The sequence below is a fragment of the Pseudomonas sp. NBRC 111119 genome (assembly GCF_001320125.1).
Lineage (GTDB): Bacteria > Pseudomonadota > Gammaproteobacteria > Pseudomonadales > Pseudomonadaceae > Aquipseudomonas > Aquipseudomonas parafulva.
This window is the reverse complement of sequence record NZ_BCAV01000023.1, coordinates 115,343-171,796: the sequence shown is the minus strand read 5'-3', so window position 1 is coordinate 171,796 and position 56,454 is coordinate 115,343. Positions and strand designations below refer to the sequence as shown.

The following is a 56,454-nucleotide window of genomic DNA, read 5'->3' as shown; positions in this document are numbered from 1 at the left end:
CGCACTTCAAGTACGGGGTGGCTTTCGAGGCCCATCAACAGAACAGCTTCATGGTCATGGGTGCCGATGGCGCTCCCGCCCGCTTGCTGATTCGTGACTTCGGCGATATACGCATCCACCGTGCCACCCTCCATGCCCATGGTCTGGACCTGGCACTGCATGACCCGTTGATGACACTGTTCGACGACGATGCGTTCGTTCGCGACAAGCTGTTGCATACCACGTTCATGTGCCACCTGGGCGAGCTGGTATTGCTGTGTGCACGTCACTGGGAAACACCGCAGGCAGCGTTGTGGGGCTTGCTCGCCGAGGAAATAGAGCGCTGCTTCAATACCCTTGAACCCCAGGTATTGCCAAGCCGCTGGCAGCAAGAGCACGACGCGCTGCTGCAGCACGATTGGCCGGCCAAGTCGTTCATGCGCATGCGCTTGCTCGACAGCCATGCCGACATCGTTGGCCGGTTGGCGAACCCGTTGCGGAACACACCTGATGAAGGCTGATGCATTCGCCTTGCGACTGCTGATCGTCATCCAGCTGTTGTCCATGGGGGCCATGGAGATGAGCGGGCCGTTCTGGCCGCTGCAAATTCAGGCCCTGTCAGGTGGCGACGACCCGCGAGTGATCGCACTGCTGTCGTCGGCCGTGTATGCCGGCCCCATGATCGCCGCCATGCTGCTGACACCCCTGTGGGGGCGGCTGGGTGACCGCACCGGCCACAAGCCGATGATCCTGCGCGCCTTGCTGGCGCTGGCACTGTGCCAAGGGCTGGCGGGGGTCATCAGTAACCCGTGGGGGCTGGTGGGCGTGCGTATTGCACAAGGCGCATTGGCAGGTTTTCTGGCGGCGGCCCAGGCGTATGCCTTGTACTGGTGCACCCCTACATCCCGGGGCCGTACCCTGGCGCACCTGCAGTCCGTCACCGCGATCGGCTCGCTGCTCGGGCCAGTGCTCGGTGGCTGGCTGATGGACAGCGCAGGTTTCGCAGTGCTGTGCTTCAGTGCCACGGGCATCTGCGTGGCGTGCGCCATGGTCAGCGCCTGGCTGCCAGCCGACCCCGCACGTGCCCGCACCGCGAAACACCAGGGCACCTCGGCGTCACCCCTGCCCAGGCGCTGGCTGGGCGGCATTCTGCTGATCATCGTGCTGGTTCAGGCTGCCAAGATCATGCCGCAGCCGTTCTATGCGCTGTATGTGGCTGAAGTGCTCACCGCACCCAGCTGGATCATCGGTGCCACCTATGGGGCCAGCGCACTGACCCTGGCGTTGTCGGCCCCCCTGTGGGGGCGCCTGTTTGACCGGCTGCAGCCCGCACAAACGCTCAAGGTGATCGAGCGCGTGACCTGGCTGTGTGCGGCAACGCTGGCAGCCACCGCGCTCGTCGGCCAATGGCCAGCGTTCATGGCCACCCGGCTGGTCTGGGGTGTCTGGCAAGGGGCACTGCTGCCAGTGGCCTACATGCTCATCGCTACCACGGTCAGTCACCAGCAACAAGGTTTCGCCATGGGCCTTGGCAACAGCGCGGCCAAGGCCGGTGCATTGCTCGGCACCGTGGTCGGCGGGGTAGCCATGGCCACCGTCGGCCTGCACCACGCTTTCTGGTTCGTGGCTTCGGCCTACCTCTGTGCTGCGCTGTTCATCGGCCTTGTGCGCCGCTACCACAGTGCCTCTGCTTCTTTCGTTTCTGCCAACCCCACCCATAACGCCTAGAAAACACCGCCATGAAACTTTCCAGACTCTCGCTGCTGATTTCCTTAACCGCCGCTGGCCTGCCTGCCTGGGCTGAGGAAGCCTCGAACGACACCGCTGTCCAGTTACAGGCCACCGTAACCTCCGCCACGCGTGTGGAGTCCACCATCGCGTCCATTCCGGGCTCGGTGCAGGTTATCGACGCGCCCCAGATCCGCGAACAGATGGGCGCCGGGCGCCGGGTCGCCGACATCCTGGGCCAGTTGATCCCCGGTATCGCGCCGTCCAGTGGCGGCATGAGCAACTACGGGCAAACGTTGCGTGGCCGTAACATGCTGGTCCTGATCGACGGGGTCTCGCAAAACGCCACACGCGACAATTTCCGCCAACTGAACAGCATTTCCCCCGACAGCATCGAGCGCATCGAGGTGATTTCAGGCGCCAGCAGCGTGTACGGTGCCGGCGCTTCTGGCGGCATGATCAACATCATCACCAAGCGCAACCAGGGCGAGCCACTGGCCTTCACCAGCAAGCTGGGGATCACTGCCGGTGACAACCTCAGCCGCAAAGGTTTCACCTATGAGGGGTTCCAGAGCGCTACCGGCCGGCAGGGCCCTGCGGACTGGTACCTTTCCGGGGCTTACACCCAGCGTAACGACCAGTTCGATGCCAAAGGCCACCGTATCCCTCAGGACACCTCCCAGGGCTCGAACATGGACACCGACACCTACGACCTGCAAGGTCGGTTCGGTTTGGAACTGGACGAAAACAAGAAGCTGACGCTGGGCCTGCAGGATTACCGCGACAAGCAGGATACCGACTACACCAAAGACCCCAGCAACAGGCGTGAGGCCGTGGCGGTGAAAGGCCTGAGCCTGGATGACCAGCCGTCCACCCACAACCGCGCCGCCAACCTCAACTACACCGACAAGGACTTCTTTGGCCAGGGCCTGAACGTAGAAAGCTACTGGCGCAAGTCCGATGCCTTGTTTTTCCCCGACATTTCCCGGGGCCGCGCCGGCGTATCGGCCACCGACAGCCAAACCACGGTGTATGGCCTGCGCACGGCCATCGATACCCCGCTGCCAGCCATCGGCTCTGGCTCCGGTAATTTGGTATGGGGTGCGGACTACAGCCACGAGTTTGCGCGTCAGCGCGGCGATCAGTACGCCGTCAATGGCCTGAACTACCGTAAAACCGGCACCACCTATGAGCTAGGCCCAGACCTGGAAACCACCACCCGAGCCCTGTTTGCCCAGGTGGCCTGGGATGTGTCGGACTGGACATTCCGCGGCGGCGTGCGCCGTGAGTGGGTGCAGAGCAAGGTCGATGACAGCATTGCCTACGGCGAGATCGTCCAGACCGGCCGGCGCGCCACGTTACCGGGCGACACGCTGAAGTACGACGCCACCTTGTACAACCTGGGTGCGGTCTACCACTTCACTGAAAACCAGGACGTGTTCGCCAACTTCAGCCAGGGCTTTTCGCTGCCGGATATCCAGCGTTTTCTGCGCGACGTGAACAGCACCTACAACATCCAGAACCTCAATGCCCAGGCGATCAAGGTCGACAGCTACGAGTTGGGCTGGCGCGGCAACTGGAACCCGGTGCAGGCGCAGGTGACGGTGTACAACAACACCTCGGACGTGACCCAGTTCTACGATGCCAACGACCGCGTCCTGCGCCTGATCAACCAAAAAGAGCGCGTACGCGGCATCGAGAGCAGCCTCACCTGGTACCTGACCGACCAATGGTCTACCGGTGGCACCTACGCCTACTCCAAGGGCGAAACCGAGCAGAACGGCAAGTGGATCGACTTGCCAGCCACCCGCATTGCGCCCGCCAAGACCACGCTGTTTGTGGCGTACGCCAATGACGACTACAGCGTGCGCCTGCAAGGCATGCGCCTGGCCGACTACAACGCGGCGGCACGGGACAACAATGGCCGGCAGATCAACGGCTACACCCTGCTCGACCTGATAGGCTCGGTGGAACTGCCCGAGGGCCGGTTGGAAGGCAGCATTCACAACCTGACCAACCGCAGCTACGAAACCCTGCTCACCCAGGCAAACGGCAGAACCCCTTACCCCAACGCCGAAGGCCGAACGTTCAGCCTGGCCTATACCCTGGACTGGTGATGCAGCGCTTGCGCGGCGCACCTAGCGCTGGTTTGATCACGGTGACCGTGCAAGAGATGAGCACCATGCCTGCCAAGACGATGAGTGAAGCGCAAGTGGCTGCGTACTGCCTGAGCCTGCCTGGGGCACGCGAGGACTATAAGTGGGGCGGTATCCGCGTGTTTTCGGTGGCAGGCAACAAGATGTTCGCCGTGCTCGACCTGGCGGGGGCAGGGCTGTCGTTCAAGGTGGCCGATGAGCTGTTTCTGGGCTATTGCGATCGGCCTGGGGTACGGCCTGCGCCTTATCTGGCGCGGGCCCGCTGGGTCAGCATGGCGCCGCCCTACCCCATGGGCCGCGACGAATTGAGCGACCTGCTGCTGCGCTCGCACCAGCTGGTGGTGAAGCGTTTGCCCAAGCGCTTGCAGGTGGGTCTTAAGCACTGACCCACCCGCAGGCCTGTGAACGACCGATCAACCCAAGGGCAGATAGCGCCCCTCGAAAAACAACCAGTCGGCCCAGAACACCTGATGCAGCAACACGATGAGCCAGAACAGTAACTGGTACGACACCTTGCGTGTCTTGTGCCTGAACAGTTGCTGCGCCACGAGTGCGCCCGGCCAGCCGCCCAACAGCTCGCTGGCGTGCAGCAGCTTCTCGGGCGTGCGCCAGCCCTGGCTGATGGCCTGGCGCTTATCCCGCCAGTACAGCAGCAGGCTGATCAGGCTCATGGCCGGGTACAGCGCCAGTGGCCACCAGGTTTGATCGTTCCAGGCCATGCGCGCAGCCCCAAGCCCCGGCAGCAGGCACAATACGCCCAACAGCAGCAGCTTCAGGCGCACATTGCGCACACCCGCCTGAGCGTGGCGGCTTGGCTGCTCACGCATGGGCGGTGGTCCAGTCGACCCAGCCGAACTGCCAACTGGCCAGGATCAGCAGCCCGAACACGATCCGGTACCAGGCAAACGCTGCGTAGCTGTGGTTGGCAATGAACTTGAGCAAGGCGCGCACGGCGATCATGGCGAAAATGAACGAGGTCACGAACCCCAATGCGAACACGGGCAAGTCATCCGGCTGGAACAGGTGCCGGTACTTGTAGCCGGAATACACCGCCGCGCCGACCATGGTTGGCATTGCCAGGAAGAATGAAAACTCGGTGGCCGCTTTGCGCGACAAGCCGAACAGCAGGCCGCCGATGATGGTGGAGCCGGAACGTGAAGTACCCGGGATCATCGCCAGGCACTGGACAAAGCCGATTTTCAGCGCATGGCCCCAGCCCATTTCATCCACATGGTCCACCTCCACAGTGTGCTGGCGGCGCTCGGCCCAGAGCATGATCACCCCGCCCACCACCAGCGCCGCTGCCACGGTGATGGCGTTGAACAGGTATTCATGGATCATGTCGGCGAACAATACACCCAGCACCAGCGCAGGCAGGAAAGCCAGCAGCAGGTTGCCGGTGAAGCGCCTTGCCCGCGGCTGGCTGGGCAAGCCCCGGACGACATCGAAGATCTTGCTGCGAAATTCCCACATCACCGCCAGGATGGCGGCCAGCTGAATGATGATGTTGAAGGCCATGGCCCGTTCGCCGCCAAACCCGATCAGGTCGGCAACGATGATCTGGTGGCCGGTACTGGAGATTGGCAAAAACTCCGTCAGCCCTTCGACCACGCCCAATATGATTGCCTGAAAGGCAGTCCAAAAATCCATCATCCCCCCGATGAAGCTTGCGCATGACAAGCCCCTTGTTCTTGATTTGCTTAGGTCGCCGCACGCGGCCCGGCATTTTTACAGCGCCTGTTGGTCACAAAGCCAGAAGAAAAGTTCACGCCCCCTAAAGGTTTCATCTTGCGCGGCCGAGATGCTAGCAGAGGCTCTTTGCATTGGCTTTACGCGACCTGCTGCAGACTATTTCTGAGATAGCACTTAGCCATTGGTCGAGTGGGGCCACGTAGCCAGCCGTGCTTGGATGCACCTGAATAAAAAGAACAAACGGGAGCACCTGAATGAAGACGTTGAGATCGATGTCGATCAGCAGCCGCTTGTGGCTGATTCTGCTGGTGTCGGTGGCCATGCTGGTGGTGCTGGGGCTGCTGATGCTGCGCCAGATTCACGGCGACCTGTACCAGGCCAAGGCCGAAAAAACCCGCCACGTGGTGCAGACTGCGGCCGGGGTGCTGGCGTATTACCAGGGGCTTGAAGCAGCCGGCACGCTCAGCCGCGAGGCCGCTCAGCAACAGGCGTTGCAGGTGGTGCGGGCACTGCGCTACGACCACGACGACTACTTCTGGATCAACGACCTGGGGCCGAGAATGGTCATGCACCCGACCAACCCCAAGCTCGACGGCCAGGACCTGTCGGGTATCCGGGACCCGGACGGGTTCGCTGTATTCAACGAAATGGTCGCGCTCGCACGGCACCAGGATGCCGGACCGGTCAATTACCGCTGGCCCAAGCCCGGTGCCAGCGAACCGGTTGCCAAGACTTCCTATATTCAGCTGTTCAAGCCCTGGGGCTGGATCATCGGTTCAGGTGTATACATTGACGGCGTGCAGGCCGAATTTGCCCGCCAGGTGCGCGATGCATCGCTGCTGGGCCTGGTTATCGCCCTGGTGCTGGCCCTGGTGGTGCGGCTGATTGCCCGCAGCATCGCGCGCCCCTTGCAAGAAGCGGTAGAGGCCATGGGCACCATCGCCAGCGGCGAGAGCGACCTCACCCGGCGCCTGGACACCCATGGGCGGGACGAAATCACTCACCTGGGTGAACACTTCAACCGCTTCAACGGCAAGCTGCAGGGCGTGGTCGGCCAACTGCAGGGGGCGGCCCATGAACTGGCACGTTCGGCCGGCCATGTGGGCGACAACGCCGGGGCCGCTCAACATCAAAGTGCGCAGCAGTCGCTGCAGATGGACCAAGTAGCCACGGCGGTCAACGAGGTCACCTACGCCGTGCAGGATGTGGCCAAGACGGCCGAGCAGGCGGCGGGCGAAATGCGCACAGCCCAGCAACAGGTGGCCCATGGGCAGCAGGCTATCCACGGCAGCCTGGCGCAAATCGACCGGCTATCGATGACCATCGACCAGGCCGTGCAGGTCATTCGTGAACTGGCCGGGCACAGCACGCGTATAGGGGGTGTGCTGGAGGTGATCCGCTCGATCGCCGAGCAGACCAATTTGCTGGCACTCAACGCCGCCATCGAAGCCGCCCGCGCCGGTGAACAGGGCCGAGGGTTTGCCGTGGTCGCTGACGAAGTGCGGCTGCTGGCCCAGCGGACCGCCCAGTCGACGGCTGAGATCCACACCATGATCGAGCACCTTCAAAGCCAGTCCGATGCGGCGGTGAAGGCCATCGACACCAGCAGCGAAGCGTCGCGCCAAACCGTCGAGCAGGCCCGTGAAGCTGGCGCCAGCCTGGATGCAATCAACCTGGTGTTGAACAACCTCACCGCATTGAACGCGTCCATCGCCAGTGCCACGCTACAGCAGTCGCACGTCGTGGAAGAGATCAACCGCAACGTACTGGATACCGCTGGGCTTTCTCAGCAGGCCGCCGAAGCGGCGCGCCAGTCCAGCGATGCGGGCCTGGCCCTGGGCCGCCTGAGCCAGGACCTTGAGCAGTTGCTGCGCCAGTTCCGGGTTTGATGCACGCAGCACGCTAGGCACAGGCTGGACCGCAGCCTGTGCCCTACACCTTACCCCTGCGAACGGCTACAATCGCGCCCCTCCCCGATTTATCCAAGGATCGCCGATGTCCGGCCTTGAACTCATCGCCGCCGTCCTCGGCGTTACCGCTGTATGGCTGACGGTCAAGCAGAACACCTGGTGCTGGCCCATCGGCCTGATCGCTGTGCTGATCTACGGCTGGTTGTTCTATGAGGTCAAGCTGTACTCAGGCATGTTGCTGCAGGTGGCCTACGCCGGTTTGCAGCTGTACGGCTGGTGGCAATGGAAGCGGCCTGGGCGCGCCGAAGAGGCGCGCCGGGTCTCGCGCCTGGCGCCATTGCCAATGGTCGCCGGCCTGGCTGCCGGCCTGGTGCTGAGCGCAGGGCTGGGCGCCAGCATGGCCGGCTTCACCGATGCCGCGCTGCCGTGGCTGGATGCCACCCTGACCGGGTTCAGCCTGGTCGCGCAACTGTGGATGGCGCAGAAGCGTGTGCAGTGCTGGCCGCTGTGGGTGGTGGTCGATATCGCCTACGTCGGCCAGTACCTTCATCAGCAACTTTACTTCACGGCGGGTTTCTTCGTAGTGCTGACCTTGATCGCACTGCGCGGCTGGCTGGAGTGGCGCCGTGACCCGGCGCTGGCGCAACCATGAAGGTCGTGGTGTTGTGCGGGCCGGAATCCAGTGGCAAGAGCTGGTTGAGCGGGTTGATCCAGGCCCGTTTCGGGGGTGTGGTGGTAGGCGAGTACGTGCGCTACTTCATCGACCAGCAAGGGCGGGACACCTGTTATGCCGATATTCCGGTCATCGCCCGCGGCCAACTGGCCTGGGAAGATGACGCACGTGCAGAGGCCCCGCCACTGCTGATCCTCGACACCCACCTGCTCAGCAACATGCTGTGGAGCCAAGCCTTGTTTGCGGCGTGCCCGCCGTGGCTGGAGCAGGCATTGCTGGCGCGGCATTACGACCTGCACCTGTTGCTCAGCCCTCAAGGGGTACCTTGGGTAGCGGATGGCCAACGCAGCCAGCCGGCGCTGCAGGACCGCCAGCAGTTCTTCGACGACAGCCTGCAGTGGCTGCAACGCCACCAGCAGGCCTACCATGTCATCGAGGGCAGTTGGGAGCAGCGTCAGCAGGTGGCCGCCGAGCAAGTCACCACCCTGATGGGGCGCTGCGCGACGCCATACCTGCCCCAGTGTTAAGCACGTGACACACGCCAGCCCCCGAATACCTCGCATTCTGGGGCTTTGGTGTTAATCGTCGCAGAGTGTCAAGGCGCTGAAACACCCATGTTTCCCCCTCAAGATTCAGGCTATTGCAGCAGCCCGCCCACCCTGGGCGCCGGTGCGCTGTATCAGGGCTGACACACATCCTCACCTCATCACCCCTCGAAAACGCCCAAGCCCTTGATATCGTTGAAGTTATCAAAAGCGGCACGGCTTCTGCTCTGCCTAGCGCATCGCTGAACAAGGCCAGCGGCTGAAGAGGGAACGCCGTCGTGAGGAAGATCAACCACCGCCTCAACCACCTGATGCTGATCGGGTGCGTGCTGGGCTCGCTGAGCCTGTCGGCCCAGGCCGACAACGGCATCATCGTGATCACCCGTGATGTGCAGACCCGCAACGCGGTAGTGCCTCCTCTGCAGCCTGACCCCTCCCCGACCACCGTCAACGCCAACCCCGTCGCTCACGTGCTCAGGCAAACCAACGAACTGAGCGATGGCGACTTCGCCAACATCAGCAGCGGCGCTGGCATCAATTCGCTCATCACCCAACAGACCGACCACCTGGGGGGCAACCTGTCGCATCAGAACCAACTGCCCAACCTGGCCGCAGGCAGAGGGACAGGCTCGGGCAACGGTATTTCCAACATGGTCAATTCAAGCGTGCAGAAAGGCATGGCCCCACTGCAGATCCTGACGGGAGGCAAGTGAGATGAAGCCCATGCTGCTTCTGCTGGCCGCGCTGTGCGGCGCGCCGGCCTTCGCCCAGCCACCGGCCGCGGTCAACAACACCGCCGACATCGACAACTCGGGCAGCGGTTACCAAGGCAACATGACGGTCAACCAGGCGGCGGGCGACATGCAGCAGCAGGCCAACGCCCGCGCCTTCGCAGCCGGCCACGGCGCCAGCGCCAGTACCCAGATCCGCCAGCGCCTGAACGTACCGGCTGACCCTGCCATGGATGCCAAGGCCAGTATCGGCGGCACTGCGTTCAGCAATGGCAGTGGCGCCCTGGGCGTCAACCAGAGTGCCGGTGCCGGCACGCAGCAGGCCAACGCCCTGCGTATCAGTATCGGGGCACAACCGCAAAGCATCGACGACAGCGTCCTCATGCAACAGAACGTGGCGCTGCTCAACAACTCCGATTCAGCTGCCATCTCGGCCGGCCATCGCCAGGTCACGACCAGTGACCAGGCGTTCACCGGTGGCCGTGGGGTGGTACAGCTGAACCAGAGTGCCGGGGTGGGAAACCGCATGGCCAACACCTTGAGCATACGGGTCGCGGATTGACCCTTTTCGTTAAGCACGACACTTAACCCTTAAGAGCACGGAGAATCACCATGAAACCTTCGATGGCACTCAAGCCTCTGGTTTTCGCAATTGCGGCGGTCATGGCTGTAGCTGCACAAGCTGATCAGAACGGCCGCACCTACCACAACGGCAGCAGCACCACCTGGCTGCCCATTTCGGCCAAAGCCGATGCACTGGATACCCAGCGCAGCACCGGCAACACCATCACCAACCAGGGCACTGTGAACCAGGCCGAGATGAGCAGCTCGGCCACGGGCGCAAGCGGCAACGTGGGTGTCAACGTGGCGTCCGGTAATGGCAACCAGCAGGGCAACGCGTCGGCGATCGCCAATGCGGCGGCTGATTCCACCCTGGACAACAGCTTCGTGTTCGGCACTGCCGAAGCCAATGCCGATGTCAGCCAGTACAGCAACAACAACCGTGTCGACAACTGGTCTACCCAGTCTTCGGCCGTGATGAGCGGCTCGGGCGAGGGCAGCTCGGGTAACGTGGGCATCAACATTGCCGGCGGCGACCTGAACCAACAGAAAAACAGCATGGCCATCGCCAACACCAACGCTGGCATCGGTAACGCCACGGCCACCGCCAAGGCCGACCAGAATGGCCCAGGCCTGGTGGTCAACAACGGCGCCGACCGCACCTACCGTGTCGACACCCTGACCTTCACCACCTCGGCCACCGGCTCGAGTTCGCGCGAAGGCACCCTGAACTCCACCGACAACCGCAGCGCATCGTCCAACTTCAGCCTGGCCGGCTCGCAAAGCGCGAGCTCCAGCGGTTCGAACGGCTGGAACGCCAGCGGCTCGCACTCCAGCAACGCCAGCGGTTCCAACAGCGGTAGTGCCAGCGGCTCTAACAGTTGGGGCATGAACGGCTCGGCCAGCGGCAGCGCCAGCTCGTCCAGCAGTGCCAACCTGACAGCCACCCTCGCAGCTGCAGCGGATGCCACGCGCACCGTAACCGTCAACAACGGCAACGGCGACCGCACCCGCACCAACAGCGTCGACGGCTCGCTGAATGCCTCGCTGAACGCCTCGATCGACAAGTCGCAGCAAAGCGCTTATGACTCCTCGTTCGAAAAAGCCTTCGATTCGAACTACGAGAAAACCCACCAATCGTCCTATGACAAGTCGCGTGACTCTTCGTACACCAAGTCGCATGACTCGTCGTACGAGAACGCCTCGGCCTCGGCGTATCAGAAGTCTGGCCAAGCAGCCAGTCAGTCCTCGAACGACGTTGCCAAGAGCTACAGCGAAAGCAGCGCTTACGACCTGAGCAATACCGTGTCCTTCCAAGTGCTGACCCCGACCGGCTGGGCCAACCCTGTTACCAACACTGCAACCCTCAGCGGTTCGGTGAACGGCGGCAGCGGCAACCTGGGCGTGAACGTGGCGGCAGGTGTGGGCAACCAGCAGAGCAACTCGCTGGCCATCTCCAACACCTCGTTCTAAGTGGCGTGCCAAAGGCCCTCTTCGGAGGGCCTATCCCCAACACACCAGAAGGCAACCGATCATGCGCACCATCGCCTTGGCGTTCCTGTTGTGCGTGGCCTGCGTGAGTGAAGCCGCGCAGATGCCGCTGTCCGTATTGCCGGGCGGTGCCGTGGTGTTCAAACCGATCCAGAGTGTGCGCGAACGCAAGTTCGTCGACCTGGTGCAACAAAAAACCGATTTCAGCTGCGGTGCTGCCGCGCTGGCCACCATCCTGCGCCAGGCCTACTGGCTGGATGTGGACGAACATCAGATAATCGAGGGCATGCTGGCCCACGCCGACCAGGACCTGGTGCGTACGCAAGGCTTCTCGATGCTCGACATGAAACGCTACGTGGAGAGCCTGGGCATGCGTGCCCGTGGCTATCGGGTAGCACCCGATACCCTGCACGACGTGCGCATCCCGGTGGTGGTGCTGATGGACATCCGTGGCTACAAGCACTTCGTGGTCATGCAGAAGGTCGACAGGGGCTGGGTATACATCGGTGACCCCGTGCTGGGGCACAAACGCTACAGGGTCGATGACTTCATCAAAGGCTGGAACGGCATCATCTTTGCCGTGATCGGCCAAGGGTACGACAAGGGCAACGCGCTGATAGACCCACCGCTGCCGCTCACCGCCAAGGGCCGCCTGGATGGCTTCACGCCAGTCAAAGACGCAGACCTGCTGGACTTTGGTTTCATCAAAAGCGACTTCTTCTAACGCCTCTTCCAATGACAAGGTGCATGATGCGCCGGGGAGCATTCCATGAAGACCCCAATCTGGCTGGCCATGGCCTGTCTTGCCGCCAGCCTGCCCATCCACGCCGAGACGTTCAAGCCCATCGAACTGAAGGACCAGGAGCTGGCGAACCTGCGCGGGCGCTTTGTGATGCCGGGGCGCATCGTCAGTTTCGGCATTGTCATGAGCAGCACCTGGCAGAACGCCCAGGGTGAGGTGATTGGCGCCACCAGCAGCCTGCAGGTGCAGCAATCCACAATCAAACCTCAGTTCTACGTATCGATGATCGATGAAAAAGTCCCCACCAGTGCCCATGCCAGTACCCCGGCAGGCGCTCAAGGTACCGGTACGGTAACCGGTGGCGGCGGGCTGGGGACGACACAAGGGGTCACGCAGGTGGTACGCGCCGCCGGTGACAACAACAGCGCCTACAACAATGTCGATGTGAACGTCACCAAGGCCAACGAGGCGCCCGTCTTTCAGCCCCAGGGCCAGGCGCTGGCCACCGGCCAGACGCTGGTGGGTGAAAATGGCGCCGGTGCGCTCAGCGTATCGTCCAGCGGCGTGGGCGTGCAGTTGAACATCAACGCCAATAATAATCAGGGGAGCACCGTGCAACGGCTGGCCCAGGGCGGGTTGATGCAGAACACCACACTGCTGGGCAATGGCAACTTCGTGAACAACGTGACCTCGTTGAATGTGGTGATGCGCGACAACCTGCCTGCGGCCGCGTCGCTCAATGGCAGCCTGGACCAACTTAAAGGTCTTCGCACTTTCGGATACTGATCTACGCTCAGTCTCATCAAAGCAGTCGGAAGGGACGGCAATTCCATGCAACGATCGTTAACGCTCAAAGCGGTTGTTTGTTTGACTACCTTGGCACCCGCCACCTCGCTGTACGCCGCTGTAGATCCGCAGGTAGAAGCATTGAAACAGGAACTGGTAGAGCTTAAGCGCCGCTACGAGGCCCAGCAGCAGGCGCTGATGGTGCTGGAACAGCGGGTGCGTCAGGTTGAAGAAACCCCTGCCGCCCCACCGCCCAAGCGCCTGGTGAAGTCCCCGGCTGAACGCGTCAAGGGTGGCCAGACCGTGGCCACCGGGGCCCCGGGCACCACCGGCAGCTCCTACGGGCAGGCGTTGGCAGCCGACTCGGAGCCTGCACAGAGCGTGTCCAACCTGTACGACGAGGCCAGTGGCTTCTTCGGCGGTGGCAAGTTCAGCCTGGAAACCGGCCTGACCTACACCCATTACGACACCCGTGCACTGACCCTCAACGGCTTTCTGGCCCTGGACTCGATCTTCCTCGGCAACATCAACCTGGACCGCATCAAGGCCGATAACTGGACCCTGGACCTGACTGCCCGCTACAACCTGGCTCAACGCTGGCAGTTCGACGTCAACGTGCCCGTGATCTACCGCGAGTCCACCTACTCTTCAGGGGGGGCCGGTGGCGCCGGGCCCACCACGTCCGATGCCAGCGTGACCCGTGACCCGGAAATCGGCGACATCAACGTGGGTGTTGCCTACAAGTTCCTCGACGAGTCCGAGAGCTGGCCGGATGCCGTTGCCACCTTGCGGGTCAAGGCCCCTACCGGCAAGGACCCGTATGGCATCAAACTGCGCCAGGTGGCTGGCAACGACAACCTCTCGGTACCTGAAAGCCTGCCGACCGGCAATGGCGTGTGGTCCATCACCCCCGGTATTTCGCTGGTCAAGACGTTCGACCCGGCGGTGCTGTTCGGCAGCCTGTCCTATACCTATAACCTGCAAGACTCGTTCAGTGACATCAGCCCGCAGGTCAACAGCAAAGTGCCGGGCGACGTCAAGCTGGGTGACTCGTGGCAGATCGGTGGCGGTATCGCCTTTGCCCTGAACGAAAAAATGAGCATGTCGTTCTCGGTGTCGGACCAGATCGGCCGCAAGAGCAAGATCAAGCCCGATGGGGGTGACTGGCAAACCGTCTCCAACAGCGACTACAACGCCGCCAACTTCAACATCGGCATGACCTTCGCTGCCAGCAACAACCTTACGATCGTACCCAACCTGTCCATCGGTCTGACCGATGACGCCCCGGACTTCTCGTTCAGCCTGAAATTCCCCTATTACTTCTGATGGTTGCACACACCGGGCCCGCCTGTGCGGGCTCGGTTTTTGTGTGGCAGGCCTTTGCACAAAGGCTTCCGAGCGCCCTTGCCTGTTATCATCCAGCACAGATGCATGACGTTTTAATGGCAAAAGGGAAGTTTTTGTGAAGAGCCTGTCAGACCGCCCACGCACCCGGTTGATCGCCCTGGCGATGCTGGTGCTGGTGATCCCCCTGGTTGCGCGCACCGTGCTTGGCTGGTCGAACCCGCTTGGCTATGTGTCGGACCTTGCCCTGGGCGGGGTTCTGCTGCTGTTGCTGTATCGCCGCCCCTGGTGGCTGGGCTTGCCGGTTTTGCTGGCCTGGGCGGGCCTCTGGGTGGCTTCGGCCGAGCTGGTCAGCGCGGTGGGCAGGCTGCCGACCAGTGCCGACCTCACCTATTTGTTCGACCCGCAATTCATGGAAAACTCCACCGGCGGCAGCCTGGCCCACGCCTGGCTGCCCGGCCTGCTGGGCGCAGGCCTGCTAACCTGGCTGGTCTGCGCATGGCGCAGCCGTGGCCAACCCGGCGCGCCGTTGCCGCGCAGTGCGTGGGCCGGTGTCATGGGCCTGTTCGCCATTCACTGGGGCAGCCAGCAGTTGGCGCCCTCGGATGCCGATCAATGGCGCCAGTACAACCTTGGCCACCAGGTGTTGTCAGCGGGCGTGGGCAACCTGCAGCGTCTTGTCGAGGGGCGCGCGCCCTTCACACCCCTGCCCAGCACCGGGCTGACCCAGGCCGACCTGAACGGCCAGCGCCTGTTGGCCGCCACCGGCAGCGCCCGCAACGTGTTGATCATTACTGTAGAAGGCATCCCAGGGGCCTACCTGCGCCCTAATCGCGAGGCGTTGCACAGCCGCTTCGATGAGGACCTCATGCCCAGGCTTGGCCAGTGGGCGGCTCGGGGCATGAACACACCGGACTACGTGCTGCACACCCACCAGACCATCCGTGGGCTCTACGCCATGCTGTGCGGCGACTACGACAAGCTGGCCAATGGCACCCCCAAAGGCGTAGAGCTGCTGACCCAGGCCGAACGCAACCAGGCGTGCCTGCCTGCCCAACTGCGCCAGGCCGGTTTTACCACCCATTACCTGCAAGGGGCGGGCCTGCGCTTCATGGCCAAGGACCGCATCATGCCGCACATCGGCTTTGAATCCGTGCATGGCGTGGAGTGGTTCGGCAACCGTAACTACCTGGATTTCCCGTGGGGCAAGGATGACCGCGCCTTCTTCGAAGGTGCTCTGGACTACGTGGGCCAGCTGCGCAAACAGGACCAGCCCTGGATGCTGACCCTGCTCACGGTCGGCACTCACCAGCCCTATTCGGCACCGGCGGATTACCTGGCCCGTTACGACACCCCCAAACAGGCGGCCGTCGCCTACCTGGACGACGCCCTGGGCGGCTTCCTGGACGCCCTGGAGCGCCAGGGCGTCCTCAAGGACACCCTGGTGGTGGTCACCTCGGATGAATCCCATGGCATCGACGGTGTGCGCCTTGCCTCGTCCTGGGGCTTCAACCTGACCCTGGCACCCGAGCAGCGTTTGCTGCCAACCCTCAAGTCAGGTACCTACGGCCATGTTGACCTGGCCACCTCCGTACTCGACTATTTCGCGCTGCCCATCCCCCTGGCCCTGAGTGGGCGCTCCTTGTATCGGGATTACGACACCGGCCGCGAGATGATCTCGTTCACCAATGGCATGCTGCGCTATCACAACGGGCAGGGGGTGTTCACCGAGTGTGATTTCCAGCAGCGCTGCCGGCGCTATGCCAGCGACGGTTTCATCGCCGACAAGGCCCGCTATCTGGGCCAGGGCGATAGCTACCTGGGCCAGCAGGTCGGTGCATTGGCGGCGGTACTCGACCAGTCTTTGCTGCAGACCCCACTGAACCTGCGCTACCAGTTCGGTGGGCCCTCCCCCATCCAGCTACGCAAGCGTATTCACGACGACTGGGCCGACAACCTGATTGGCGCACAGTATCTGGAAATGCCACAGGGCTCGCACACACGTGTCAGGGTCAAGGTGCGCTCACTCGACCCCAAGCGTGCAGCATTCATCCAGCTCAAGGCCAAGCAGATGGAGCAGGAAGTGGCCCTGGGCCTGCCCGCCGAGGTGAAGGTGACCGCCAAGAAGCCGCTTGAAATGGAGTTCCGTTTCGACAACCCCGTTGAGCGCAAGGCCTTTTCATTTCACCTGCTCGGCTACGGCGGTGGCCAGGTAGAAGTCAGTGACTTCAGCGTGATCACCGCGCTGCCGGGTGAGGATGACGGCCTGGATGAGTTGACCGAGGACCCTGTCGCCCATTCGGGTTGACGGCATGGCCGGCTAGGTGCGCACACCCAGCATGCCGCGCTCGACGATGAAATCGATTACCGCCTGCAGGCCCTCGCCTTTTTTCAGGTTGCTGAAGGTCCAGGGCCGTTGTGGCCGCATGCGCTGGGTATCACGTTCCATGACCTCAAGCGAGGCGCCCACATAGGGCGCCAGGTCGGTCTTGTTGATGACCAGGAAGTCCGATTTGGTGATACCTGGCCCACCCTTGCGCGGGATCTTCTCGCCTTCGGCCACGTCAATCACGTAGATCGTCAGGTCAGCCAGCTCTGGGCTGAAGGTCGCGCTCAGGTTGTCACCGCCGCTCTCGACGAAAATCACTTCCAGGTTGCCGAACTTGCGCGCCAGGGCCTCTACGGCCGCCAGGTTCATCGAGGCATCTTCGCGGATCGCCGTGTGCGGGCAACCACCGGTTTCGACGCCGACAATACGCTCGGGCTCCAGGGCGCCGGCCTCGGTGAGGATACGCTGGTCTTCCTTGGTGTAGATGTCATTGGTAACCACGGCGATGTGGTAGTGGTCACGCATGGCCTTGCACAGCGCTTCGAGCAATGCAGTCTTGCCAGAGCCGACCGGGCCACCGACACCGACGCGCAGGGGTTGTTGATAGCTTTGCATTTCAGGCAGTCCTCAAGAACGGAACAAACGGGTGTATTGGGTTTCGTGACGCGATGAGGCGATGGCCAACAGCGGCAAGCCGCCGCCGATCTGCTCATCCTCCAGCATCAGCGCGTGGTCGAAGGCTGCAGGTAACTCAACACTCAAGTCGCGTAAGAGCGTTTGGGCCGCCTGCTGGCCAAAAGGCACCAGCTTGACCCCGGCCATGACGGCGCCCTCCAGCCAGGCAAAGCCATGGCCCAGGGCCAGCTGGCGCAGGGGGATGGCCCACTGGGCTGCCAACCAGGCCATGCCACCCAGTTGGGTCATCTCCAGGCTGGTTCGCCAGGCGGGGGCCTGGCCCAACCGCCAGCCGTCGAGCAGCCGTGCCAGCGCAGCCCCGCGCTGCTGCTCTTCCAGGCGCAATTCGGCGGTTTCGCGGTTGGCCAGCAAGAAACGGCTCCAGTGCTCGAACGCCGCAGCATCCTCGGCCAGGCAGGCGTGGTACAGGCGTACCAGCACCGGCCAGTCGAGGCAGGCCAATGTGTCGTCGATCTGCTCGCGCTGCCAGGCAGTGAACCCGGCCAGGTCCTTCACCCAGCCAGCTTCCACCGCCCACTCAAGGCCTTGCGAATAGGTAAAACCACCTACCGGCAGGCCAGGGCTGACCAGCTGCAGCAAGCGCAGTAACGCCAGGTCGCTGCTCATCAACCGGCCAGCACCATGGCGGCGCTGGCCAGCAAGCCGCCGCCGAACACTTTCTGCAGCCCGGTGTGGCGACGCAGCAGGCAGCCGACGGCAAAACCGCCGGCCAACAGCAGGCCACTGACCAGCACAAAGCCTGCGCTGAACTGCCAGAAGGCACTTGGCGTGGCTTCGACGCCGTGAGCCCAACCGTGGAACAACGCGAACATCGGCATGGCCATGGCCAGCAGCACCTGCCGCCCTGGCAGCAGCAGTGCAGCACCGGCGACCACCAGCGAGCCGGCAATCAGGGTTTCCATGCCCAGCACACCACCGAACAGGTGGCCACACACCGCGCCGGCGAACATCGCGGCCAGGGTCGCCAGTGGCAGGGTGAGGTTGCGCCGGGTCAGGGCGGCCAGCACGCCGGTACCCAGGAGCATCAGCAGGTGGTCAAGGCCGGTGAGCGGGTGGAGCAGGCCATCCTGCAAGGGGTTGGTGTCATGTCCAGGGTGGGCGAAAGCGGGTACGGCCAGCATCAGCAGCAACAGTGGCAGGGTCTTTTTCATTATCAGCTCCAGTGCAGTTCAGGAATGGGCAGGCAGGCGCACGAACGGATGATCATGGCCGTGGCTGTGGCCATGGGGCGCACTTTGGTAGGCCCCCGCCTCAGGTTCAAAGGGGGCCTGTTCGGCCTCCACCGTCAGCCCCAGGCCACGCAGCATGTCGTCCAGCACATGGTCATGCTGGAAGCGCAACAGGCCGGGCTCGATTTGCAGCGGCACATGGCGGTTGCCCAGGTGATAGGCAGCCCGGGCCAGCAGGTGCGGGTCGCTGCAGCGCACCGTCGACACCGCCTCCGGCGCCGCCAGCACACGAATGCACTGGGTACCCGCAGCGTCGGCCAGCCACTCCCCCCCACGCAGCAGGTGGCCGCGCTCGAGCATCAGCCCGGCCTCGCGGCCATCGTCCAGGGTCACCCGCAGGCGGCTCTTGATACGGCTGTCGACGTCCAGGGTGACGGTGCCGGTTTCAGCATGGGCGCCGGGGTCTGAAATACGGCGGGTAAGGACAATCATCAGTGCTCCTTCAGAACAGAAAATAACGCTGGGCCAGGGGCAGTTCCGTGGCCGGCTCGCACACCAGCAGTTCGCCATCGGCACGCACCTGATAGGTTTGCGAATCGACTTCGATCACTGGCTGCAGGGTGTTGTGGACCATGTCGGCCTTGCGCACCCGGCGACAACCCCGGGCCACACCGATCAGGCTGCGCAGGTTCAACTCCTGTGCCAGCCCGCGGTCGATGGCGGCCTGGGGCAGAAACGTCATGCGCGTGGCATGCCGGGCTGCGCCCAGCGCCCCGAACATGGGCCGGTAATGCACAGGCTGTGGGGTGGGGATAGAGCCGTTGATATCGCCCATGGGCGCTGTCACGATCATCCCGCCCTTGATCACCAGGGCCGGCTTGACCGCGAAGAACGCCGGCGACCACAGCACCAGGTCGGCCAGCTTGCCGGCTTCCACCGAGCCCACCTCATGGGCGATACCGTGGGTAACCGCGGGGTTGATGGTGTACTTGGCGATGTAGCGCTTGACCCGGAAGTTGTCGCTGTAGGCGGTATCCGGGGCCAGCGGGCCCCGACGCAGCTTCATCTGGTGCGCCACCTGCCAGGTGCGCAGCACCACTTCCCCTACCCGGCCCATGGCCTGGGAGTCGGACGAGGTCATGGCGAAGGCGCCCATGTCGTGGAGAATATCCTCGGCGGCGATGGTTTCACGGCGGATGCGCGATTCGGCGAACGCCACATCCTCGGCGATGCTGGGGTCCAGGTGATGGCAGACCATCAGCATGTCCAGGTGCTCGTCCACCGTGTTGACCGTATAGGGCAGCGTCGGGTTGGTGGAAGACGGTAGTACGTTGGCCTGCCCTGCCGCGCGGATGATATCCGGGGCGTGCCCGCCGCCGGCGCCTTCGGTGTGGAAGGTATGGATGGTGCGGTCACCGATGGCCGCCAGGGTGTCCTCGATGCACCCTGACTCGTTCAGGGTGTCGGTATGGATGGCCACCTGGATGTCCATCTCTTCGGCCACGCCAAGGCAGCAGTCGATGGCCGCTGGCGTCGAGCCCCAGTCTTCATGCAGCTTGAGGCCCACGGCCCCTGCGGCGATCTGTTCACGCAGGGCTTCGGGGCGCGAGGCATTGCCTTTGCCCAGCAGGCCGATATTGATCGGCAGGCTGTCGGCCGCCTGCAGCATGCGCGCCAGGTACCAGGGGCCTGGGGTGCACGTGGTGGCATTGGTGCCGGTAGCAGGGCCTGTGCCGCCACCAATGAACGTAGTGACACCGCTGTTGAGGGCTTCGTCCACCTGCTGCGGGCAAATGAAATGGATGTGCGAGTCCACCCCACCTGCGGTGACGATCTTGCCTTCGGCCGCGATCACCTCGGTGCCCGGGCCAACCGGTACGGTGACGCCAGGTTGCACATCCGGGTTGCCGGCTTTGCCAATGACAGCGATGCGCCCGTGCTTGATGCCGATATCGGCCTTGACGATCCCCCAGTGGTCGATGATCAGCGCGTTGGTGAGCACCAGGTCCATGGCGTCCGCCGCCAGCATCTGCCCCTGGCCCATGCCGTCGCGGATCACTTTGCCGCCGCCGAACTTCACCTCTTCGCCGTACAGCGTGTAGTCCTGTTCTACTTCGACCCACAGTGCCGTGTCGGCCAGGCGCACCCTGTCCCCCACGGTGGGGCCGAACATGTCCGCATAGGCCTGCCGGGAAATACGGCTCATGCCCTGCCCTCCAGCGCGCCCATCACCTTGCCCTGGAACCCGTAGATTTCGCGCTTGCCGGCATAGGCCACCAACTGCACGGTGCGCGCCTGGCCCGGCTCGAAACGCACCGCCGTACCGGCCGGGATGTCCAGGCGAAAGCCGCGAGTGGGCTCACGGTCGAACACCAGGGCCTGGTTGACTTCATAGAAATGGTAATGAGAGCCGACCTGCACCGGCCGGTCACCGTGGTTGGCCACGCTGACACTGACCGTGTCACGCCCGGCGTTGAGTTCGATGTCGCCCTCGGCGACCTGGATTTCACCTGGAATCATGGGGGTACCCTGGGCGTAGTCAAACAATGGGTTCGTGCACGGTCACCAGCTTGGTGCCGTCGGGGAAGGTGGCCTCCACCTGCACGTCGTGGAGCATTTCGGCGATGCCGGGCATCACCTGCTCCCGGGTCAGCACTTCGCGCCCCAGGCTCATCAGTTCTGCGACCGTACGCCCATCGCGTGCGCCCTCCAGCACAGCGGCGCTGATCAACGCCACCGCTTCGGGGTAGTTGAGTTTCAGGCCGCGGGCCAGGCGCCGCTCTGCCAGCAACGCTGCAGTGAACAGCAGCAGCTTGTCTTTCTCTCTTGGTGTCAGCTCCATGGGTGCTCTCTCAGGTAGCCCAGATACGCGGTGGGCAGGCTGGCAGGCCAAGAACGGCCGGGCGCAGCACTCGCCACAGGCATTGCAGGGTGTGTTGCAAGTGTTGGTTGTCGTGGTCGAGCAGGCGGATCACCAGCAGCGACCCGAGCAGGGTTGCACCACCCGGGTTACCCAGGGCCTCGAGCAAGGGCCGTACCTGGTCGAGGGTGTGCTGATCAGCAGGTGCAGCGCACAGGGTCGCCAGCAGCGGATACCCACCCAGCTTTTCAAGGCGGCCCCCCGTAATACGCAACCTCTCGTGCAGGCCAGGCTCGCCGGGCAGTTCGATCCGCAACCGGCTGTCTAGCGCCCCCTGCAAAAACTGCTCGTTCATCACCGGCCGGCCCAGGCACAGGGTTTCCCAAGCCAGCAGCCTTGCGCCTGGCGCCAGGGTGAAACGGCTGTCCAGGCTGGCCCGGGCGCCAGAGAAGAAGATGCTGTCCTGGGGTAGCCATTCCAGCGTGCTGCCAGCGCCCAGGTGAAAGTGCTGGGCAAGGCGCGCGGTGGGGCCAATGCTGCGATAGAACTTGCTGGCGCCGGGCATGGTTAGCAACGCGTGGCTGCCGGCCTCAAGGTGAATGTCCAGCTCCAGCCGGTCCCCAGCGACAATGCCCCCAGGCGGGTGCAGCACGTACACATGACACGGCGCACCCTCCGGGTAAAACGGCCTTTGCACCAAAAGGGGTCCGTAATGGCGGCGCGCACCAAGGCGGGTCACGCCATCACGCACAGTGAAGCGCAGTTGCAGGTAGGCGCTCCACCCAGCTTCATCGGTATGTGTTGCAACATGCTCCGCCAGCGACATCCTGCGGCCCCTGAAATCCGTGGCCTTGATGGCCGTTGCGAGGGCCCGGCTGGCGCATATCGATATGCGCACGGCCTGACCACTCGATCAAATTCTCAGGCTGGATATAGCAGGTTGCGGGCCAACTCCGCAGGTGAACTCAGATTAAACCTGTGGCAGGCCTGCGCCGGTGTCGGGCACGGCGCACTATCCAAGGGCGGCTAGCGGCGCTGTTTCAGTGCCTGGCGCGTTAATAATCGAAACGGTCTACCGCACGACGCCGCTCGTTGTCGTCACGCCGGTCATAAATGGCGGTGGTCTGGATATTGGCATGGTGGGCGAGCTTCTGGGCGATCGACAGGTCATGCTCTTCGATGACGCGGGTGATGAAGGCCCGGCGAAAATCATGGGGCATGATTTTCACCCCCACCTGTGCACCCCGCTGGCGGGCGATGTAGTAAATCGCATGTTTGGTGATGCGCGCGCGGGTGATGTGGTTGCCACGGCGGATGCGGTTGAACAGAAACGGGTCGTCTTCTGCGCCGGCAGGCAACGCCTCGCGGCGAAGGCTCAACCAGGCCTGCAGCTTTTCGAAGGCCCAAGGCGGTGCGTACTTGATCAGCTGGTGGTTGCCCTTGCCCACCACTTGCAGGCTGCGCTCCTGGAAATCCACCTGGTCCAGGTTGATGTCCACCGATTCGGACTTGCGCATGCCGGTGCCATACAGCAGGGCAATGATTGCCGCATCCCGCACCCCTTGCGGGCGGGGGTCGGCGGCGCAGGCATCCATCAGCTCGCGAATGAGGCTGCGCCGCAGGTTGCGCCCAGGCGGCAACCGGGTGCCTGTGGCAGGCTTCACCTCGCGCATGCGCTGCAAGTGTTCATGCTCGATCAGCCCCTGGCGCCAGGCTTCGTTCATCACCCCACGAATGGCATTCACATACAGCGATGAGCTGTTGGGGGCATAGCCGTCTTCGCGCAGGGCCGACACCAGCCCAATCACGTGGCCAGGCTCCAGCTGGTGCCAGGGGACGTCGGCAAGGTTGCAGTCGACGAAGCCAAGCCGGTCGGCTGTGTCCTGAAGAACGTAGCGCATGGTCTGCTGGCTGGACGGCGCCAGCCGGGCCATGTACTGCAGCAACGGGTTGTTCGGAAGATCGGGCAAAACGTGGATCCTGTGGCAGCGGCAAGTGGCCAGGGCCATCTTAAAATGAAACGAGTCAAAGCGACATGATGCGAGTCAGTCGGACTCGCGGCTGGTAGGGTCATTACGACCTTAAGCAGTGCCATCACCTTGATATTCAAGGGCTGCAGCATTGGCACAGATCCTGATGTTACCTGAATCACCCTGGTAGATCTAAGGCATCACCATGCTCGTACCCTTGATGGAGTCCCGCCGTTGCCGACCGCTGTGGAACCTCGCGTTCCGCCCGTTCTTCCTGGCCGGCACTGTGTTTGCGCTGATCGCTGTGATGGTATGGGCAGGCACATTGGCCGGCGTGTCCGCACCCGTGCCTACCGGAGGCATGCTGGCCTGGCACCGTCACGAAATGCTGTACGGCTTTACCGCAGCCATCGTCGGCGGCTTTCTGCTAACGGCAGTGCAGAACTGGAGCGGATTACCCAGCCTGCATGGGAGAAGCCTTCAGGCACTGTTCTTGATATGGCTGCTGGGGCGCGCGGCCTGGTTTCTGGCGCTGCCTGTTGAGTGGTTTGTGGTGATCGAGAGTGCTTTTCTGCCTTTGGTGACGTTGGCGCTGGCCAGGCCAATCGTGCAGCGGCGGTTGCGCAACAACTACCCGATTGTCGTGCTGGTGTTGGTTTTTACGGGCTGCCAATGGCTCACCCTCGCAGGCGTCCTGCGCCAGGACGAGCCGTTGCAGCGGCAAGGCGTGTTGGCCGGTTTGTGGCTGGTGGCTGCAATGATGACCGTGTTGGGTGGCCGGGTGATTCCGTTCTTCACCCAACGCGGGCTGGGCATCATGACGGCAAGCACACCCCGCCCCTGGCTGGACCGCAGCTGCCTGATGCTCAGTGTCACGGCGGCCCTGGCCATGGCAGCAGGCTTCGGCCAGGCGCCCCAGTGGGGCCTGGCCGTGCTGTTTGGTTGCCTGTTCGCCTTGCACGCTGCCCGCCTGCTGCTGTGGCATGACCGCAGGCTTTGGGGCATACCGCTGCTGTGGTCGCTGCACCTGGCCTATGCCTGGCTTGCCGTGGCCACCCTGGGCATGGCGTTATGGCACGCTGGAGTGAACGTCAGCCCTAGCCTTGTAACCCACGCATTGACCGTGGGCGCGATGAGCGGCCTGATGCTGGCAATGATGGCGCGGGTGAGCCTGGGGCACACAGGCCGCCCGTTGAGCGTGCCGGCCAGCGTGGCCGTTGGGTTCGCACTGCTGCACCTGGCGGCGCTGGCGCGGGTGATATTACCCCTTCTCACCCCTCTGGCGTTCAGCCTGTCTGCCTTGTGCTGGTGCATGGCACTGCTGTTGTTCGTGAGGCACTACCTGCCGATACTGCTGCAACCCCGGGCGGATGGCCTGCCGGGTTAGCGGGTTGCAGGCGGCCACCAACCGGGGAACATCTGCTGGACCCGGGGCTCGGTGAAGCGCTCGTCAATCAGTACCAGCACGCCTTGGTCCTGATCCCCGCGTATCACCCTGCCCGCCGCCTGGATAACCTTGCGCACCCCCGGGTACAGGTACGCATAATCGAACCCTGCACCAAACTGCTGGCCCAAGCGCTGTTTGAACTGCTCATTGACCGGGTTGACCTGTGGCAGGCCCAATGTGGCGATGAACGCCCCGATCAACCGCGTACCTGGCAGGTCCACACCTTCACCGAACGCCCCACCCAGCACCGCAAACCCCACACCCCGGCCATCGGCAACGAAGCGGTCGAGAAAACCCTGACGGGCAGCCTCGTCCATGCCAGGCGCCTGGGCCCACACGGGCAGTTGCGGGTGCTGCTGGGTCAACAACCCGACCACTTGTTGCAGGTATTCGAAGCTGCTGAAAAACGCCAGGTAGTTCCCCGGCTGGGCCTGGTACTGCTGTGCAATCAACTCGACGATGGGGGCCAGCGAAGCGTGACGCTGCTGATAGCGGGTGGATACCTGGCTGGCGATGCGTACCTGCAACTGCTCGGCACGAAACGGCGCCGCCACCTCCAGCCAAGCGGTGTCGGCAGGCATGCCCAGCAGGTCACGGTAGAAGCGTTGCGGGCTCAGGGTGGCGGAGAACAGCGTCACGCTGCGTGCCGCGCGCATGCGTGGGCCCAGCAGCCGTGCAGGGTTGACGTTGCGCAGGCACAGGGTTGCCAGCCGCCGCTTGCGCGGGCCCTGGCGCACGGTGATGTCGAACAGAAAGTGTTCATCGAACAGTTCTGCCACGCGGGTGAATTGCAGGGCCTGAAAAAAGAACTGCAGCAACGCCGGGTCAATGTGCACAGGTGCCTGGTTCATCTGTTCCTGAATCAACGCCACGCACTGCTGCAGCGCACGTAGCAGCCCCTCTGGCAGGTGCTCGCTGGCTTCATAGGGCGCACGCTGTGCCTTGTACAGCGCATTCCACTGCCGGTTCACGCGGTCCAGTGCACTGCCAAGGCCTGGCGGCTTGGCCTGGCGCAACGCGAGCAGCTGGCCTTGGTCCAGGCTGGCGCTGTACATGCTGCGGCCGCGTTCCACCAGGTTATGCGCCTCATCCACCAGCACGGCTACCCGCCACTGGTTGGTCTGGCTCAACCCGAATAACAGTGCATGCGCGTCGAAGTAGTAGTTGTAATCGGCAATCAGCACATCGACCCAGCGTGCCATCTCTTGCCCCAGGTAATAGGGGCACACCTGGTGGGCCAGGGCCACTTCCCGCAGCCGGGCACGATCAAGCAGGGGCAGGCCGGCCGCCGCTTGCCGTGCGGCAGGCAGCCGGTCGTAGAACCCCGCAGCCAGGGGGCAGGACTCACCATGGCAAGCCTTGTCGAGGTGTTCACACGCCTTGTCACGGGCGATCAGTTCAAGTGTGCGCAGGGCGGGCTGAGGGGCGCTGGCGGTGATCTGGCCGATAGCGTCCAGCGCCAGCGCCCGCCCTGGGCTTTTGGCGGTCAGGAAAAACACCTTGTCCAACTGTTGCGGCACCATTGCCTTCAGCAGCGGGAACAGCGTGCCCAGGGTCTTGCCAATCCCTGTACTCGCCTGCGCCATCAGGCAGCGCCCGGTGCTCACGGCTTTGTACAGGGTTTCGGACAACTGCCGCTGGCCCTGGCGGAACTGCGGGTAGGGAAAGGTCAGCGCCTGCAGCCCGTGGTCACGCTCGGCCAGGCGCTGTTGCTGGTAATGTGCCCACGCCAGAAACCGCTGGCACTGGGCCTCGAAAAACACCAGCAGATCGCCCGCTGTGTAGTGCTCGCTGATCAGTGTCTGGCCATCGTTGTCCACGTCCAAGTACACCAGCGCCACCTCGATCGCCGGCAACTGCCGGGCTTGGCACATCAGCCACGCATAGACCTTGGCCTGGGCCCAGTGCAGTTGGCGATGGTTGGCGGGCTGGCGCGCCAGGTCACCGCGGTGGGTCTTGATTTCTTCGAGGCGATTGCAGGCAGGGTCATAGCCGTCGGCGCGGCCGCGCACTCGCACGGCCTGGTATTCACCTTCCAGGGGGATTTCCGATTCGTAACCAGCCGCCCGGCGTGCGACCACCCGACGATGGCCTTCGATGCCTTCCTGTGCGGTGGGCGATGGCGTGAAGCGCAGGTCCAGGTCGCCCACCTTGGCACTGAACTCGCACAAGGCACGCACCGCCACGCTGTAGCTCACGCCGCATCGCTCCAGCGCACGTGACACACCGCCACCGGTAGACCGTGGGCGCGGCAGAACTCCAGCCAGCGCAGCTGGTTGTCTTGCAGGCGGTCACCCGGCCCTTTCACCTCGACCATGCGGTAGCGGCCCTGCTCTGGCCAGAACTGGATAAGGTCCGGCATGCCGGTACGGTTGTTGCGTATGTCCTGCAACAAGCGCAAAAAGCATTGCTTGAGGTGCTCGCCGGGCAGGCACGCCAAGGCTTGCTGCAGCAGCGCCTCGCTGAGCATGCCCCAAAACACGAACGGTGACTGCAACCCCCGCTTGGCCGCATAGCAATCGAGAATCGCCTGCTGGTGGCTGCCGTCTTCGAGGCGGCCGAGGCAGCGGGCGAAATCCGCACTGCGACGGTGCTGGAAGTCACTGTCATGCAGGTCCTGGGGCGCCGCCTGGAACGGGTGAAAGAACGCGCCCGGCACCGGCGCAAAAATGGCCTCCCAGCACAGCAGGCCGAACAGGCTGTTGAACAGCGTGTTCTCTACGTAATGCACCTGCCCGCCCGCCTGCGCCAAGTGCTGGCGTACGGCCTCTTCAACACCCAGTGCTGCATGGGCCCGGGGCAGTTCCAGCTCAATCAGCTCCAGCGGCGCCGCCCGCTGGCGGCGCTGCGGTGGGCCGCCAAGCTTGCGCGCCAGCCGCGGCAGCATGCGCTCCAGCGCCTGCACTTCCAGGGCGTTGGCCGGCGCCGCTGCCAGTTGCAGCGCCAACGCGTGCGCCTGGGCCCAACACTGGGTGCGTTCCAGCACGCGCACCTGGCGGATGCGTGCCTGGGCATGGCTGCACTGGGTGTACACCGCCATGGCCTGGTCCCACTCACCCTGCCGTTCACACTGCTGGCCAAGCGCAAACAATAGCCGCGCCTGCCGCCGTGCCAACCATGGGTTTTCACTGCGCAGCCCCTGCAGCGTGGCCAGTATCGACGGGGTGTCGTCGCCCTGGTCCAGCCGCTCGGCGCACCGATGCAGTGCCATGGCCAAGTCCAGATCAGTGCGCTGCTGCAGGGCACGAGAGTCGGCACTGAACGGCACGTGTTCGTAGCGCATCACCCCGAGGTCGGCCAGCACGAAGTCGGACCAGTCCTGGTAGAGGTTGCCGAAAAACAGCAGGCGTATCCGGTCGCACACCGGCTGCAGGCACCACTCATAAATGCGAACGCCGGTGGCAGGGAACCATTCGGCCAATGACCGCGGGGCCAAGGCCATTTGTTGCAGGTGGCTCAGCCATTCATGCTTGGCCGCCCGCGGCCGGCTCAACCGGTCAGCGAAGCAGTTGGCCAGTTCGTCCTTGCGCAACAGGGCGAACAACTGCTCAAGTTCGAGCTGTTCGGGTTCGCGTACCCAGCCTAGCGCCTGCAGCGGTTGCAGGGCCTGGCAGGTATCGCCTATTTCGTCATACTCAAGGCGATCAGCTCGAAACAGCTCGCCCTTGCGCATCACCATGCGCACCAGCAGCGCCTGGGCAGGCGCCTCAAGCTGAGTGAAGGCAGCGATGAAAGCCTTCTCCTGCTCATCGAGGAGGTCTTCGTAGCGCTGCCCCACCCACGCCAGCACCTGGCGGAAGTTGTGCAGGTAGTAGAAGGGGTCGTCGACGGAATGGGCAATCACGGAAATCAGGGCAGGCGGCGGCTCTCAGGGACACTGTTTATACATACAGACCTGCCAGCCTGGCAAGTGCCGCGGGTCGGGCCATACACGCTAGCGACTGTCTGCGGCCCTCGCCAAACGCTCTACAGCCGCCTGTAGTTCCACCGGGTCGTCGCCCAGCCACCCCAGCGCCAGATAATGCCGATAGCGGCCTTGCAGGCTGAACTCCGCCCCAGGCATTGCATACAGCTCAGACCCTGCCACGGCAGCCATCACGCGGCCCCACTGCGGTGCCCGGCGCAGGCGTACCCAGAGCAGCAGGCCACCCTGGGGTGGGTGCACAGCGGCACTTGGGCCGAACTGCAGTTCCAGCATACGCGAGAGGGTTTGCGCACGCCGCAGCAGGCCCGTGCGCACCTGAAGCCACTGGGCGTCGACCTCACCTTTGCCGAGCATGCAGGCGAGTGCCAGCAGCCGCAGCGGCGCCAGCCGGTAGGCACGCTCGATGAAGGTCTGTTCCAGTACCTCGGCAGGGCCCAGCACATATGCGTAGGGCACCTCGGGCCCCAACGCGGTTTCGAATCCGCCCAACACCAGCAACCAGCGCGGCTCTACCCAATCGCGCAACCGGGTCATCGGCGGCCCGGCGTGGCACAGGTCGCTGTCCAGATCGTTTTCCAACACCCATAACGGGTGCTTTGACAGCAGGTGACCGATCTGTTGCTGGCAGGCGGTAGCTACCAACCGGCCCTGGGGCATGCCCAGGCAGGAAGGCATGACCACCATGCCCACAGGTTCGCTGTCGAGCAGGCCGGCCAGTGCGCGCAGGTTCGGGCTGCCACGGCCATCCACGGGCACTTCGAGTACGCGTAAACCGGCGTTGGTCAGGGCCCGCAATACCTGCCTGCAACACGGGGACTGCACCAGTACCGTGGCACCCTCCAGGGCCAGCGCCTTGAGCAATGTATCCAGCAGTGCCGTCACGTCCGGCGCCAACTGCACGTCACCCGCGCGCCAGTAGCGGCTGCACGAGCGTGTGTAGCGCTCGGCCAGCACCAGGCGAAGGCGGGCACTGGCAGGGTCGGCCCATGGGCCCGAGGTGCTCGCTTTCTGCCGGGCCAGCCGCCGCTCATGGTTCAACAAGCTGCCCTGCAACACCGGCCGAAGCGGCAAGGGTGGATGGCCAGGCATGGTCGCTGGCAATTGGCTGGGGCCACTGTGCACGAAGTAGCCCGACCGTGGCAGGCACTGCACGCGGCCCTCTTCTTCGAGCAGGTTGTAGGCATGCTGCACGGTTGCCAGCGATACCTGCAGCCTGCTCGACAGAGTACGTAACGAGGGCAACCGACAGGTGCCCGCGGCCAGGGCCTGGCCGATCAATGCTTCCAGGTACCTGCGCACCTTGCGGTAGGCGAACTCCCGGGGCATGTCGCCGTGCATCAAGTGATCTCCGCCGGGCTGCGCGGTCGGTTTGGCAGGCGCCGGGGCAACAACCTCAGGTGGATGTCACGGCGGGCCAGGTTACTGAGTACACGCCAGGCTGAAAGCGGCAGCCGCCCTTCGTATATCCACTTCAGTTGCCCCAGTTGCAAGCCGCTGATGTTCACCAGCCAGGCCTTCACCGCCTCTGGGCAGGGTTTGCCCTGCAGGGCCCTGTGCAGGTAGGGCAGCGCCACCAGCATGTCGGTATGGCGACACTGCAAAAAACGCTCGAGGTTCTTGCCTTGCCTGGCAAAGGGGTTGAAGCACAGGCACGTCAGTTGGCCATGGTCGATACCATAGGCCTTGCCCACCTGCAGGCTTTGCGAGTCTCGCCGTTTGCCCTCCGCTGCCGGGCACGCCAGGCGCAACGCCGGGCGACCGGGCTGCGGTTCCTGGCTGCGGGCGCGCAGTTCGTGCAACTGTGCCAACGCCACAGGGTCGACAAATGCCCCGAAGGGCCAGGCATCCCTGGCCGTTTCGTCGATGGAGCCGAGCATCACGTCAAGCTTCTGGCCCTCCAGTAACTGCTCCAGAAAATCATCCATGGGCATTACCCGCACCGATGCTGCTTCGGTGGTGGCTTGGGGTTCAGGTACCGCGTGGGCCGCCGTCGGTGCCTGCGCGGCGTTACCCAGGCGGATGAGCGCCTGGGTCAGTGCCCCGAGGCAATGGTGCGTTTCATGAACCCCTCGCTCCCCCGCCAGCAGCAGGCTACGCCGCGCCCAGGCCAGAAACCGCCGCCGCTGGCGTGCAGCAATCGCGGTGACCAGTACATCCGCACTGGCCTGTGACTGCAGGGCAGCACCCACTGCCATCGCCACCTCCAGGTGAAGGCGGCTACCCAGCAAGGCCTCTGGCCTGGCGTCGATCAAATGCCCAAACACCAGCATCGCATCCTTGGCAACCGTCGAGACCGGTGGCTGTGAAACGCCGACGCTGCTGAACGGCACCACCCCTCGCCCCTCCATCATCTGCAGCTGTACCCGTGGGTCATCCTGCAAGAACAGCGCACTGAAGTTTCGCTCATGACAAGACCTCAACGGTTCGGCCGCCGCCGGCAAGCTGACCACCAGCACCCGCAACTGGAACGTCAGCGGCCCGCGCAGGGCGATGCTCAATTGCGCAGCGCGGAGCATGGCCAGCAACCGGATACTGCGCCGGTCACTGCCGTGCAGTACCAACAAACGAAAGGTGCCGATATATTCGGCGCCCCCCGCAGCCACCAACAACCGCTGTATCAACAACTGCAAGGCCGCGCGCTGGGCTTGCGACATATGGTTCAACAAACGTTCCAGCACTTGCTGGTAGATATAGTGCATCGCCTGGTCGTGAATAGCAGTCACGGTATCACCTCATCAACTTCATGCGGCCAGCCCTGCCGAACACACTTTTATTGTTCCGGCACGCTGCGGGGTCCCCCCGGCGAGGGGTACGGCAAATCGGTCAGGGCACACGCCCCATCACTGTCGCCATACCATCGAGAACACCGCAATACGGCGCCGCTTCACTGCTGCACACCCCCCTGGACCAGGCTTGGCCATGTTCATCACTCGCTCCTTGCGCAAACTATCATTAGGCCATTATCGAGGTACGGAAAACGAATTGAAGATACAGATAGGGGTAAAAAAAGCAGTCAGCAAAGATGAATAGACAGCTTGATGAGTCGACCGAGATAGTTCAAGCGAGGATAGTTGGCGAGATATTACTAACAGCTGGTTAGTCAATCTATGGAATGTAGTCCAGCACTGCTCTAGTTGTAGGAATGTTCTTTTTTTATAATAAATGATCGTATGATATCGCCCACAAAAAACCCGGGGCCAGCCCGGGTTCGTGGATGAACGGCAGTGCGCTCAAGGTTGCGACAAATCAAGCACCACACGCCCGCCACATGGGCATTGGTCCATGTACCGGTGCGCCTCCACCACCTGCTCGAAGGGGTACACCTTGATGATTTGCGGGGTCAGCAACTGGTCGGCGGTGAATTGGTTGATGTCGCGCAGTGCGCGGTGCAGCGCCACTTGGTCCTGGGCAATGCCAAGCTCGGGCTTGCCGGTAAAATTGCCGATGCAATGCACATGGAACTGAATGTTTTTCTGGAACGCTGCGCAAGCTGGGAACGGCGTCTGGTTACCGCCTTGCAGGCCATACAGCACAAGGCTGCCACGCGGGGCGAGCACGTCGCCCAGCAACGACATCTGTGGCCCGCCAAGGCCGTCGAGCACCATGTCCACGCCGCGCCCGTCGGTGTATTTGCCCACCTGCATCACCAGGTCCTGCTCTTCGGTGACGATCACCTTGTCCGCCCCCAGGCCCAGCAGGTATTCACGCTGCTCGGCATCCTTGGTAGCCGCGAACACCTTGAGCCCCAGCGCCTTGCCCAATTGAACGAAGGCCGGCCCTGCACAGTGGCTGGCATCAGTCACCAATGCCGTCTGCCCTGCCTTGGCGCGGGCCAGGTCGACATAGGCAAAATAGGCGATGAGCAACGGGGTATAGTGCACGCTCGCTTCGATGGGGCTGAGTACATCCGGGTAACGGGTGATCGCCGAGCGCGGCAGCACGATGACATCGCCGTATACCGGGTGGTCGTTGGCACTGGTGGCCGGGAAGCTGGCCACCCGATCGCCCACAGCGATATCGTCAATGCCCTCCCCGACCGCCGTCACCACCCCGGCCATCTCATGACCGATGCCGGCAGGCAGCCGTGCACGCGACGATGCCAGGTTCTGGCGCCAGAGCACGTCATACCAGCTGATACCTACCGCATCAACGCGGACCTGCACCTCACCGGCGGCGGGCGTCGGCTCGGCCTGCTCCTCGCACCGGAGCACGTCGGCAGCGCCGAACTTGTGGAAACGGATCATGCGGGACATCGCATACCTCGCCTGTGTGAAACGCTAATTACCATTGACTCTATCCGGGCTTTAGCGGTTAGGCCATCAGTGGTCATTAATAGTCGACATGCTTGTCATCGATTGGGCACCTGACTTCCCCTGGCATTGGCCACCTAAACGGGTGCAGGTTACCAGCCTTTGGCCTTAAGATTCACCCCTGCCCCCATTCAGGCGAAGCGCACCGATGAATCGAAACGACCTCCGTCGCGTAGACCTCAACCTGTTGATCGTGTTCGAAACGCTGATGCACGAACGTAGCGTCACCCGTGCTGCCGAAAAGCTGTTCCTCGGCCAGCCGGCCATCAGCGCGGCGCTCGCACGCCTGCGCAACCTGTTCGATGACCCGCTGTTCGTGCGCACGGGCCGCAGCATGGAGCCCTCCGCCCGCGCCAACGAAATCTTCGCCCTGCTGTCCCCCGCGCTGGATTCCATCTCCACCGCCGTCAGCCGCGCCGCCGAGTTCGACCCCGCCACCAGCAACGCGGTATTCCGCATCGGCCTGTCGGACGACGCCGAGTTCGGCCTGCTGCCGCCGTTGTTGAAACGCGTCCGTGCCGAGGCACCGGGGATTGTGCTGGTAGTGCGGCGGGTCAACTACCTGCTCATGCCCACCCTGCTGGCCTCTGGCGAGATCTCGGTAGGCGTGAGTTACACCAGCGAACTGCCTGCCAACGCCAAACGCAAGGTATTGCGCCGCAGCAGGCCAAAACTGCTGAGGGCCGACAGCGTGCCAGGCAGCATCACGCTGGACGACTTCTGCGCCCGCCCCCATGCGCTGGTATCGTTTGCAGGTGACCTGTCGGGGTTTATCGATGAAGCCCTGCAGGAGCTTGGGCGCAAGCGCCACGTGGTGCTGGCGGTGCCGCAGTTCAACGGCCTGGGCAGTTTGCTAGCAGGTACCGACATCGTTGCCACGGTGCCGGACTATACGGCAGACGCCCTGACGGCCGCCGGCGGGCTGCGCGCCGAGGACCTGCCGTTGGAGGTGCGGAGTTTTGAACTGCACATGGCGTGGCGGGGGGCGCAGGATAATGACCCGGCGGAACGGTGGTTGCGGTCGCGGATACAGATGTTTTTTGGCGACCCTGAGAGTCTTTGAATTGCACGTTGTAGTGGATCAACTGATGCCGGACGCGATGTCAAGTTTTGTGTCGGACTCGGTTGGCGGCAACTGCCGTTGAACTGATTTAGCCTGATCCAACTGTAGTGATGCATTAGATAATAGATGACGTTGCTACGACCGATTAAATCCGCCGAGCAGAACGACGAATGGTGCCTGTGCCGGTACTTCATGCACGGGAGGCCTTCGAGGCGGTCTGCGATAATCCGCAGGCCAAGCTGTCGACCGTGTTCAACTACACAGCAAACTCAGTGGTCAAGGCCATGATGATTTACACCACGTCTTGGGACACGATCCAACGGCTAGCTTCATGCTGCAGCGCAATGCATACCGCCACGTTGAGTGTCACGAACTCGTCCCAGCTGTAATGCTGGGCAAAACGCTGCGCGTACAGACGATCCACTCGGCAGATGTCAGGGCGCTCTTCATAAATGCCGCACCCCTTCTGCACCGCATCGTAATGCTTGCACGTGCCATCGCCACGATCCAGGTCGCGGGTTTCGGCAGACTGGTCAACACGCTGGCAGCACAAGCCGCATTGGTTGCAGGGGAACAGGGAACGCTGTGAAACCATCGTGGACATGCAGACCTTTCAGCACCTTGAAGCGACTGGGTTGGCAAAGAAATTGCCCGCGCCAGGCGTGGGCATGGCTGCTTGAGGCATGGCTCTGCGCCTGAACGCAATCAGGCTTCAGGTGCATCCAGGCCGGCTTTCTTGCCGTTGGCGACTAGGGTGACGTCCTTGATGCGTTTTTCGCTGGCCAGCACCAGATTGCCGTCGGTATCCAGGATCGGGGTGTCGATCATGGCCTTGAGCAGTTGCGCGAACTTGACCGAACCGAACACCGCGCTCTTGCTTTGGTCAGAGTAGGCACGGAAGTCGACACCCTGCTGCTCGATCACGGTTTTCAGCTCGCTCACTGCGCGGCGCAGTTGCGAACTGACGTTGGAGAAGGTGTTGTTGGCCAGTGTGGTGACTTGGGCGATGGCGCTCAGCTTGTCGGTCAGCAGCGTAGCTTCGTCGCGGATGGTGCGCGCCTGCTCCATGTTGCTGCGCGCCTTGTTGAGCGCCTCTTCGCCCTTGTTGCCCAACACGTGGCCGAAGATGGCCAGCGCAGGGCCGGCAACGATGCCACCGAGCACCATCATGCCACCTGCCATGCCGTAGCCGCCGGCAGCCAGCGAACCGCCGCCCAGCCAGGCCAGCGTGGCGTTGGTCGCGGCCACGCCACCCAGCGAAGAAATCGCCGTGCCGGTGCTGGCGGTGGCCAGTAGCATGGTGCCGTTGTAGGCACCGAAGGCCAGCGCCGCGCCACCGCTCAGGCCAGCGCCCAGGCCCAGGCCGGCGTCCTGCAGCGCTTTGTAGTCCTTACGCAGGCCGGTCAGGGTCTTGCTGGAGAAGTCGCCCGCATTGAGCTTGTCCAGCTCAGGGCTTTGCAACAATTCGACGTTCTTGATGCGCTCGAAGGTGGTGATGAAATCGGCGACCACACCATTGAATGCGCGCAGCTTGCGCTGGCCGTAGTCTTCCAGGGTGCTGTTGGTGGTCTTGCGCTGCTCTTCGATTTGCTCATTGGCCTTGTTGACAAGGGTGCGGGCGTCTTCGTTGAGGTCGCTGGCATTACTGTGGTCGATGGCGCCGCTGACGCCTTTGACTGCACCGTAGATGCCGGCAATGGCGGCGGCACCGATAAGCAGGGGAAGTGGCATGATGTGGTCCTTACTCAAGTACGATGGAGAGGGTTTTGTTGACTTCCTTGTTCAGCACTTCCGCGCGTTCCAGGAGGTCGTCGAAGATGTAGTCTTCAAGCTTGTGGTGCTGTTGAAACTCTTTGAGCAGCGCCCATTCGATGCTGGAAATATTGCCGTCGCGCAGGGCCACCAGCAGCAATTCGAACAGCATCACTTTCGGCACGGAGGGTTGATCGGCATTCTTGTCCTTGAGCAATTCCTTGAGTACGGTCTTGGCCGCCTGAGCACGGGATTCCGGGCGCTCTGCCTGGGTGATCGGGAACTTCTTGGTCACCTCGACAAGGCGTGTGCCGATGTCACTGGTGGCCAGGAACATGCGCAGGGCCGGTGATACCGAAGACGAAATGCCGGCAGCCTGTTCCAGATCTGCGATCAGCTCGCGCTCGTGCTCGCCCTCCTCGATCGTCAGCTCTTTGAGATCGGTGTCGGACGTGAGCTCAGCGGAGGTCTTGCCATCCCACAGCAGCGGTTTGTCGGAAAGCGCCAGCAGCTTTGCCAGGTCGACCAGGTGTTTTTTGTCCGGCATGGACAGGAGTTTGATCAGCATGAACGGGGTATCCTTGTTCCTTGGGGGGAATTCTTCAGGTAAGCAATCGGCTTACAGGACCAGCGGGCTGTCGCTGTCCATGAAGTTGTCGAACTCGTCCTGGGTCTGGAACTGCAGCTTCTTGCCCAGCAACGTGGCGTACGTGTTGATTGCCGCGACAACGTCGTCGGCACTGACGCTGCCGATGGCGTTGATCATGGAGAACAGCTGTTGTGTTTCCTTCTGCAGTTGTGGGATTTCGCGGTGGGTGAAGTCATCCAGAGCCGCCTGCTCTGCAGCAATGCGCTCGCGGGCAGCGCTCTGGATCGCACGGGTGCGCTCCAACTGGGCCCGGGAAAGCTCTGCACCGCGGGCAGCGTCCAGGGCAGCCTGGTAGAACAGCGAAGACAGGCTGTAGCCGATCATGCCGCCCACGGCCGCGCCGACAAAGGGGATGGGAATGGCGACCTGGCCGACGGCCGCCATCATGCTGCTGGCAAGCATGCCCGAGCCTTTTTCGCCGACTTCGGCAAGCAACTGCGCTTCGCTGATTTCGCCCGTGACATAGCGTTTGATCGAGCTGCCCAGCGACAGGCAGACGTTCACCGCCATGGCCGGTACGTTGGTGTTGGCCAGGTTGCGCAGGGTCACGTTGCTCGACTGCTGCATGCCGCCTTTGAGCGCCGAGCCAAAAAACGCAGTGCCGTAGCCTAGCGCGCCCGCCTTGGCGGTGTCGGTGGCCAGTGCCAACGCGGCATCGGCGACGTCCTGCTTGCCCTGGGCCACTGCGAACACATTCTGCAGAGCAGAAATACTGGCGCCGACCATCGCACCGTACTTGGCACCCTCCACGCCCGCGCGGTGGCTGGTGAGGGCAATATCCATGGCCGTGGCCAGCTCGGGGTACTCACGGTAGAAAATAGCGTCCTCGGTGGTCAGCCCGCTGTCCTTAACGTTGTCGGCCAACTGCTCATAGTTGTCGGCGTCACGGCGCAGCTTGGCAGCGACCTCGGGCTTGCCTGCCGCGTCGACCTTGGCAGCCTGCTCGCGCAGGACCAGCGCCTTTTCACGGCAATGGGCCTCTGCGCCTTCGAACTGCTCAGACGGCAGTTCGAGCTTGACCCCACGGTAGCGGGAGAACTTGCCGTTCTCGCTGGCGATGTCGTCGAGCAACTGGTCACGGTTGCCCACGAACTTCATCTGTGACTGCGTACCTTCGATGATCTGCCCATCGAGGATCTGCACACGGTCCACCACGTTGTGGTTCCTGCCGTACTGAGTCAAGTCGTCACTGCGCGAGGTACGCACTTTCGAGCCGCTGATGATGGCCTCGGCGTTGTCACGGCTGGTGGTGGCCACTTCCGCCGAGTAGCCGGCCTGTTGCTTGATATTCTGCTTGGCGTACAGCGGGTCGTCGTTGACTTTGTGCCCGGCGATATCGGCCAGGCCCTTGGCGAAGCGCTGCCCGGTTTCATTATCGACGCCGGTGAAGCCTTTGATGTACTCGGCGTTGGCACTACCGAAGCGGCTGACGGTTTCGCTGGTGGAAAGCGCCGTCACGCTGTGGATGATGTCGCGCTGGATCTCGTCAAGGTTGTTCGATTCATGTGCAGTGGACGGCTTGGACAAATCAGGCTTCATAGTTGGTTTTCCTGGCAGCCGAGGGTGTGGTTGGCAATGGAAGAAGGTTCAGCCAGCGGCTGCGCATACAGGGCCTGCGCTTCCGCAAGCCGGGCTCGGATGGCTTGGGCCCAGCTGTGCGGCGCCTGCAGGCGAACGTTTTCGCCCAGCCCGAACAACCACCACAGCGTCTCCAGGTCGTCAGGCACGGTGGCGCGCAAGCGCTGCCACTCGGTGCCCTGCAGCGGTTCCAGGCACTGATCAGGAGCCAGCGGCGTTTCGCTCAACAGCCAAGCAATCTGCGGGGACACGTCGGCGATCAATTCGACGCGCGCGACCGGCCCTAGACTATTGAACCCGCCACCCTGGACGTAATCGTCAATATCGAAGCCATGTGCCGATTGCGCCGCAGCGTCCAGGCACGTGACGTGCCGGATGCGATGCAACGCGAACTGGCGTGCGTCGCTGTAACCGTCGACCATGGCAATCAGATAGCTGATGGAGTGACGCGCGACGATACCCACCGGGTGCAGGCGCAGCGTCTTGAGCTGGCCTTTGCTGCGGCTCAGGTACTGCACGTGCAGCTGGCGCCTGTCGAGCAGCGCGTCGGCGACGTGCGACCAGATGGCGGGGTCCACTTCGGCAGGCTGCAGCGCCTTGCCGTTGGGCATCGCGCGCACGCAGTCGGTCCACTGCGCCAGGTGGTTATGCTGCAGCGCCTTGAGCTGGCGGTGTGCTAGGTCGAAGTGCGGCATCAGAAGCTTCATCACACTGGGCGGCATCAGTTTGCCCAGGTGGCTCTGGGCCAGGACGAACGCCAGCGCTGTGGGCGTGTCCAGTGCCGGGTAGTCGAAATACGGGGTGTTACTGGGGAAGCTCCATCGGTAGGGCTTGCGGCTTTCATCGCAGAGCAATGGGAAGTCCAGCGCCAAACGTCCTGCCAGGTCGCGTTGCAGCGTGCGGGGATCGAAGTCGAAACGTTCACGCTTGAGGCGCTCGAACAATTCGCTCGTTGTGATGCTTTTCGGCTCGCGGGGGATGAGCCGCAACAAGGCCAGATGCCTGAATAGCCTGTCTTTGGGATCTGACATGCAACCGTGCTCGATCAACCTTGATAATAGTTCGCTGGTGTCATATACCCGGCGAATGGTCCTTTGATGGCTTTTTAGCACTATCCGGAATTTACCGCTAGTAGCAGAAAGCCATACATACAAACGTCCGGCGCCGGGTTACGCAGTACTGCGCTCACGCTCGCGTTCCAGCTCGCGCTTGAGGTCGTCGACTGTCTGGCTTTTTTTCATCAACAACACGCCAACAACCAGGCCGATGGCGAAGCAGGTCAGTTCCTTCATGTGGGTTCCTTGAGCTGGATGGGACGGAGGCCATCCTGAATCAAGGCTGCGACATTCTGTGTCGCTGCGTGCATGGTTTTTTACCGCAGAGCCAGTTCAGCGCCGCGTACCGGTGAGCAATGTCATATTGGCATCACTTTGGAGCCAGGTCGAATTGCTGAAATTCCGATCAATCGAAGCCGCCCTGCGGCTGCTTCATCGATCGCGTCCCTGGAAGTGGTGTAACTCATCTTGCGGTGCTATTGAGCGTCCTCCCCGCCTATGCTTGTCCAGCTGAAAACCAAGATTAACCGAGTAAGGATTATTCCTTACCATCTAATCAATCCATCCGGGAGAACACTCATGCCTGCCATCCACGAAATCGCCACGTTGACCTCAAAGGGGCAGATCACACTGCCCAAATCCGTTCGCCAGTTACTGGGCATTGACACAGGTGGCAAAATTGCATTCGACGTACGAGGCGGTGAAATCGTGGTCAGCCGCGTAGAAACCACCCACGAAGACCCTGCCATCGGTGCATTCCTGGGTTTGCTGGAGGCTGATATCCGAGGCGGCCGCAACCTCACCACTCTGCCAGAAGACTTGGCGCAAACCATGCTCGCCAACGCAAAGCACTCCGTAAACCTGGACGAAGATATCGATGGTGAGGTCGCAATCTGATGCTGCGACATGGCTGGACACTGTTGTTCCATGAAGGTGTGACGTTATAGCTACGCAAATTGCATGAAGCCGCCGCCCTAGCCGAGCAGAATGATCCGCAAGGTTTTGAGAGCAACGCCAACGTCAAGCTGTTTCGGGCATTGAGCCATCTGATCATGGAGGCTGTACCTGCCGACCCAGGCCGTGATGAGTTCCGCCAAGGCAACACGCTGGGCACCGCCTACAGACATTGGCGCCGCGCAAAAATAGGCAGGCGCTTTCGGCTGTTCTTTCGCTATGACTCAAGGTCCAAGGTCATCGTCTATGCATGGGTCAACGACGAAAATACCCTGCGGTCCGCAGGCAGCAAACCCGATCCCTACGCCGTATTCGAGAAGATGCTGGGCCGCGGCAACCCTCCTGATGACTGGGATGCGCTGACTGCTGCGACGCGACGCGACTGGGACGAGCCCAAAGCATAAGTTGCGCGACTGTGGGAGAGATGAATTTTCTCAATCATGCGGTCGCCGATGTACTTACCGGTGTTCTGATCACAGCTGTTCCGTTAGCTGCTATTTCTGTATTCGATCAGAACAAAGGCGAGTTCCTATTCCGCCGCATCGACACCAAGGCACTAGACGTCCCTGATGTAACCGCAGAGCCAAGGCCGACATCGGCATACGCAGTACCTGGGCACGCGGGCGCTCGCATTCGACCGCCGGCGAGCCGCGCCTGACTACCCGACACATGTCGAAACCGCACCGGCCACTTTGCGTTAGCGGGGCCGAACAAGAACTGGGCTGCGCACAACCAGCTTTGGTTTCCAGGTCACCGAGGGAGAACATCTGGGCGTTCCACTTCCCTACCCCAGTTTGGGCGTACACTCTCTTCTCGCACCAATGACATACACTGAAAACCGACAACCGCTACCGGGGTCCGTGTCCAGTCTTTGAGTGCTATGCGCATGCCCCACGGTGAAGGTCTGCCATCTGCAGGCCTTGCTGTCGCAGAAAAAAGAAGGCCCCGATACACGGATGCACCGAGGGCTTCGTTTGTACTACAACCTGAAACGGCTTCCGCCAGCGATCAAGGTCTGTGGTCAGCTTGATCGCCGACTCGTTACTCAATGGTTGTACGCCCGCTCATTATGCTCACCGAGGTCGAGCCCCATTTCCTCAACGGCGTCATGTGCCCGCAACCCAACGACGGCCTTCAATACCCTAAGAATTATCCAGCTCGCAATGAAGCAGTAGGCCGTTGTGAATGCCACCCCTTTGACCTGCGCAATTACCTGGTCAGCCATGGCGACATTCTCGACCAATCCACCCAACGACGGCACACAGAAAACACCCGTCAACACGGCGCCAATCATTCCACCGATGCCGTGCAAGCCGAATACGTCCAGGCTGTCGTCGTAGCCCAAGCGCGTCTTGAGCACTGTCACACTGAGGTAGCAGAACACGCCGCAGAGCAGACCGATTGCCAGCGCGCCACCGACACCCACGTAGGCACAAGCCGGCGTAATACCCACCAAGCCTGCCAGGGCACCACTGGCCAAGCCCAAAGCACTCGGCTTACCCACCCTGAGCCACTCGGTGAACATCCAGCCGAGAATACCGGCACATGCACCAAGCTGAGTGTTGAGCATCACGATGCCTGAGAGCCCATTGAGGCCACCGCCGGAACCGACGTTGAATCCGAACCAGCCAACCCAGAGCATCGCCGCGCCTACCATGGTGAGGCTCAGGTTATGCGCTGGCATAGGGGTGTTCTCGTAACCTTTGCGCTTGCCAAGTAGCAAACAGGCGGCGTTGATGTGAACCGCCGTACCGCCTGCGAAATCCAGCACGCCCCAATTGTGCATCAATGCCCCCGCCCCACCCCATACCATGTGAGCAACCGGCGCGTAGACAAGGGTGAACCAGATTGCCATGAACCACAGCGCGGACGAGAATTTCATACGCTCGGCAAAAGCGCCGGCAATGAGCGCAGGAGTGATGATGGCAAAGGTCATCTGGAAGGTGACAAATACCCCTTCCGGAATCTCGCCCACCAGACTTTCGGATGTCATCCCTGCCAAAAAGGCGCGGCTAAGGCCGCCGACAAAACTATTGAAACTGACCTCACCTTCAACCATGTTGGTGGTGTCAACCACCAGGCTGTAGCCATAGATCACCCACAACACCCCTACCAATCCGGCGATACCGAAACATTGAGTGAACAGCGACAGCATGTTCTTGGCCCGTACGAGACCGCCGTAAAACAGTGCAAGGCCTGGCAGACACATGAACAGCACCAGAACGGCTGCCGTTACCATCCAGGCGGTGCTGCCGGTGTTCAATGTAGGCGCATCAGCCGCCTGTGCCAGCGGTATGAATGCACTGAGCGCGAGCAGTGCGGCAAGCGATATTCCGAAGAGACGGTTAACCATTGTGAAAGCTCCTGCAATAAATGGAAAAATGTCTGGCAGAAAGCGAGGTTATGAAGCGCTGGGCCGTTGAGGCCTCTTGGAAGGGTCTAGTCAAGCGTGGTCTGGAAAGAAAGCGCTTGCCCGTGACGGCGTCGCGTCAGACAACAATCCAGTTGCAGACAGATCACCGGCACGGGCATACGCGCTCCGAGCTTGGGTAGAGGCTTAGTACTGGTTGCCTGGAACCCATGAAGTCCCTGCCAATGGCACTCGAGCCATGGCTGCGGATTCGACGGTCAAGGCCACAAGGTCTTCAGGGTCGAGGTTGTGCAGATGCGACTTGCCGCAAGCCCGAGCCATGGTTTGCGCCTCCAGCACCAAGACACGCAAATAGTTGGCCAATCTACGCCCGCCTTCGATCGGATCCAGACGTTTGGACAACTCCGGATCCTGGGTGGTGATACCTGCAGGGTCGCGACCGTTCTGCCAGTCATCGTAGAAGCCGGCCGCAGATCCAATCTTCCTGAGCTCATCGTCCAGGCGGGGATGGTTATCACCCAGCGCAATCAATGCAGCCGTGCCGATGGCCACGGCATCGGCACCCAGTGCCATGGCCTTGGCAACGTCTGCACCGTTACGGATGCCTCCGGAAACAATCAGTTGCACCTTGCGGTGCATGCCCATCTCCTGCAGCGCCTGAACCGCTTGTGGAATGGCTGGCAGGATCGGGATACCGACATGCTCAATGAAGACTTCCTGGGTCGCAGCGGTACCGCCCTGCATGCCATCAAGCACGATTACATCAGCGCCGGCCTTCACTGCCAGTTTGACGTCGTAGTAAGGGCGGCTAGCCCCGATTTTCACGTAAATCGGCTTTTCCCAGTCAGTGATTTCACGGATCTCGGCAATCTTGATCGCCAGGTCGTCGGGCCCAGTCCAGTCCGGATGACGGCAGGCCGAGCGTTGGTCAACACCGATTGGCAAGGTACGCATACCCGCCACACGCTCGGTCACCTTCATGCCCAGCAGCATACCGCCGCCACCCGGCTTGGCGCCCTGCCCCAGGACGATTTCGATGGCGTCGGCCTTACGCAGATCATCTGGGTTCATGCCATAACGCGAAGGCAGGTACTGGTAGACCAGGTGTTGGGATTGACCACGCTCTTCCGGCGTCATGCCACCGTCGCCAGTGGTGGTACTGGTGCCTGCAATGGTCGCACCGCGGCCCAGTGCTTCTTTCGCATTGGCCGACAATGCGCCGAAGCTCATGCCGGCGATCGTCACTGGAATTTTCAAGTGGATCGGTTTCTTGGCAAACCGGTTACCGAGGATCACATCCGTTCCGCATTTCTCGCGGTAGCCTTCCAAAGGGTAGCGCGAGACGCTCGCACCGAGCAGCAGCAGGTCGTCGAAGTGCGGTAGCTTGCGCTTGGTACCGCCGCCGCGAATGTCATAAATACCGGTCTCCGCGGCACGCTGGATTTCCTGGATAGCCAGACGATCAAAGGTAGCCGACTCGCGCAGGACTGGAGTGGTTTTCTCGCTCATTTTCTTGCTCCTGGATCAGTACGCGGAGGCGTTGTCGACTTTGAAGTTATACAATTGGCGAGCCGAGCCGTAGCGCTTGAAGTCGCGGGCTTTCTCGTTGAAGCCGGCTTGGTTCAGAAGCGCCTGCAACTCTTCAATGTGCTCCGGGCGCATCTCTTTTTCGATGCAGTCGGAACCCAGTGACTCGACCTTGCCTTTGACGAAGATCTTCGTCTCGTACAGGGAGTCGCCAAGCGCATCGCCAGCGTCACCGCACACCACAAGGCGTCCCGCCTGCCCCATGAAGCAGCTCATGTGGCCGATGCTGCCACCGACCACGATATCGATCCCTTTCATCGAGATCCCGCAACGGGCGCCGGCGTCGCCTTCGATCACTAGCAGACCGCCATGAGCCGTAGCGCCCGCTGCTTGCGAAGCGCTGCCTTTGACTCGGACATAGCCAGACATCATGTTTTCGGCGCAGCCCACGCCAACGTTGCCGTGCACGGTGATGGAAGCCTTCTGGTTCATGCCTGCGCAGTAGTAGCCTGCATGCCCTTGGATATCCACGGACACTGCTTCGTTTACGCCGACGGCGATGTTGTGCGCGCCGTCAGGGTGGGTCACGACCCACTCTCTTTCCTCAAGCCTCTTCGCTTGATCGTGCAGCGCCTGGTTAAGGTCACGCACGGTGGTGTTGCCAAGATCGTAAGTTTTCATGTGCGTGCTCCTTAAGCCGATGCGCGTTCCCAGATGTACAGGGTGGCCGGAACAGGTTCCCAGACCTTGGCATTCTCGATGCCCGGCAGGCTCGACAGCGCCTGATACTCAGAAGCCATTGCGACGTAGTCGTCGGTTTCGGCAAGAATTGCCGGCTTGCAAGCAATCGGATCCCGGATCACGGCAAATCCATTACGGGTGCCGATTGCGAAAGTGAAAAAGCCATCCAGTGCTTCGAGCGAACTGTCCAAGGCGGTCTTCAGACTGTCGCCTTGCTGCAGACGCCAAGCCAGGTAACCGGCCGCGACTTCAGTATCATTCTCGGTGTCGAAATTGATACCTTCGCGGCGCAGCTCCTGCCGCAGACGGAAGTGGTTAGACAGCGAGCCGTTGTGAACCAGGCACAGATCAGCACCGGTGGAGAATGGGTGGCTGCCTTCCATGGTGACAGCGCTTTCAGTCGCCATGCGGGTATGGCCGATGATGTGGCTACCTTTCATCAAGCCCAAGCCGAAGCGCTCGGAGATCGCTTTTGGCAAGCCCATTCCCTTGAGGATCTCGATGCTCTTGCCGGCACTCATAATGCGCACGTCAGGGGCCAACTCAGCCAACGCGATACGCACCGCCGCTTCTTCAGCCTTGATCTTCAACACGATGGCGCTCGCATTTCGGAACCAGTCCAAAGGCGCCGAGAGCTTGCCTTCCAGCGCGCCTGCCAGCGTTTTGAAGTCGTAGTCATCGTTAGCGGCTTGCAAGGTCAACTTCACCCAGCCATCAGCGACTTCATCGCCGTAGATGGCGAAGCCGGCACTGTCTGGGCCGCGATCAGTCATGGCCTCCAGCATGGGTTCGAAGAGTTTGCCGAGCTGGGGTTCCAGCGCCGGATTTTTCAGGTATAGCCCCACAATTCCACACATATCGCTAACTCCTGGGCAGAAGACCCCCTACCCGTTGGCAGGGTGTCAGAAAGGGTTGGTTAAAATGGCTGGATCAGAAAAACTCGGTGTAGCGCTTCACTTCCCAATCCGAGACATGGCGGCAGTACTCCACCCACTCCATGCGTTTGAGCTTGATGAATTCACCCACGATTTCACTGCCAAGCACTTCGGTGAACAGTGGGTCAGCTTCAAGCGCATCACAGGCCTCCTTGAGCGACTGAGGCAGGGTCTTGATGCCGCGCGCGGCGATTTCCTCAAGGCTGAGCCTGTAAAGGTTCTCGTTGCAGACTTGGTCGATTTCCAATTTGCGGTCGATGCCGTCAAGCCCAGCCGCGATGATCGCCGCACTCACCAGGTATGGGTTACAGCCAGCATCCGGCAGGCGGAACTCCAGGCGGCCATAAGGCACACGAACCATGGCTGAACGGTTATTGGCGCCGAAGGCGATGAAGGCTGGAGCCCAAGTCGCTCCCGACAGAGAGTTGCCCACCACCAGACGCTTGTAGGAGTTCACGGTCGGGGCGGCGAAGGCGCACAAAGCTGGGCCATGTGCTAGCAGACCTGCGGCGAAGTGGTAGGCCATTTTCGACAGGCCCATGCCACTCGGGTCGCTCGCGTCGTGGAATAGGTTTTTGTGAGTCGCGCTGCTGATCGATAAGTGAAAGTGCATGCCATTGCCTGCACGCTTGGGATCAGGTTTTGGCATGAAAGAGCAGATGATGCCCATGTCGTTAGCAATTTCACCGGCAGCCATACGGAAGAAGGTGAACCGGTCCGCTGATTCCATGGCATTGCTGTAGGTATAGTTGATCTCGAACTGGCCGTTGGCGTCTTCGTGATCGATCTGGTAGATATCGAAACCCACTGGCTGCAAGGCTTCGGTCAAACGCTCGAGAAACTCACGCGACCGGGAAAGGCCTTTATAGTCATAGCACGGCTTATCCAGATCGTCGCTGGCATCGACCATCTGCAACTTGCCCTGCTCGTCGCGTTTGAACAGACTGAATTCGGGCTCCAGACCTGTGTTCAGCGTCCAGCCACGGTCACTCAACCGCTCGACCTGCTTCTGCAGAACGTAACGGCTGTCGTAGGGCCAAGGCTTATCTTCTACGTGCCCGATGCATACCACCCGACCGTAGCCTGGCTGCCATGGAACGGGGGTGAGCGATGCCAGATCACCTTTGGCCATGAAGTCAGGGCCATGCGGTTCCATGCCCATACCGCAGATCGCGAATCCTGCGAAACCCGCCCCGGATTCGGCGACCATCTCCAGCCCCGACACGGGCACTGATTTGGTTTTGGCCGAACCATGGATGTCTACGAACTGAGCCAGGACGTACTTGATCCCGTGTGTCTCGATGAGGCGCTGCGTTTCTTGTGGCAACATTGGACATGACTCCTGGCTGTAGCAAGCGTTGGTGGGAGACCGGATCATCTTTACGATAAGGAAAGTTAGTTTCCCTCAAGGAATGCAACGACCTTGCCAACTAGTTACTGCAACCGAAAAAGTTGTCTCGAGGCAGCGCCTTTCCCTTCCATGTATGGGAAAATATTTTTCCCTTGATGAATAAATCACGGCGATCCTACAAGAGATGCAAATGAATTTGCACATTCTCAGTGCGAAAATAAATTTACTGTACGGAATTAGTGCATGCCATGAATACACAAGAAAGCCCACCTAAGCTCAAGCTTGAGCAGTACCTGGGAATCCAGATAAAACGTCAGCGTCAGGCACAGGAGCTGAAGCTTGCAGACGTTGCCCGCATAGCCGGCATCAGTCAGGGCATGCTCAGCAAGATAGAAAACGCTCAGGTATCGACCAGCCTTGAAATTCTGAGCCGCCTTTGCGACGTGCTCGGCATGCCGATGTCGAAGTTGTTCAGCCAATACGACCAGCAAGACAGCAGCGCGATCTTGGTCAAGCGCGATGAAGGACTAGAGGTGGTCCGCCGCGGCACCGAGAAAGGTCATACCTATCACCTGCTTAATCACACGCGTGGCCCCAGGAAAAGCTTCGAGGCCTACATGGTGAGCATGGACGACGCCAGCGAGGAGTTTCCGACCTTCTCCCACCCCGGCACTGAGTTTCTCCATTTGTTGGAAGGTGAACTGGTCTATCGCCACGGGAACCAGCTCTATCACATGGAAGCAGGTGATAGCCTGACCTTCGATGCCGACGTTCCACATGGCCCGGAAAAGCTGGTGAGCGTTCCTATCCGACTACTGTCGATCATGAACTACGCCCAATCAGAAGCCTGACCACGACGCCTGCCACGAGTCCGGGCTTCACCCGGACTCAACCCGCCCTCCCCTACGCCTCTCCTTAAGTTTTCCTATCAGTAAAAAATATTTCTCTTGCGTGTAGACGCGCTGGGGGAATTCGCCTATAAATTCCCCTGACAGAATATTTAATTCTTTTAGGGAATATTTATTCGCCGGTGAATCCACGCTTCATCGATGAACCATCTGCCGGACCCCCGCCGCGCACATCTGAGGACTGACCATGCAATACGAAAAAAACCATTTCATTCTCAAAATCAGCTGTCCTGCGACGTCCGGCATCGTGGCAGCAGTGACCTCGTATCTAGCAGGCAACGCTTGCTACATCGGTGAGATGGCGCAGTTCGATGATGAGTTGAGCGGCAAGTTTTTCATGCGCGCTGTGTTCCGCTTCAACGATGGCCATGAGGGCGACATCGCTCAGCTCAAAGCCGGCTTTGAGGATGTCGCACAAGCGTTCGGCATGCAGTGGGAGCTTTACGACACTCGCCAGCCAATGCGGGTACTGCTGATGGTCAGCAAATTCGACCACTGCCTCACCGACCTGCTGTACCGCTATCACAAGGGCGAGATGGACATGACGATCACCGCCATTGTGTCCAACCACCTTGATCTACGCCCGATGGCCGAGCGCGAAGGTATCCGGTTCATCTATTTGCCAGTGACGAAGGAGACCAAGGCACAGCAGGAAGCAGCGCTGATGAAAGTCGTGGATGAGACCGGGACTGACCTCGTAGTCCTCGCACGCTACATGCAGATCCTTTCCGATGATCTCTGCAGGCAAATATCGGGCCGCGCTATCAATATCCATCACTCGTTCCTGCCAGGGTTCAAGGGTGCCAAGCCTTATCACCAAGCTTATGAGCGCGGCGTGAAACTGATTGGCGCAACGGCTCACTACGTCACCAGCGATCTGGACGAAGGCCCGATCATCGAGCAGGAAGTCCAGCGCGTCGATCATGCCTATCTGCCAGACGACCTGGTCGCCATCGGACGCGACACTGAAACCGTGGCGCTTTCCAAAGCGGTCAAATATCACCTGGAGCATCGGGTTTTCCTCAACGACGACAGGACGGTGATCTTCCGATGAACACGTCCAAACTGATTGACGGCAAAGCGGCGTCAGCCCGTGTCATGCAACGGGTTCGAGAAGATGTCGACAGACTGAGAGCCGACGGCATCTTCCCTGCGCTCGCTGTGATACTCGTCGGGCAAGATCCTGCCAGCCAGGTCTATGTACGCAACAAGATCCTCCGTGCCGAAGAAGCAGGGATCAAATCGCTCGAGTACCGCCTGAGTGAGGAAACCTCGCAGGCTGAACTGCTCAAGCTGATCGCAGACCTTAATGCAGACAAAGCAGTGAACGGCATTCTGCTGCAGCTTCCGCTTCCTGAGCACATCGAAGAAACGCGCGCGCTGCAGGCTATTGCCCCTGGCAAAGATGTCGATGGGTTTCACAGTGAAAACGTCGGCGGCTTGAGCCAGGGTCGCAATGTGTTGACGCCATGCACCCCCAGCGGCTGCATGCATCTGCTTGAAGAAACTTGCGGCGACCTCTGCGGAAAACACGCAGTGGTCATCGGGCGATCCAATATCGTCGGTAAGCCAATGGCCGCTCTTTTGCTCCAAGCGCACTGCTCGGTCACTGTTTTGCATTCGCGGAGCATCAATGCCAAGGCCCTGTGCCAGCAGGCAGACATTGTCGTGGCCGCCGTTGGACGACCTCGGATGATCGATGAGGGCTGGCTCAAACCGGGAGCAGTGGTCATCGACGTTGGCATCAACCGCATTGATGAGCACGGTCGCAGCAAGCTCGTCGGCGACGTCGACTTCGACAGCGCACTGCCCCATGTTTCGGCCATCACGCCTGTGCCCGGCGGCGTTGGGCCGATGACCATTGCCTTTTTGATGAAGAACACCGTTACCGCTGCGGTACAGCAGGCCCATGCACAACGCGTTTCCCCGGAGGCCGCATGCCTTTCAATCTCCTGAAGTACGGGCTCAGCTCTGAATACCCGATCGAAGTGGATTTGCCTGCTCCCAAGGAGCTCAAGCCTTCCTACGATGTGGTCATCATCGGCGGCGGTGGCCACGGCCTTGCCACCGCCTACTACCTCTCGAAGTACCACGGCATCACCAATATCGCGGTGCTGGAGAAGGGTTACCTGGGCGGCGGCAACACGGCGCGCAACACAGCGGTAATCCGCTCCAATTACCTCACCAGCGAGGGCGTACGCTTTTACGCCGAGTCAGTGCGGATGTTTGAAGGGCTGTCCAACGAATTCGACTTCAACATCATGTACTCCCATCGTGGCCAACTGACGCTCGCCCACACCGACGCCACCGTGCGCTCGTTCCGTCAACGTGCTGAGGTCAACAAGCACTTTGGCGGACGCACCGAGATGCTTGACCGTCAGCAGATTCGTGAGCTCGTGCCGACACTTAACCTGGACCCTGGGCATCTGCCGGTGATCGCAGGTCTCTGGCACATAGACGGCGCGACTGCCCGCCATGACGCCGTGGCCTGGGGTTACGCCAAACAGGCTGCCAGGCGTGGCGTGGAAATCCATCAGCTCACCGAAGTCCAAGAGCTGGTGATCGAGAACGGCACCGTCAAAGCAGTTAAAACCAATCGCGGCACCATCAAGTGCGGCTGCGCGGTGCAGGCAGTGGCGGGCATGAGTTCGCAGTTGATGAAGAAAGCGGGTATCCGCTCGCCGATACAGACATTCCCTCTGCAAGCCATGGTGACCCAGCCGTTCAAGCCGTTCCTCGACCCGTTGGTGAGCTCCTCTGCCCTGCACTGCTACGTGCAACAGACCAGCCGTGGCGAAGTGGTGTTTGGGGGTGGCTCGGATCCGTACCCGCTGTTCAACACCCGCTCTACTTTGGACCTGAAAGAAAGCCTGCTGGCACACGCGATCGAGATGTTCCCGTTCTTGGCCAATGCCAAGCTGATGCGTCAGTGGGCCGGCATCACCGACATGACGCCCGATTACAGCCCGATCATGGGGTTGTCCCCGGTGAAGAACTATTACCTGGATGCGGGTTGGGGCACATGGGGCTTCAAGGCTACGCCCATTTGCGGCAAAACCATGGCCGAACTCGTCGCCAGTGGGGGCAAGGTACCTGAATTGATCAAGCCGTTCGGCCTGGAGCGTTTCTCAACCTTCCAGCAAGTCAATGAGATGGGCGCGACAGCGGCCAGCCACTGAGGAGCAAGACATGAAAGTGATGAATTGCCCACTCAACGGGCCGCGCAACATCAGCGAGTTCACCTATGGCGGTGAGTTCAAGCAGATGCCCGATCCGCAGACTTGTAGCGATGCCGAATGGGCCGACTACGTGTTCAACAGCGATGACACGTTGGGCGTGGTTTGCGAGTGGTGGATGCACACACCCTCCAGCTACTGGTTCCTGGCCGAACGCCACACGGGTAGCGACGAGATCCTGCGCACCTTCGATCCCAAAGAGCTGTTCACCACCCGGGTTGAATTCACCCCCGCCAAGGAGACCGCGCAATGAGCCGCCTACCCGCCCCCATGGGCTTGTTGATCGACCGCACTCAGCCGCTTCATTTCAGTTTCGATGGCAAGGCGTATCAGGGGTTTGCGGGGGACAGCATCGCAAGTGCCCTGCTCGCCAATGGTCGCTTCCTGCTCTCGCGCTCGTTCAAATACCACCGCCCGCGCGGCCCTCTGACCATGGCCGGCCAAGACGCCAATACCCTGGTGCAACTGCCGAACGAGCCCAACGTCCTGGCCGACACTCACCTGCTGGAAAAGGGTGTGCAGGTAACCGGGCAAAACTTCAACGGCTCTCTGGACAACGACAAAGACGCGTACCTTGGCAAGTTCTCCACGTTCATGCCGGTAGGGTTCTACTACCGCTCGTTTTACAAGCCCAAGGGCGCATGGAAACTCTGGGAGCCGATGATTCGAAAGAAGGCCGGGCTCGGTGTGTTGGATCTCAAATTCCAGCCCGAGTACTTCGATAAGGCCTACCTGTTCGCTGACCTCGCCGTCGTCGGCGCTGGCCCTGCTGGACTGCAAGCGGCACTGACCGCGGCCAATGCAGGCGCAAAGGTGTTGTTGATTGAGCAACAACCCATTCTGGGCGGCTCACTGACCTATGCCCGTTTCGATGTCGAAAACAAGCGTGCCGATGCCCTACGCCGCAAGCTGACCAACGCAGTTGAAGGCCATGCCAACATTCAGGTGCTGAAGAAAGCTACGTGCAACGCATGGTTTACCGATAACTACCTGCCGGTGATCCAGGGCAAACGCATGTACAAAGTGCGCGCCACCCAGTGCCTGATCGCCAACGGTTCGTTTGATCAGCCAGTGATTTTCCGCAACAACGATTTGCCCGGGGTGATGCTCAGCAGTGCAGCCCAGCGCCTGATGAAACTCTATGCCGTGAAGCCTGGCAAGCGCGCAGTGGTACTCACGGGAAACGACGACGGTTACTACGCAGCACTCGATCTGCATGAACAAGGTGTCCAGGTTGCAGCGCTGGTGGACATGCGTACCCAGCCCGCTGATCGCGCGTTGCTGATCGCGCTGGAACAGCGAGGCGTCACTTGCCACCTCAACAGCACCGTATTTGAGGCGCTGCACGAGAAAGGCATGCGGCATGTCAGTGGCGTCGACATCCGAAAAATCACCGGCCACGGCCAGGTCGCGGGTAGCAGCTTGCATCTGGATTGCGATTTGCTGTGCATGTCCGGCGGCTACATGCCGGTCTATCAGTTGCTGTGCCAAGCCGGCGGCAAGCTGGCTTACGACGATCAACTGGCTGAGTTCACTATTGGTGGCCTGCCTAAGAATCTCAGCGTTGCAGGTTCCGCCCATGGCTTCCACGCACTCGACAACGTGCTCGCTGATGCCACCCGTACAGCCGCTGAAATCATTTCGGCGCTAGGCCTGGACTGCAACGTCAAGTCACAGCCCCTGCACCCAGAGCCACAAGTCAATTTCCCGTGGCCGATTTTCCCGCACCCCAAAGGCAAGGACTTTGTCGACTTCGACGAAGATTTGCAGGTGCGCGATATCACTAACGCCACGAAGATCGGCTATCGAGATGTGCAACTGGTCAAGCGCTACTCCACCGTGGGCATGGGGCCGTCTCAAGGGCGACACTCAGCCCTGCCCACAGCTCGATTGGTTGCAGCGTCCACTCAGCGCAGTGTCAGCGAAACAGGCGTAACCACGGCGCGCCCTCCATTTGAGGCCGAGAAGCTGGCCCATGTCGCGGGTCGTGCGTTTGATCCGTACCGCCAGACACCCATGCACCGCCGTCATCTGGAAGCAGGCGCAAAAATGATGCCTGCCGGTATCTGGCAGCGCCCTGCCTACTACGGCAAACCGAGCGAGCGGGATAAATGCATGCAGGCCGAGGCGCTGCACGTGCGCCGGAAGGTCGGCATCATCGACGTTTCGACGCTGGGCGGCCTGGACGTACGCGGCCCTGACGCTGCCGAACTTCTCAATCGCATGTACACCTTCACATTTATCAAGCAGCCTGTGGGTCGCTCACGCTACGCGCTGATGACCAACGAACATGGGGTGGTGATCGACGATGGTGTCTGCGCGCGCTTTGCCGAAAACCACTTCTACGTCACTGCAACCACCAGCGGCGTGGATCGAATCTATCAACAGATGCTCAAGTGGAACGCGCAATGGCGCCTGAACGTCGACATCGCCAACGTCACCGCCGCAATCTCGGCCGTTAACGTAGCGGGGCCCGACGCGCGTAAGGCACTGGAAAAAGTCTGCTCGGACCTTGATCTGTCCGCTGAAGGGTTTCCGTACCTGGGCGTTCGCCTAGGCACTGTGGCAGGGATCAAGGCACGGCTCCTGCGCGTGGGCTTCGTAGGAGAACTGGGTTACGAAATCCACGTACCTGCACGTCATGCGTTGAAGCTTTGGGATGCGCTCATAGAGGCGGGCAAGGAATTCGACATTCGCCCGTTTGGTGTTGAGACCCAGCGTCTCCTGCGCCTTGAAAAAGGCCATGTGATCATCAGCCAGGACACCGATGGAATGACCCATCCCAGCGAAATCGACATGGGGTGGGCGGTCAGCCGTAACAAGCCATTTTTTGTCGGTCGTCGCTCCGTGGACATCCTTGAAGCGCAACCCCAGAAACGCAAGCTGGTGGGATTTACGCTACCCAAAAGCAGCCCGCAACCGCTTGAGGGCCACTTGGTTCTCAAGGGGCCGGACATCAGCGGTAATGTGACGTCCTGTGAATATTCGCAAAGCCTTGACCAGATCATCGGCCTGGCCTATGCCGCCTTTGATCAATGCACTCCGGGGCAGCAGATTCCGATTCGGGTAGAAGATGGTGTGGTCGTACAGGCAACCGTCGTGAAGCTCCCCTTCTTCGATCCAGACAACCAGCGCCAGGAGCTCTGATATGTCCAACCTCAATGAAATCGGGCCGAGTCCACTTCAGCAATGTGCGATGGTCGATCTGACGGGACTTCCAAGGGTTGGTTTTCGTGGCACTCAAAGTGGCGAATATCTGCAGTCCCGGGGGTTCAGCCTTCCTGGTAAGCCAAACCAGGCTGTTACCCAGTCGGATGGGAGCCACGTGGCACGGCTGTCGCAAACGGAATATCTGCTCCTAGGCAGCCTGCGAGACAAAGGTGGGCGTATCGCCGATGAAGAAGCTCGCTGGGAGCTGGATCACTTAGCCAACTACCTTTTGCCTCGCGAAGACAGCCATGCGTGGTTGCAGTTGAGTGGCGTTCACGCGGCTGATGTCATGGCAAAACTGTGTGGGGTTGATCTACGCATCGCTGCTTTCATGAAAGGCGCCGTGGCACAAACATCGGCTGCAAGGATCAACGTGATCGTCATCAACGTCAGATCTGAATCACACCCTGTTTTTCACATTCTCTGTGATCGCACTTCGCTTGAATATTTCAAGGGCGCACTGATGGATGCGATGGCTGAGTTCGATGGACGCGCCCTGCAAATAGACGCGCTGTACTAGGTGATTCAGGTCATGCTGTGCTGACTACGAGCTGAAGCAGACCCTGTCCATTACGACCATAGCCGGCACTCATGAAACAGTTTCCCAGACCCCGACAAGAGCAACGAACGATGAATGACGCCCCCATAAAGGACGCCGACTACAGCGTACCGGCCCTGGCTCGAGGGCTTGCCGTGCTCGGCTTGTTCAACGCTCGAACGCGTAGCCTGAGCATGCAGGAGATCGCCGAGCGCCTGAATGTGAGTACCTCGGCGCTGTATCGAATAGTGTTCACGTTGACCGACATGGGGTATTTGAACAAATACCATACTCAGTACGAGCTCGGTGCCCGAGTCATCAGCGATGGCTTCAGCTACCTCGCCAGCCGCGACATTGTCGATGTCGCCATGCTTCACCTCAATCAATTGCGAGATCGCACGTCTCTTTCCTGCCATTTGGCCGTGCGGGAAAATACGGAAAGCCTGTATGTCTACCGAGCGTTTGCGGCTCAGCGACTGTCCGTGAATATTCCAGTTGGCACCCGCATCGCGTGCCACTGCACGGCGATTGGCCGCATGCTGCTCACCGGCCTTGACCAGGCAGCACTGGCCGCACTTTACCAGCACATCCGTTTGGACGATTACCCAGCCCCTGCCCCACGGACTCAGCTCGAACTCCAAGAGATGATCGAAGGTGACAGAGCTCGAGGATGGGTGCTGCACCGTTCGGATTACTCGACTGCGATTGCCATGGCTATCAAAGATCACAGGGGGGAAGTGACGGCTGCAATCAATCTGTCAGGCCCGGATGCCGTGATGGATCCCGAGGGTGCTACGGAGAAGTTTGAGGAATTGCTGCGGGAATGCAGCAAAACGATTAGCGCCGATCTCGGATACGCTGTTCATCTGACGCTTTGAACAATGGACAGGGCGCTCGCGCGCCCTTTTCAAACTCAGGCCCCGAATACCGGATAAGAGGCTTGTTCGATTGCCGCCATGGCTTCAGCCTTCGTCATCAGGCCGGACGCCTCCATGATTTCCAGCAAAGGTCGGCCTTCTTTCACCGACTGGCGTGCGAGCTTGCTGACGTTGGCGTAACCCAGTTGTGGAACCAACGCCGTAGCGACCGCCATCGAGTCTGTCAGGTGCTCCAGATTCCGCGCTTCATCTGCAAGAATCCCGGCAATGCATTTTTCGCGGAAACGCTGGATACCTTGAGTCAGCAGGGTGATGCTGTCGAGCACGCGAGAGGCAACCACCGGCTCGAAGCGGTTGATCTCCAGCTCACCGTACTGCACCGCCTGTGCTACCGCGACATCGTTGCCAATGACTGCGAAGCTCAGTTGGATCATCGACATTGGCAGAACAGGGTTCACCTTGCCCGGCATGATAGAGGAACCAGCCTGGGCTTCAGGTAGCTTCAGCTCACCCACGCCGCCGACCGGGCCCGATGAGAGCTTGGTCAAGTCGGCGACGATTTTGGCCAGTGAGACGGCACAAGTGCGCAGTTCGCCCGAAACGCGGCCGAACACATTCATGTTCTGCATCGCATCGAAGGGGTTGGCCGGGGCTTGGTAAGTGA

Annotated in this window: 54 protein-coding genes; 26 read left to right on the top strand and 28 right to left on the bottom strand. The window is 61.3% G+C overall.

Going from position 1 to position 56,454, the window contains the following annotated elements; translation table 11 throughout:
• The 4 genes from APH25_RS10950 to APH25_RS10935 all read left to right on the top strand — a co-directional run.
• Positions 1-500 (top strand): IucA/IucC family C-terminal-domain containing protein (locus tag APH25_RS10950; protein ID WP_305728850.1); only part of this gene is annotated, 500 nt, incomplete at its 5' end.
• Positions 490-1,707 (top strand): MFS transporter, encoded by a 1,218-nt coding sequence (locus APH25_RS10945; RefSeq protein ID WP_060481927.1) that lies wholly within the window; start codon positions 490-492, stop codon positions 1,705-1,707. The genes APH25_RS10950 and APH25_RS10945, both read left to right, overlap by 11 nt.
• Positions 1,708-1,718: 11 nt before the next feature.
• Positions 1,719-3,824 (top strand): TonB-dependent receptor, encoded by a 2,106-nt coding sequence (locus tag APH25_RS10940; protein ID WP_060481926.1) that lies wholly within the window; start codon positions 1,719-1,721, stop codon positions 3,822-3,824.
• Between the two features lie 65 nt (positions 3,825-3,889).
• Entirely contained in the window at positions 3,890-4,249 is a 360-nt protein-coding gene (locus APH25_RS10935) for an MmcQ/YjbR family DNA-binding protein (RefSeq protein WP_060481935.1), read from the top strand.
• Between the two features lie 27 nt (positions 4,250-4,276).
• On the opposite strand, the gene APH25_RS10930 is transcribed toward APH25_RS10935, so the two are convergent.
• The gene (locus APH25_RS10930) at positions 4,277-4,690 is read right to left on the bottom strand and encodes a DUF1294 domain-containing protein (protein ID WP_028634220.1); all 414 of its coding nucleotides are present in this window, start codon (positions 4,688-4,690) and stop codon (positions 4,277-4,279) included.
• Positions 4,683-5,513, bottom strand: coding sequence for an undecaprenyl-diphosphate phosphatase (locus tag APH25_RS10925; protein WP_060481934.1), 831 nt, complete (start codon positions 5,511-5,513; stop codon positions 4,683-4,685). Before APH25_RS10925 ends, APH25_RS10930 begins: the two co-directional genes overlap by 8 nt.
• 296 nt (positions 5,514-5,809) lie before the next feature.
• Between APH25_RS10925 and APH25_RS10920 the strand changes: the two genes are divergently transcribed.
• From APH25_RS10920 to APH25_RS10875, 10 genes are all read left to right on the top strand, one after another.
• On the top strand, positions 5,810-7,444 hold the full coding sequence (locus APH25_RS10920) for a methyl-accepting chemotaxis protein (protein ID WP_060481924.1): 1,635 nt from the start codon (positions 5,810-5,812) through the stop codon (positions 7,442-7,444).
• Positions 7,445-7,550: 106 nt separating this feature from the next.
• A complete protein-coding gene (gene pnuC, locus APH25_RS10915) occupies positions 7,551-8,117 on the top strand; it encodes a nicotinamide riboside transporter PnuC (RefSeq protein WP_060481923.1) in 567 nt (188 codons plus the stop codon).
• On the top strand, positions 8,114-8,665 hold the full coding sequence (locus APH25_RS10910) for an AAA family ATPase (protein ID WP_060481922.1): 552 nt from the start codon (positions 8,114-8,116) through the stop codon (positions 8,663-8,665). The genes pnuC and APH25_RS10910 overlap by 4 nt, the downstream gene beginning before the upstream one ends.
• A gap of 296 nt (positions 8,666-8,961) precedes the next feature.
• A complete protein-coding gene (locus APH25_RS10905; protein ID WP_060481921.1) occupies positions 8,962-9,396 on the top strand; it encodes a hypothetical protein in 435 nt (144 codons plus the stop codon).
• A gap of 1 nt (position 9,397) precedes the next feature.
• The gene (locus APH25_RS10900) at positions 9,398-9,976 is read left to right on the top strand and encodes a hypothetical protein (protein ID WP_060481920.1); all 579 of its coding nucleotides are present in this window, start codon (positions 9,398-9,400) and stop codon (positions 9,974-9,976) included.
• Positions 9,977-10,026: 50 nt separating this feature from the next.
• Complete coding sequence (locus APH25_RS10895) at positions 10,027-11,448, top strand: hypothetical protein (protein WP_028634227.1); 1,422 nt, start codon at positions 10,027-10,029, stop codon at positions 11,446-11,448.
• A 61-nt stretch (positions 11,449-11,509) separates the two neighbouring features.
• Positions 11,510-12,190, top strand: coding sequence for a C39 family peptidase (locus tag APH25_RS10890; protein WP_060481919.1), 681 nt, complete (start codon positions 11,510-11,512; stop codon positions 12,188-12,190).
• 45 nt (positions 12,191-12,235) lie between these two features.
• A complete protein-coding gene (locus APH25_RS10885) occupies positions 12,236-12,994 on the top strand; it encodes a hypothetical protein (RefSeq protein ID WP_060481918.1) in 759 nt (252 codons plus the stop codon).
• 45 nt (positions 12,995-13,039) lie between these two features.
• Positions 13,040-14,320, top strand: a complete 1,281-nt coding sequence (locus APH25_RS10880; protein ID WP_028634230.1) for a transporter — start codon at positions 13,040-13,042, stop codon at positions 14,318-14,320.
• Between the two features lie 136 nt (positions 14,321-14,456).
• Positions 14,457-16,646 (top strand): LTA synthase family protein, encoded by a 2,190-nt coding sequence (locus APH25_RS10875; protein ID WP_060481917.1) that lies wholly within the window; start codon positions 14,457-14,459, stop codon positions 16,644-16,646.
• Positions 16,647-16,658: 12 nt separating this feature from the next.
• Here APH25_RS10875 and ureG read toward each other — a convergent pair whose 3' ends face one another.
• The 9 genes from ureG to xerC all read right to left on the bottom strand — a co-directional run bounded on the left by ureG (position 16,659) and on the right by xerC (position 23,362).
• A complete protein-coding gene (ureG, locus tag APH25_RS10870; protein WP_060481916.1) occupies positions 16,659-17,282 on the bottom strand; it encodes an urease accessory protein UreG in 624 nt (207 codons plus the stop codon).
• 12 nt (positions 17,283-17,294) lie between these two features.
• The gene (locus tag APH25_RS10865) at positions 17,295-17,969 is read right to left on the bottom strand and encodes an urease accessory protein UreF (protein ID WP_028634233.1); all 675 of its coding nucleotides are present in this window, start codon (positions 17,967-17,969) and stop codon (positions 17,295-17,297) included.
• A complete protein-coding gene (locus APH25_RS10860; protein WP_060481915.1) occupies positions 17,969-18,514 on the bottom strand; it encodes a HupE/UreJ family protein in 546 nt (181 codons plus the stop codon). The genes APH25_RS10865 and APH25_RS10860 overlap by 1 nt, the downstream gene beginning before the upstream one ends.
• Positions 18,515-18,532: 18 nt before the next feature.
• On the bottom strand, positions 18,533-19,024 hold the full coding sequence (ureE, locus tag APH25_RS10855; RefSeq protein ID WP_028634235.1) for an urease accessory protein UreE: 492 nt from the start codon (positions 19,022-19,024) through the stop codon (positions 18,533-18,535).
• A gap of 10 nt (positions 19,025-19,034) precedes the next feature.
• A complete protein-coding gene (ureC, locus tag APH25_RS10850) occupies positions 19,035-20,738 on the bottom strand; it encodes an urease subunit alpha (protein ID WP_060481914.1) in 1,704 nt (567 codons plus the stop codon).
• Positions 20,735-21,052 carry an urease subunit beta gene (locus APH25_RS10845; RefSeq protein ID WP_028634237.1) on the bottom strand — a complete coding sequence of 106 codons (318 nt, stop codon included), beginning with the start codon at positions 21,050-21,052 and terminating at the stop codon, positions 20,735-20,737. The genes ureC and APH25_RS10845 overlap by 4 nt, the downstream gene beginning before the upstream one ends.
• Positions 21,053-21,071: 19 nt before the next feature.
• Positions 21,072-21,374, bottom strand: a complete 303-nt coding sequence (locus tag APH25_RS10840; RefSeq protein ID WP_028634238.1) for an urease subunit gamma — start codon at positions 21,372-21,374, stop codon at positions 21,072-21,074.
• Positions 21,375-21,384: 10 nt separating this feature from the next.
• Positions 21,385-22,218 carry an urease accessory protein UreD gene (locus tag APH25_RS10835; protein WP_060481913.1) on the bottom strand — a complete coding sequence of 278 codons (834 nt, stop codon included), beginning with the start codon at positions 22,216-22,218 and terminating at the stop codon, positions 21,385-21,387.
• A 229-nt stretch (positions 22,219-22,447) separates the two neighbouring features.
• A complete protein-coding gene (xerC, locus tag APH25_RS10830) occupies positions 22,448-23,362 on the bottom strand; it encodes a tyrosine recombinase XerC (RefSeq protein WP_082428266.1) in 915 nt (304 codons plus the stop codon).
• A 205-nt stretch (positions 23,363-23,567) separates the two neighbouring features.
• On the opposite strand from xerC, the gene APH25_RS10825 reads away from it, so the two are divergent.
• Positions 23,568-24,749 carry an NnrS family protein gene (locus APH25_RS10825; protein ID WP_060481911.1) on the top strand — a complete coding sequence of 394 codons (1,182 nt, stop codon included), beginning with the start codon at positions 23,568-23,570 and terminating at the stop codon, positions 24,747-24,749.
• Here the strand turns inward: APH25_RS10825 and APH25_RS10820 are convergent.
• From APH25_RS10820 to APH25_RS10800, 5 genes are all read right to left on the bottom strand, one after another.
• Positions 24,746-27,007: an ATP-dependent DNA helicase gene (locus APH25_RS10820; RefSeq protein ID WP_060481910.1), complete on the bottom strand. Its 2,262-nt coding sequence runs from the start codon at positions 27,005-27,007 to the stop codon at positions 24,746-24,748. The two genes, APH25_RS10825 and APH25_RS10820, sit on opposite strands and share 4 nt — an antisense overlap.
• Positions 27,004-28,653 carry a VRR-NUC domain-containing protein gene (locus tag APH25_RS10815; RefSeq protein WP_060481909.1) on the bottom strand — a complete coding sequence of 550 codons (1,650 nt, stop codon included), beginning with the start codon at positions 28,651-28,653 and terminating at the stop codon, positions 27,004-27,006. Before APH25_RS10815 ends, APH25_RS10820 begins: the two co-directional genes overlap by 4 nt.
• A 90-nt stretch (positions 28,654-28,743) precedes the next feature.
• The gene (locus APH25_RS10810) at positions 28,744-30,072 is read right to left on the bottom strand and encodes an aminotransferase class I/II-fold pyridoxal phosphate-dependent enzyme (protein WP_060481908.1); all 1,329 of its coding nucleotides are present in this window, start codon (positions 30,070-30,072) and stop codon (positions 28,744-28,746) included.
• Positions 30,072-31,457, bottom strand: a complete 1,386-nt coding sequence (locus tag APH25_RS10805) for a hypothetical protein (protein ID WP_060481907.1) — start codon at positions 31,455-31,457, stop codon at positions 30,072-30,074. The genes APH25_RS10810 and APH25_RS10805 overlap by 1 nt, the downstream gene beginning before the upstream one ends.
• Positions 31,458-31,964: 507 nt before the next feature.
• Positions 31,965-32,987: a zinc-dependent alcohol dehydrogenase family protein gene (locus APH25_RS10800; RefSeq protein ID WP_060481906.1), complete on the bottom strand. Its 1,023-nt coding sequence runs from the start codon at positions 32,985-32,987 to the stop codon at positions 31,965-31,967.
• Positions 32,988-33,192: 205 nt separating this feature from the next.
• Between APH25_RS10800 and APH25_RS10795 the strand changes: the two genes are divergently transcribed.
• Positions 33,193-34,107, top strand: coding sequence for a LysR family transcriptional regulator (locus APH25_RS10795; protein WP_060481905.1), 915 nt, complete (start codon positions 33,193-33,195; stop codon positions 34,105-34,107).
• A 292-nt stretch (positions 34,108-34,399) separates the two neighbouring features.
• Here the strand turns inward: APH25_RS10795 and APH25_RS10790 are convergent, their stop codons facing one another.
• The 6 genes from APH25_RS10790 to APH25_RS25905 form a co-directional block, all read right to left on the bottom strand.
• Positions 34,400-34,711: a YkgJ family cysteine cluster protein gene (locus APH25_RS10790; RefSeq protein ID WP_256217512.1), complete on the bottom strand. Its 312-nt coding sequence runs from the start codon at positions 34,709-34,711 to the stop codon at positions 34,400-34,402.
• 101 nt (positions 34,712-34,812) lie between these two features.
• The gene (locus APH25_RS10785) at positions 34,813-35,838 is read right to left on the bottom strand and encodes a hypothetical protein (protein WP_060481903.1); all 1,026 of its coding nucleotides are present in this window, start codon (positions 35,836-35,838) and stop codon (positions 34,813-34,815) included.
• A 10-nt stretch (positions 35,839-35,848) separates the two neighbouring features.
• Positions 35,849-36,427, bottom strand: coding sequence for a hypothetical protein (locus APH25_RS10780; RefSeq protein WP_060481902.1), 579 nt, complete (start codon positions 36,425-36,427; stop codon positions 35,849-35,851).
• Between the two features lie 51 nt (positions 36,428-36,478).
• Positions 36,479-38,047 (bottom strand): hypothetical protein, encoded by a 1,569-nt coding sequence (locus APH25_RS10775; protein WP_060481901.1) that lies wholly within the window; start codon positions 38,045-38,047, stop codon positions 36,479-36,481.
• Positions 38,044-39,117: a YafY family protein gene (locus tag APH25_RS10770; RefSeq protein ID WP_060481900.1), complete on the bottom strand. Its 1,074-nt coding sequence runs from the start codon at positions 39,115-39,117 to the stop codon at positions 38,044-38,046. Before APH25_RS10770 ends, APH25_RS10775 begins: the two co-directional genes overlap by 4 nt.
• Before the next feature lie 138 nt (positions 39,118-39,255).
• A complete protein-coding gene (locus APH25_RS25905; protein ID WP_256217511.1) occupies positions 39,256-39,378 on the bottom strand; it encodes a hypothetical protein in 123 nt (40 codons plus the stop codon).
• A gap of 342 nt (positions 39,379-39,720) precedes the next feature.
• Here APH25_RS25905 and APH25_RS10765 point away from each other — a divergent pair, with 342 nt between their 5' ends.
• Positions 39,721-40,038 carry a type II toxin-antitoxin system PrlF family antitoxin gene (locus APH25_RS10765; RefSeq protein WP_009406937.1) on the top strand — a complete coding sequence of 106 codons (318 nt, stop codon included), beginning with the start codon at positions 39,721-39,723 and terminating at the stop codon, positions 40,036-40,038.
• A 59-nt stretch (positions 40,039-40,097) separates the two neighbouring features.
• Complete coding sequence (locus APH25_RS10760; protein ID WP_256217510.1) at positions 40,098-40,499, top strand: type II toxin-antitoxin system YhaV family toxin; 402 nt, start codon at positions 40,098-40,100, stop codon at positions 40,497-40,499.
• 641 nt (positions 40,500-41,140) lie between these two features.
• On the opposite strand, the gene APH25_RS10755 is transcribed toward APH25_RS10760, so the two are convergent.
• The 5 genes from APH25_RS10755 to glnT form a co-directional block, all read right to left on the bottom strand.
• The gene (locus APH25_RS10755; RefSeq protein WP_060481899.1) at positions 41,141-42,448 is read right to left on the bottom strand and encodes an ammonium transporter; all 1,308 of its coding nucleotides are present in this window, start codon (positions 42,446-42,448) and stop codon (positions 41,141-41,143) included.
• A 204-nt stretch (positions 42,449-42,652) separates the two neighbouring features.
• The gene (locus APH25_RS10750) at positions 42,653-43,975 is read right to left on the bottom strand and encodes an FMN-binding glutamate synthase family protein (RefSeq protein WP_060481898.1); all 1,323 of its coding nucleotides are present in this window, start codon (positions 43,973-43,975) and stop codon (positions 42,653-42,655) included.
• Positions 43,976-43,990: 15 nt separating this feature from the next.
• Positions 43,991-44,674 (bottom strand): protein glxC, encoded by a 684-nt coding sequence (locus APH25_RS10745; protein WP_060481897.1) that lies wholly within the window; start codon positions 44,672-44,674, stop codon positions 43,991-43,993.
• Positions 44,675-44,685: 11 nt separating this feature from the next.
• Positions 44,686-45,591 (bottom strand): glutamine amidotransferase family protein, encoded by a 906-nt coding sequence (locus APH25_RS10740; protein WP_060481896.1) that lies wholly within the window; start codon positions 45,589-45,591, stop codon positions 44,686-44,688.
• A gap of 73 nt (positions 45,592-45,664) precedes the next feature.
• Positions 45,665-46,999, bottom strand: a complete 1,335-nt coding sequence (gene glnT / locus APH25_RS10735; protein ID WP_060481895.1) for a type III glutamate--ammonia ligase — start codon at positions 46,997-46,999, stop codon at positions 45,665-45,667.
• 269 nt (positions 47,000-47,268) lie between these two features.
• Here glnT and APH25_RS10730 point away from each other — a divergent pair, with 269 nt between their 5' ends.
• The 8 genes from APH25_RS10730 (at position 47,269) to APH25_RS10695 (ending at position 55,790) form a co-directional block, all read left to right on the top strand.
• A complete protein-coding gene (locus tag APH25_RS10730) occupies positions 47,269-47,871 on the top strand; it encodes a cupin domain-containing protein (RefSeq protein WP_060481894.1) in 603 nt (200 codons plus the stop codon).
• 244 nt (positions 47,872-48,115) lie between these two features.
• Positions 48,116-48,982: a formyltetrahydrofolate deformylase gene (gene purU / locus APH25_RS10725; protein WP_060481893.1), complete on the top strand. Its 867-nt coding sequence runs from the start codon at positions 48,116-48,118 to the stop codon at positions 48,980-48,982.
• Positions 48,979-49,884, top strand: coding sequence for a bifunctional methylenetetrahydrofolate dehydrogenase/methenyltetrahydrofolate cyclohydrolase FolD (gene folD, locus APH25_RS10720; protein ID WP_060481892.1), 906 nt, complete (start codon positions 48,979-48,981; stop codon positions 49,882-49,884). The genes purU and folD overlap by 4 nt, the downstream gene beginning before the upstream one ends.
• Positions 49,866-51,107 carry an FAD-dependent oxidoreductase gene (locus APH25_RS10715; RefSeq protein WP_060481891.1) on the top strand — a complete coding sequence of 414 codons (1,242 nt, stop codon included), beginning with the start codon at positions 49,866-49,868 and terminating at the stop codon, positions 51,105-51,107. Before folD ends, APH25_RS10715 begins: the two co-directional genes overlap by 19 nt.
• A gap of 10 nt (positions 51,108-51,117) precedes the next feature.
• Complete coding sequence (locus APH25_RS10710) at positions 51,118-51,417, top strand: sarcosine oxidase subunit delta (RefSeq protein ID WP_060481890.1); 300 nt, start codon at positions 51,118-51,120, stop codon at positions 51,415-51,417.
• Positions 51,414-54,311: a 2Fe-2S iron-sulfur cluster-binding protein gene (locus tag APH25_RS10705; protein WP_060481889.1), complete on the top strand. Its 2,898-nt coding sequence runs from the start codon at positions 51,414-51,416 to the stop codon at positions 54,309-54,311. The genes APH25_RS10710 and APH25_RS10705 overlap by 4 nt, the downstream gene beginning before the upstream one ends.
• Position 54,312: 1 nt before the next feature.
• Positions 54,313-54,894, top strand: a complete 582-nt coding sequence (locus APH25_RS10700) for a sarcosine oxidase subunit gamma (RefSeq protein WP_060481888.1) — start codon at positions 54,313-54,315, stop codon at positions 54,892-54,894.
• A 110-nt stretch (positions 54,895-55,004) separates the two neighbouring features.
• Entirely contained in the window at positions 55,005-55,790 is a 786-nt protein-coding gene (locus APH25_RS10695) for an IclR family transcriptional regulator (RefSeq protein WP_060481887.1), read from the top strand.
• A 35-nt stretch (positions 55,791-55,825) separates the two neighbouring features.
• Here the strand turns inward: APH25_RS10695 and APH25_RS10690 are convergent, their stop codons facing one another.
• The gene (locus APH25_RS10690) at positions 55,826-56,419 is read right to left on the bottom strand and encodes a lyase family protein (RefSeq protein ID WP_256217509.1); all 594 of its coding nucleotides are present in this window, start codon (positions 56,417-56,419) and stop codon (positions 55,826-55,828) included.
• Positions 56,420-56,454: the final 35 nt, after the last annotated feature.

Excerpts from the sequence above, each read along its gene's own strand:
- APH25_RS10945 (WP_060481927.1), top strand. The coding sequence starts at position 490 with ATGAAGGCTGATGCATTCGCCTTGCGACTGCTGATCGTCATCCAGCTG.
- APH25_RS10940 (WP_060481926.1), top strand. The coding sequence starts at position 1,719 with ATGAAACTTTCCAGACTCTCGCTGCTGATTTCCTTAACCGCCGCTGGC.
- APH25_RS10935 (WP_060481935.1), top strand. The coding sequence starts at position 3,890 with ATGCCTGCCAAGACGATGAGTGAAGCGCAAGTGGCTGCGTACTGCCTG.
- APH25_RS10930 (WP_028634220.1), bottom strand. The coding sequence starts at position 4,690 with ATGCGTGAGCAGCCAAGCCGCCACGCTCAGGCGGGTGTGCGCAATGTG.
- APH25_RS10925 (WP_060481934.1), bottom strand. The coding sequence starts at position 5,513 with ATGGATTTTTGGACTGCCTTTCAGGCAATCATATTGGGCGTGGTCGAA.
- APH25_RS10920 (WP_060481924.1), top strand. The coding sequence starts at position 5,810 with ATGAAGACGTTGAGATCGATGTCGATCAGCAGCCGCTTGTGGCTGATT.
- pnuC (WP_060481923.1), top strand. The coding sequence starts at position 7,551 with ATGTCCGGCCTTGAACTCATCGCCGCCGTCCTCGGCGTTACCGCTGTA.
- APH25_RS10910 (WP_060481922.1), top strand. The coding sequence starts at position 8,114 with ATGAAGGTCGTGGTGTTGTGCGGGCCGGAATCCAGTGGCAAGAGCTGG.
- APH25_RS10900 (WP_060481920.1), top strand. The coding sequence starts at position 9,398 with ATGAAGCCCATGCTGCTTCTGCTGGCCGCGCTGTGCGGCGCGCCGGCC.
- APH25_RS10895 (WP_028634227.1), top strand. The coding sequence starts at position 10,027 with ATGAAACCTTCGATGGCACTCAAGCCTCTGGTTTTCGCAATTGCGGCG.
- APH25_RS10890 (WP_060481919.1), top strand. The coding sequence starts at position 11,510 with ATGCGCACCATCGCCTTGGCGTTCCTGTTGTGCGTGGCCTGCGTGAGT.
- APH25_RS10885 (WP_060481918.1), top strand. The coding sequence starts at position 12,236 with ATGAAGACCCCAATCTGGCTGGCCATGGCCTGTCTTGCCGCCAGCCTG.
- APH25_RS10880 (WP_028634230.1), top strand. The coding sequence starts at position 13,040 with ATGCAACGATCGTTAACGCTCAAAGCGGTTGTTTGTTTGACTACCTTG.
- ureG (WP_060481916.1), bottom strand. The coding sequence starts at position 17,282 with ATGCAAAGCTATCAACAACCCCTGCGCGTCGGTGTCGGTGGCCCGGTC.
- APH25_RS10865 (WP_028634233.1), bottom strand. The coding sequence starts at position 17,969 with ATGAGCAGCGACCTGGCGTTACTGCGCTTGCTGCAGCTGGTCAGCCCT.
- APH25_RS10860 (WP_060481915.1), bottom strand. The coding sequence starts at position 18,514 with ATGAAAAAGACCCTGCCACTGTTGCTGCTGATGCTGGCCGTACCCGCT.
- ureE (WP_028634235.1), bottom strand. The coding sequence starts at position 19,024 with ATGATTGTCCTTACCCGCCGTATTTCAGACCCCGGCGCCCATGCTGAA.
- ureC (WP_060481914.1), bottom strand. The coding sequence starts at position 20,738 with ATGAGCCGTATTTCCCGGCAGGCCTATGCGGACATGTTCGGCCCCACC.
- APH25_RS10845 (WP_028634237.1), bottom strand. The coding sequence starts at position 21,052 with ATGATTCCAGGTGAAATCCAGGTCGCCGAGGGCGACATCGAACTCAAC.
- APH25_RS10840 (WP_028634238.1), bottom strand. The coding sequence starts at position 21,374 with ATGGAGCTGACACCAAGAGAGAAAGACAAGCTGCTGCTGTTCACTGCA.
- APH25_RS10835 (WP_060481913.1), bottom strand. The coding sequence starts at position 22,218 with ATGTCGCTGGCGGAGCATGTTGCAACACATACCGATGAAGCTGGGTGG.
- APH25_RS10825 (WP_060481911.1), top strand. The coding sequence starts at position 23,568 with ATGCTCGTACCCTTGATGGAGTCCCGCCGTTGCCGACCGCTGTGGAAC.
- APH25_RS10810 (WP_060481908.1), bottom strand. The coding sequence starts at position 30,072 with ATGCACGGCGACATGCCCCGGGAGTTCGCCTACCGCAAGGTGCGCAGG.
- APH25_RS10800 (WP_060481906.1), bottom strand. The coding sequence starts at position 32,987 with ATGTCCCGCATGATCCGTTTCCACAAGTTCGGCGCTGCCGACGTGCTC.
- APH25_RS10795 (WP_060481905.1), top strand. The coding sequence starts at position 33,193 with ATGAATCGAAACGACCTCCGTCGCGTAGACCTCAACCTGTTGATCGTG.
- APH25_RS10790 (WP_256217512.1), bottom strand. The coding sequence starts at position 34,711 with ATGTCCACGATGGTTTCACAGCGTTCCCTGTTCCCCTGCAACCAATGC.
- APH25_RS10785 (WP_060481903.1), bottom strand. The coding sequence starts at position 35,838 with ATGCCACTTCCCCTGCTTATCGGTGCCGCCGCCATTGCCGGCATCTAC.
- APH25_RS10780 (WP_060481902.1), bottom strand. The coding sequence starts at position 36,427 with ATGCTGATCAAACTCCTGTCCATGCCGGACAAAAAACACCTGGTCGAC.
- APH25_RS10775 (WP_060481901.1), bottom strand. The coding sequence starts at position 38,047 with ATGAAGCCTGATTTGTCCAAGCCGTCCACTGCACATGAATCGAACAAC.
- APH25_RS10770 (WP_060481900.1), bottom strand. The coding sequence starts at position 39,117 with ATGTCAGATCCCAAAGACAGGCTATTCAGGCATCTGGCCTTGTTGCGG.
- APH25_RS25905 (WP_256217511.1), bottom strand. The coding sequence starts at position 39,378 with ATGAAGGAACTGACCTGCTTCGCCATCGGCCTGGTTGTTGGCGTGTTG.
- APH25_RS10765 (WP_009406937.1), top strand. The coding sequence starts at position 39,721 with ATGCCTGCCATCCACGAAATCGCCACGTTGACCTCAAAGGGGCAGATC.
- APH25_RS10755 (WP_060481899.1), bottom strand. The coding sequence starts at position 42,448 with ATGGTTAACCGTCTCTTCGGAATATCGCTTGCCGCACTGCTCGCGCTC.
- APH25_RS10750 (WP_060481898.1), bottom strand. The coding sequence starts at position 43,975 with ATGAGCGAGAAAACCACTCCAGTCCTGCGCGAGTCGGCTACCTTTGAT.
- APH25_RS10745 (WP_060481897.1), bottom strand. The coding sequence starts at position 44,674 with ATGAAAACTTACGATCTTGGCAACACCACCGTGCGTGACCTTAACCAG.
- APH25_RS10740 (WP_060481896.1), bottom strand. The coding sequence starts at position 45,591 with ATGTGTGGAATTGTGGGGCTATACCTGAAAAATCCGGCGCTGGAACCC.
- glnT (WP_060481895.1), bottom strand. The coding sequence starts at position 46,999 with ATGTTGCCACAAGAAACGCAGCGCCTCATCGAGACACACGGGATCAAG.
- APH25_RS10730 (WP_060481894.1), top strand. The coding sequence starts at position 47,269 with ATGAATACACAAGAAAGCCCACCTAAGCTCAAGCTTGAGCAGTACCTG.
- purU (WP_060481893.1), top strand. The coding sequence starts at position 48,116 with ATGCAATACGAAAAAAACCATTTCATTCTCAAAATCAGCTGTCCTGCG.
- folD (WP_060481892.1), top strand. The coding sequence starts at position 48,979 with ATGAACACGTCCAAACTGATTGACGGCAAAGCGGCGTCAGCCCGTGTC.
- APH25_RS10715 (WP_060481891.1), top strand. The coding sequence starts at position 49,866 with ATGCCTTTCAATCTCCTGAAGTACGGGCTCAGCTCTGAATACCCGATC.
- APH25_RS10710 (WP_060481890.1), top strand. The coding sequence starts at position 51,118 with ATGAAAGTGATGAATTGCCCACTCAACGGGCCGCGCAACATCAGCGAG.
- APH25_RS10705 (WP_060481889.1), top strand. The coding sequence starts at position 51,414 with ATGAGCCGCCTACCCGCCCCCATGGGCTTGTTGATCGACCGCACTCAG.
- APH25_RS10700 (WP_060481888.1), top strand. The coding sequence starts at position 54,313 with ATGTCCAACCTCAATGAAATCGGGCCGAGTCCACTTCAGCAATGTGCG.
- APH25_RS10695 (WP_060481887.1), top strand. The coding sequence starts at position 55,005 with ATGAATGACGCCCCCATAAAGGACGCCGACTACAGCGTACCGGCCCTG.
- APH25_RS10690 (WP_256217509.1), bottom strand. The coding sequence starts at position 56,419 with ATGCAGAACATGAATGTGTTCGGCCGCGTTTCGGGCGAACTGCGCACT.